Raw genomic sequence first — 57,671 nt, 5'->3', positions numbered from 1 at the left:
TTACTGGAAGAAAAGAATGACCGCGCCATTTCCAAATCTTTGATCGGTAACCTGGAACTGGATTATAAGTTTCATTTTTTGCCTGACTTGCACGCTCATGTGAATGGCGGCATGGACCTGTCTACGGGTAAGCAATATACAGATGTCTCCCCCTATTCTTCTACCAACAACTATTATGGTAGCTATGGATGGGAAGAGAAAGACAAGTACAACCTTTCTTTGAATGCTTATCTGCAATACAGCAAAGATTTCACCGACAAACATCATTTCGACGTGATGGCCGGTTATGAATGGCAACACTTCCATGATACGTCCGATCAGGAATATTGGGGACTCTACCCGCTGTCAAACAATGTAGTAGAGAACAGAGGACAACGCTACAATGATATCAAAAGTGGTTCGGCTACGGAAAGCTATCTGGTATCTTTCTTCGGTCGTGTCAACTATAGCCTGCTGAACCGTTATCTGTTTACAGCAACCGTACGTCAGGATGGTTCCTCCCGTTTCAACAAAGACAACCGTTGGGGATTGTTCCCGTCTTTTGCCTTGGGATGGAAACTGAAAGAAGAGGCTTTCCTGAAAAACGTTGACGTACTTTCCGATTTAAAACTTCGTCTTGGTTATGGTATCACCGGCCAGCAGAATATCAATTCGGGAGACTATCCGTATCTCGCTGTTTATGAAACAAACAAAGACGGCGCTTACTATCCCATCCTGGGAGAGGGAATCACTTACCGCCCGAATGCATACAACCCGAATCTGAAATGGGAAAAGACTACCACCTACAACGTAGGTCTGGACTTCGGATTCCTGAACAACCGCATCAGCGGTGCTGTGGATTATTACTACCGCAAAACCACAGATTTGCTGAACAGCGTATTCGTCTCTGCCGGAACGAATTTCAAAAATAAAGTATTGTCCAACGTAGGTTCGCTGGAAAACTCCGGTATCGAATTCTCTATTAATTCAAAACCGATTGTAACTACCGGCTGGACATGGGATCTTGGTTTCAACATCACTTACAACAAAAACGAAATCACTAAATTAACTTCCGGAGACAGCGAGAATTATTATGTTGCTACCGGAGACAACATCGGTGGCGGACGTGACATGAAAGCAATGGCACATGCCGTCGGACATCCGGCTTCTTCTTTCTATGTTTACCAGCAAGTGTATGACGAAAACGGAAGACCTATCGAGAACGAGTTTGTCGACCGCAACGGAGACGGCACGATCAACGGCGACGACCGCTATTTCTACAAAAAGCCGGCAGCCGACGTACTGATGGGACTTACTTCCCGTCTTTCCTACAAGTCATGGGATTTCAGTTTCTCGCTGCGTGCCAGCCTGAATAACTACCTGTACAACTCTGTCGAAGCAGGTGGCTCGGACTGTAACCCGACCTCTATCTATTCATTCGGCGCACTCAACAACCGCCCGTTGATGGGAGTGGCAAACAACATCCAGAACAAGAGCGACAACACTTTGCTGTCCGACTACTTCGTGCAGAATGCCTCCTTCATGAAATGTGACAACATCACTTTGGGATACTCGTTTAAAAAACTGTTCGGCGCTCCGATTAGCGGACGCGCATATGCAGCGGTGCAGAACGTATTCACTATCACCAAATACAAAGGACTTGATCCTGAAGTAGAAAACGGGCTGGATAACAATATTTATCCGCGTCCCCTGACTACACTCATCGGTCTAAGCCTTAATTTCTAAACCTACTAAAAATACCAATTATGAAATTCAGATATATAAAATCAATCCTATCGGCCGCCTCACTATTGCTGGCAGTCAGCGTGACTTCATGTATCGGTGACCTGGATGCCACTCCAATCGACCCGAACATCGTGATGACATTCGATCAGGCAAGCGTTTTTAATAAGATATATGGAACTCTGGGACTTACAGGGCAGAAAGGCCCCGACGGAAGCGGTGACCTGGATGATATCGACGAAGGTACTTCTTCTTTCTACCGTATGACTTGGTGTGCCAACCAATTGATGACAGATGAAGCGATTGTCAATTCATGGAATGATGCCGGTGTTGCCAGCATTGCCGATTGCAGCTGGAGTTCTTCCAATGAAATCGTGACAGGACTTTACTACCGCCTGACCTTCGACATCACTTTGTGCAACTACTTTCTGGAACAGACGGAAGGGTTGGCAGATGACGAAACTACACGCCAGCGTGCAGAGGTTCGCTTTATCCGCGCTTTGAACAACTACTACCTGATGGATTTGTTCGGCAATCCTCCGTATTGCGACAAAGTCTCTACCGAGAAGCCTCAGCAAATCAAACGTGCGGACTTGTTTGTGAAAATTGAAGAAGAATTGAAAGAAATCGGTGATGACGCTACCGCCACACTGGCACAGCCGCTTCAGACAACTTATGGTCGTGTAGACCGTGCTGCCGCCTGGCTATTGCTGGCACGTATGTACCTCAACGCTGAAGTCTACACCGGCACGCCCCAGTGGGGAAAAGCCAAAGAATACGCCCAAAAAGTAATCGGTTCCGGCTATAAGTTAGCTCCTGTCTACAAACACCTGTTCATGGCTGATAATGATGGCAGCAATGTCAACAAGGCAAAACAGGAAGTGATACTTCCGATTTTGCAGGACGGCGTGAGAACTAAAAGTTGGGGTGGTGCTTTGTTTCTTATTGCAGGTACGCACAAGAGTGACACGGGCATGAACCCATGGGGAAGCAAACAAGGATGGGGTGGCCCACATTGTCGTCAGGCAATGGTAGCCAAGTTCTTCCCGAACGTTAATAATGCTCCTTCCGTATTGGAGGACCAGATGGTAGTGGCTGCAAAGGATGACCGCGCCTTGATGTGCGGAGTACAGAGAACTCCGTCAACAGGAGACAACATGAGCTTTACAGACGGATTTGCATGTGCCAAATTCTCGAATATCCGTGCAGACGGTGGTTTGACCAGTGACACTGACAATCCGGACATGGATATTCCTTTACTTCGTATGGCAGAAGCTTATCTGATTGTAGCAGAAGCCAGTATCCGTGAGAACAACGGTGTTTCTACTCAAGAGACAGTAGAAGCCATGCGTGAAATCCGTAAACGTGCGCACGCCGCTGAAGCCGCTTCATATACATTGACGGATATTCGTGACGAATGGGCGCGTGAGTTCTGGTTTGAAGGCCGCCGCCGTATCGATTTGGTTCGTTTTGGCAATTTCGGTGGCAGTTCCGACTACAACTGGGATTGGAAAGGCGGAGAAAAGCAAGGTACCGGAATCAAGGAATTCCGTAACATTTATCCTATTCCCGCCAATGATATAAATGCCAACACGAATCTGGATCAGAATCCGGAATACTAAATCAGACCGAAGTTATACTTTTAAATAAACAGAGTAATATGAAAAAAATAAATATACTGACGTCCATATTAGTAGCAACAGCCTTGCTGACTGCCTGCGAAGATGACAGAGACTCGAATCCTACCATACAGGAACCTACTACTTTTGTATTGAACACTCCTGCCAACGCAGCGTCCAATGTCTATGACTTGAACCAATCCAAGAATATTGAACTGACTTGCACGCAACCGGATTACGGTTATCCTGCCGTAGTGACTTATACCGTACAAGCAGATTTAACAAATAAGTGGACTGATGAAACGGAAACGGCAGATGCTTCTTATCTGACATTGCCCTCTACATCTACATCGGCGAAAGTGGACGCCAGTGCTCAGGAATTGAATAAGGCAATCGTAAAACTTGCCGGATGGGCATCGGAAAATGAATATGACGGTGAGCCGATGAGTGTTTTCGTACGTTTGTACGCCCATATCGGAGAGAATGGTTATCCCATACACTCCAATTCGATAGAACTGAAAGTGATACCTTATTATATGGATATATCTGACGCTGTTCCGGCTACTTATTATTTATTGGGCGATTTCATCGGTGAAGTTCCTTGGGGGAATCCGACAATGGAAGCAGGTACTGCTTATTTCCCGATGTCTCTGGTAAAAGGATATGCGTATGATGCCAATACGGGTAAGGGCGAGTTTACTTACACAGGATATATCCCGGCAGACAAAGGATTTAAAGTAGTGGCAGTTCCCGGCACATGGGATGACCAATGGGGAAATGCAGACAGTGAAGGCTTTACCAATTTGGTTAATGACAAGAACTCTCAAAATATAAAAGTGGATGCAGCAGGCTGGTACACGCTTCATCTGAATACGATTGAGAATAAACTGACAATGAAAGCAACTACTTTCGAGACTCAACCGGTGGAGTATGATGCAGTCACACTGACTTATGGTTCGGAAACTGTTGAACTGACTAAGGTTACGATGGAGCACTCACACGTATGGTATGCTGACATCACAATCGCAGCAAGTTGCAAAGCCAAGTTCACTTCCGGCGACAAGACTTGGGGCGGAGAGGTATTCCCGTTCGGCTCATTTGTCGATGGCACTACCATCAGTTGCAAACCGGGCGATTATACCGTACTGTTCAACGAACTGGACGGGTGCTATTACTTCAAAGCTAAATAGATGAATCTTAAATGCAGATAGATATGAAAAAATTATCAATATATATAACCATGTTACTGGCTGCCTCACTGACAGCTTGCAACGAAGATTTCAATGAAGGGGTAGCTTCTCCACAGTCTTACGGACAGGAAGAAGCCGCCGGAAAGATTACCTTTACAGCCACAGGCGTAGACCCTGTCAATCTGGGAAATGTTACGGAAGAATCCGTAGCGGTTGCCGTATTTACAGCTCCTGCCGTTGAAGAAGAAGCGACTTTATCCTATAAAATGAAGTTAGATAACAAAGTGACTTTAACAGTAGATGACAGAGGATACGCAACAACGGAAGATTTACAAGATGCAGTGGCACAGATATATGGTATCCGTCCGGTAGAACGCACCATGAATGCAGTAGTAACCGCATATATAGCTGCCGGTAAAACAGTATATGCAGCATCGGCGGAAAGCTATGAATTAAAAGTAACTCCGAAAGCCCCGGTCATTGAGGGAGCCTATTATTTAACAGGTTCATTAACTTTCAACAAAGAGGTTGCCTTTGCTAATAAAAGCGGCGATGTATATGCTAATCCGATTTTTACAGTAACTGTACCTGCTTTAACCAATAGTGACGGGGTTGTCCAAGCTTCCGAATTCACTATCCAATCCGTTTCGGGTAAAAAGTACGGCACACTGCAAGGAGAAGCATTAGAAGGGAATTTAGTTCAAAAGGATGATGCCAATGCTATCCAGATACCTGCCGGAGATGACTATAAGAGTGTTAAGATAACCATTGACATGATGAACGGAACTTACGAAGTAGAGAAATTGTCGTATGCTAACTTCTTGTGGGTGCCTGTGGCTGACTCTTGGTCTCCTTACAACTCTTCCACTATGACGGGAGTAGATAGTAAACTTCTATTCGGTATAGTATCCATCGAGAATCAATTTAAGCTAACAGTCGGTCCTTCATGGAGTGATGGTGACTATGGGTATTCGTATTTTCTGAAAAAGACAGGAATATTGCCAGTTGAAGGGAGCGATAATATGCAAGTGTCCGAAGCAGGAAACTACTTCTTGAAGGTGAATATGTCCGATGACAGGAAAGAAATCAGTGCCGTTAAAATAAACTCAATGGGCCTTATTGGTGATGCTACCGTTGGTGGATGGGATGAAGCAGCGGAAACTGATATGCCTTACGATGATACGGAGAAATGTTGGAGTACAACAACTACATTGTCTGCCAATCAATTCAAGGTTCGCATAAACAAGAGCTGGGATACAGCTATCGGCGGAAGCTTGGATGCACTCAATGCCGATGGTGGTGCAGGAAATATAGTACTAGACACTCCGGGAGAATATACAGTTAAGTTATACCTTAACGGGCGTCTCATTCTGATTAAAAATAATAATTAGTTAATGGCAGAGAACCATCATCTTGCATGAGGGTGGTTCTCACCTTCTTAAATTGAACAAGTATGAAAAAAAATATAAGACATATATTCTGGATGCTATTCTGTCTGTTGACGATAGTAGCCTGTTCCGACGAAAACCATGAGATGTTAATCACCGGCCCGGAACTTCCCGAACTGGACCACGAGCCGTCTATTGAAGAGTTAGTAGAAGGAATCAATAATTACCCGACTAAATTCAATGGTGACAAACAAGGTAAAATCTGGTATAAAGCAGCCGCCGGTGACGCCTTGTATGGATACGAAGGCAATGTATATGTCCACATCGGCATTAACGACTGGATGTATGTTCCCACAGAATGGGGTGTAAATGAAGATAAATATAAGGCAGAGAAAGTTGCAGATAACATTTGGTGTTTTACGCTCGCTCCGACCGTACGCGAATGGTTTGGCTCGGAAAATGCAGCTAACATTCAGAATGTCTGCATCATCTTCCGCAATGAGGAAGCACTGACTGACGAAAAGAAAACCAGCGACTTCTTTATCACAGTCACTGGTGACAAGACGTTTACACCTGCCCCGGTAGAGATAGCCGTCTGTCCGGTAGATGAAGCGGGTATTCACCCGTCCGCTGACGGAACATCTGTGACTTTTGCACTATACGATTTGGATACGGATGGCAATTATAAGGACTATGCTTGCCTGATTGGCGACTTCAATGACTGGGAACTTAGCACGGAATACCAGATGAAGCGTGATAATGACAAACACTTCTGGTGGTACACAGTCACAGGCATTGATCCTACCAAAGAATATGGTTTCCAATATTATATGGGCAGCGAAAAAGACGGCAATGTCCGCATTGGCGACCCCTATTGTGAAAAGGTTCTGGATGGCTCGAATGATAAATATCTTGTAGAACAGGGAGTTTATCCGGCTAGTGCCATACAGTATCCGAACGGAAAGACAACAGGCATTGTCTCTGTATTCCAAACGAAGCCGGCATCTTATAATTGGCAGGTGTCCGATTTCAAAATTGAAAATACGGATAATATGGTAATTTACGAACTGTTGTTCCGCGACTTTACACAAACTGGAGCCGAACTTGCTACCGGCACTATTAAAGAAGCGATGAAACATTTGGATTACATCAAGAGCTTGGGAGTGAATGCGATTGAGCTGATGCCCGTACAAGAATTCGATGGAAATAACAGTTGGGGATACAATCCATGTTATTATTTTGCAATGGACAAAGCATACGGCACGAAAGAGGAATATAAACAATTCATTGACGAATGTCATAAGCAAGGTATCGCGGTACTGTTGGATGTTGTCTACAACCACGCTACAGGAAGCCATCCATTTGCTAAACTTTATTGGGATTCGAAAGCAAGCAAGACCGCCAAGAATAATCCGTGGTTCAATGTCGATGCTCCGCATCCATTCAGCGTATTCCATGACTTCAACCACGAATCACCGCTGGTACGTCAACTCGTAAAACGCAACTTGAAGTTCTTGCTCGAAGAGTATAAGTTTGACGGTTTCCGTTTTGACCTGACGAAAGGATTTACTCAAAAGTCCAGTGATTCCGGTTCATCCAGTAATTACGACCAGTCCCGTATTGATATTCTGGCAGACTACCATGAAACAGTAAGCACAACAAATCCGAATGCCGTAATGATTTTGGAACATTTCTGTGACATATCAGAAGAGAAAGTACTAGCTGAAAAAGGTATGAAGTTATGGCACAATATGAATGAAAGTTATTGCCATTCCGGAATGGGAGAATCGAGTAAATCAGATTTTTCATCTATGCGAAATGACGGAATGCCTGCCGGCGGTTGGGTCAATTACATGGAAAGCCATGATGAAGAAAGAGTTGCATATATGCAGACAGCTGACGGTAATCTTCAGAGTGCTGACCTTGACACTCGCATGAAACAACTGGAAACAAATGCCGCCTTCTTCCTGACAGTTCCGGGACCGAAAATGATTTGGCAGTTTGGAGAACTCGGATATGATTATTCTATCAAATACAAGTATGAGGGCACAATGGGTTCTGATAAGAATACTGATGCCAAACCTGTTAAATGGGATTATCTTGATAGTCAAGAGCGGAAAGGCTTACATGACACTTACAGTACTTTGCTGAAATTGCGCAATGAGAATCCTGAATTATTTAGTAACAATGCTTTCAAGGATTGGAAAGTAAGTGTTTCCGATTGGGATCAAGGTCGTTATCTAAGATTGGAATCAAGCACAAAGAAATTGGTTGTAGTAGGTAATTTCAAGAATGAGCAGATTAATACAAGTGTGTCCTTTGGCAACACGGGAGATTGGTATGAATTGAATGGCGAAACATTGAATGTAACCAACAAGGATGCACAGCCTGTTACTATACCTGCCAATAGCTTCAAACTATACACTAGTTTTCAAGTAAATAATTAATTGTGCGATTGTTATCAGAACTACCATAGAAGATAACCTATGATAATGTAATAAATCCCTGCCTCACAGTGTTGGAGCAGGGATTTATTGCTTTAAATATATTCTTATCAGTATAGAGTTCTCACCTCAAGTATGAGCTCCTTTTCCGACCATTTAAGCGTGTTAGTTGTTTCACACCGGGAAACCATTCGTTTCATACCGTGAAACTATTAGTTCCAAACGGGGTTGAAACTTTCTGCCTTAGACTTGCGTCTCTCCTTCTATATACTCCTCCAGAAAAAGGTTCTCTCCGTCGAATACGGCATAAGAGAAGAAATTAATCCAATCCCCCAAAATCAATACACGGGAAGTGGCACTTAACATCAAATCGAGTTCAATGTGGCGATGTCCATAAATGAAGAAATTGATATTCGGGTGATTCTTCAAATACTCTTTAGTGTACAACACCAAGTGTTCCTTATTCTCTCCCATGTAATCCGGTTCTTTTCCATCAACCCGTTTCTGTCGGCTACGCTTTGCCCACGTCAGCCCCAATTCCATACTCCAACGGGGATGAATGGCTGAAAACATCGTTTGCAAAGTTTTACTATGAAACATCTTCCTGAGTAATTTGAACTTCTTGTCCGGATCACCCAATCCGTCACCATGGGCGAGATAGAATTCTTTCCCATAGATTTCGGTAGTCAAAGGCTCACGGTGCATAATGACACCACATTCTTTCGTAAGATAATCCCCACACCAGATATCGTGGTTACCAATAAAGTAGTGAATTTCCACTCCCATATCCGTCAGCTCGGAGATTTTCCCCAAAAACCGGGTATAGCCTTTAGGAACCACCAACCGGAATTCATACCAGAAGTCGAACATATCTCCCAACAGATAAATGGCAGAAGCTTTATGCTTTATACTGTCGAGAAAGTTCACAAGGCGTCGTTCCTGGGTGCGTCCATGTTCTATGGCACGAGACCCCAGATGCGCATCGGAAAGGAAATAAACGTTCTTCATGAGTTTTGAGTTGTTAGTTATAAGAGATTGATTATGAAGCTATCACTCGTAACTAAAGAAAGCCCAGTTCAAGTTTTGCTTCCTCGCTCATCATATCTTTATCCCACTCGGGTTCAAACACTAGATTAATGGTGGCTGCAGTCACCCCCTCCACCGATTCCACTTTCTGACGGATATCCTCCATTATAAAATCAGCTGCCGGACAATTAGGGGCGGTGAGTGTCATATCAAGTACTACTTCCCCATTATCAGAAACATCTATCTTATAAATCAGTCCAAGATCGTATACATTCACCGGGATTTCCGGGTCGTACACCGTTTTTAGCATGGCTACAATCTTTTCTTCTATTTCAATCTTTTCCATACGTCCTCTCATTTTTTTATGTATCGCAAAGATAGAGATAAAAAATGAAACATAAAAAATTAGGCACGGAATGCGTATCGCGTGCCTAAAGAATATACAAATTATTCTCTACCTCCGGCTGATTAAGAAAACGTATCGGGATGGCAAATTGTTGTAGAAAGCCAAACAGTCAAAGTAATCCTTCATCTGCAAAACTAAAGAATCCTTCTTCACAAACGACCACGTGATCTATCAGGCGGATATTCATTGTATCCGCCGCTTTGCGAATATGTTCCGTCAAGGTTTTGTCGGGCTGACTAGGACGGATATTCCCTGAAGGATGATTATGGACCACAGCTATTTGTGTGGCTCTTTGCAACAATGCTTCCCGAAGAATGGTACGCACATCGGTGTATGTTCCATCTATTCCGCCAGTACTGATACGCACCTTATCAATCAGTTTCGTTGCCTGGTTCAACAAAAGAACCCAGAATTCTTCTTGTTCCAGATCGCACATCAGAGGTTGAAAAATATCGTAGATATCTTTTGAACAGCTTATTTGAGGTCTTTCTTTTATACTCTGCAGTTTCCTTCGTTTTCCAAGTTCCAATGCAGCCATCACCGTGATACTCTTCGCCGGTCCTATACCTTTAAAACGGGAATAGTCGCAGACTTCCCATTTTGCCAAGGAATTAAGATTATTATCACAAGACAGAAGCAAGCGTCGCATCAGTTCAACAGCACTCTCTTCCGTATTTCCGGAGCCGATTAATATAGCGAGTAGTTCGGCATCACTCAATGCGGCTGCTCCCTTCTCCATCATTTTCTCCCGCGGGCGGTCCTCCAGTGCCCATTGGTTGATGGATAGTTTGTGTTTACTTTCCATTTGCTATGTTTTGAAAGTGTAAAGGTAGACTTATTTTATTTAATGATAGAGGTAACGGAAAAGAATTTGGCTATAGCCACCTTCTTTTTTCTATGCTAAGATGACTTGTCTGAGACCCGGGTGTCAGATGTATTGAGACCCGGGTGTCAGACAACATCCCTTTTAAACAAAAACAGGAATGGTAATAGGCAAATAAAAAATAGATTACTTATAAAAATTCTTTTGGAAGGCCTCAAACTCATCCTTCCCTCTGACACAACGTTGCCACCATGCACGCCAAAAACCTGTACCATAGCCTATAAGCTGTATAAAGGCGGCTGCAATGGAATAAATACCGATGGCCAGACTTTTATTCTGAATAGTGGAATCAATGCATACGAGCAATGCATAGAGAATGACCGGCATGAAACTGAAGAGGCAGAAAGGAGTTCCTAATAATAGAAGCGCCACTCCCAATGTAAATACGGCTGGAAGCAAATGCACCAGTTTCAGGGAATCCGGATATTTCTTATAAAGATTAATACGGGCAATGCCGGAGTTATGCACCTGCTTGAAGAATTTCTTCAAGTCAGTCCGACGTTTATGATATACCCAGGCATCAGGAAAAAGACGACAAGTGTACCCATTCTTAAAGATACGGATACTGAAATCAATATCCTCCCCAAAACGCATCTTTGAAAAACCTCCCAAAGCCTCGTACACTGCCCGGCGAACTCCCATATTAAAACTACGGGGATAGAATTTGTCCATTTTCTTTTTTCCGCCACGGATACCTCCGGTCGTGAAGAAAGAGGTCATGGAATAGTTAATTGCCTTCTGAATATCAGTGAAAGAATCGTGTGCACGGTCGGGGCCACCAAAAGCATCGGCAGGAGAAGTGGTAATCTCCTTCTCTACCGCATCGAAGTAGCCTTCGGGAAGGATGACATCAGAATCCAATATAATAAGGTATTCTCCTTCGCTACGTTCTGCTCCGTAATTACGGGTTTGTCCCGGACCGGAATTGGGTTTAGAGAAATATTTTATATTCAACCGATCTGCATACCGGCCTACTACTCCTTTGCAGGGAATGGAAGAACCATCTTCAACAACAACAACTTCAAAATCCTTAAAGTGTTGCACTGTAAGACTTTGCAATAATTCATCCACTTCATCGGGACGATTATAAACGGGAATTATGACGGAGTAACGCATATCAAAAACGGGATATAACTATTGATATGCAAAGTAAGACAAAAAAAAGGAAACTGCTTCTCTGATTGACAAAAAATAAATGGAAGGAAGATTTGTCTTCCTCATTTTTACTAAAAGCATTAAAGCAGCCAACTCATAAGCCTCATCCGGCTACCAGAATCTATATCTTGCTTTTGCAATGCTTCCAGAACATCACGAATAGCCGCAGCCAAATGATTATCTACGGTTTTCACTGAAATCCCCAGGATCTCCGCCACTTCTTTATTCTTTAAACCATGATACTTGACCAGCATCAACACATTTCTTCTTTTTTCCGGTAAACTTTTAATAATGGAATGAATTTGGCTGATTTCTTCTTTGGAAACGATGGTGGTTTCCGGAGTTACCGAACAATAAAACAACTCGTCGTGTACATCTTCTAAAGTAAGATAATCCCAACGCACTTCTTTTCGTTTCACATCGATCGCCTTATTTTTCGTCAAGACATAAAGATAGGTAAATATATTATCCACGTCGGCTTTATGCCGATTCACCCATAAAGAGGTGAAAACTTCTTCCAGTGTCTCTTCTGTTAACTCCTTATATTCTAAAATGGTATTCGCCACACTATATAGACGCTTATACATCAAGTGATACAACGCTTCAAAAGCTTTCGAATCATCTCTGCGTATTTTATTATACAGCTCACTTAACATGTGATTGTCTATTTCCATAGTAGTCGATGTTGTGTTACATTTGCAAATATACTATTTCTCATCTTAATAAGAAAAATATCATTAAATAAAAAAATATCTATATTTCGAATAGGGGATTTTTCTTTTCGTTTCGTCCATACTATAGAAAACGATACGAAAACAGCAAGAAAAGAAAGTATGGAAAACAACAAAGCAATTGAGATTCTTTCTAAAATCGTCAGGAAAGAGCCTATAAATGAGGAAGAACAGTCATTCATCAATGAGTGGCAAAAAGAGAATAATATCAATCAGCAGGTATACACATTTGTAACGACAAAAACCTCTATTGACTCTTTGCCGGATAACAAAATTGACTATCAAGCTATTTATAATCGAATAAAAGGTAACATAGACAAGAACGAACAGCTCCTTATTGAGGAACCGATGAGAAGTATACGAAAAACATATGCCCTGAACCATCTATGGAAATATGCAGCTGTTTTCTTCTTTGGAATAATCAGTGCTGCAACAGCTATGTATCTGATTCCATCCGGAAGTTCGCAGGCAATCAGCGAAATTACCGTTCCCAAAGGATCGGTATCTGAAATTATTTTGCCGGACAGTTCGGTTGTTACGATCAACTCCAACTCCAAACTGTCATATGCAAATGACTTCCTCACAGGAAAACGTGTGGTCAATCTGGAAGGAGAAGCGTTTTTCAAAGTCAAAAAGCAACTCAACGGTAACGAATTTACGGTATGTTCTAAAGGAACAAATATCGTGGTAAAAGGTACGGAGTTCAACGTACAGGCTTATCAAGACACTCCGTCCATAGAAGCAACACTGGTAAAAGGATCGATTATCTTTTGTGCCGACAAGAAAAGTATTCCTCTGCAACCCAATCAGCAACTCACTTACGACACGGGAAACCACAAAGCTGTAGTAAGACAAGTCAATGTGGAGGATACAGAATGGCGCAATGGCAAATACACATTCAAAGAAATAAGTTTAAAAGAGATTGTCCCTATTTTCAATCGGATATACAATACAAATATTGTGGTTGACAAAGCGGCTGAAGACATTATATTCTCGGGCTATATTGACCGAAAGAACCCGATGACACATTCGCTGGATGTGATCTCGTTAACGACTGGTACTCACTATCAAATAATCAATGATACAATTTATATAAAATAATAATCTAATACACCTCTATTTTTATGAAACAGACTTCTTATGTGAAGCGACCTTTCTTCTGGTCGTTTCTAGTACTACTTTTTTGCTTTACCTTACCGGTAAATGCATCTTACAATTCACCACAGGAGATAGATCTGACGAGAAACAGCCAAGTCAAAACGCTGAAAGAACTCGTACAGGAAATCGAATCTCAAAGTTCGTATCGTTTCTCTTATGTCAAAGGACTTATCGACAATGTCGCTGTGCAGGTAGGAAAAACCAGAAAAGACATTGACGGAATTTTGCAAGAAGCATTGAATGGCACCGGACTGTCCTATGTGATTAAAGCAAAGGATATTGTACTAATGAAAACCACTCCGCAGCCTAAAGCACAGGTAGACAATGTCTCGAAAATCATAAAAGGAACGGTGATTGACTCTGAAAGTAACGAACCAATTATCGGAGCTCAAATCTGGTTGAAAGAAACTCCCGAAGGAACTGTCACCAACATTGACGGTGAATTTCAACTAAGAGTTAAAGGTGGTGTAGGCATTCTCGTTATATCTTACATTGGATACAAAAGTCAGGAAATTGTCATTAAAGGCAATCAACCGATCCTTTGCAAACTTCAACCGGACACTAAAGTCTTGGATGAAGTAGTGGTAGTAGGTTATGGCACACAGAAAAAAGAGAGTGTTGTCGGTTCTATTGCCAGCGTCAAAGTGGACGAGCTGAAAGCTCCTGTATCAAAACTTAGTAACAACCTGGGCGGACAGCTATCGGGAGTGATTACCTTACAGAAAAACAATGAACCCGGTGCCAGTACTGAATTCTGGATTCGCGGTATCAGCACATTCGGAGCCAACAAAAAGCCATTGGTATTGGTAGACGGTATAGAACGGGACATGGACCTTGTAAATCCAGAAGATATCCAGTCATTCTCTGTTTTAAAAGATGCTGCCGCTACGGCTATCTATGGTGTACGTGGTGCAAACGGCGTTATCCTGATTACTACCCGTACAGGTGAAGAGGGTAAGCCTAAAATTTCTTTCCGTGCAGAAGCTGGTATGTTAGGCCCGACTAAACGTCCTAAAATGGTCAATTCTTCACAGTTTGCCGAAATGTATAACGAAGCCTATCGTTCTTCCTCCGAAAAAGGCGAAAACTTCTATGATGAAGAAGCAATCAGAAAATATGCAAGCGGAGAAGACCCGGATTTATATCCGGACGTGGACTGGATAGATGAGCTTTATAAAGACTATGCGTTCAGCCAAAGAATAAATTTAGGTGTCAGCGGTGGTGGTAATATTGCCAAATATTATATTTCCGGCGCTTTCTACAATGAAGGAGGTATGTTTAAAACCGACTCTATGAATAAATACGATACATCGACTTATTTCAGACGATATAATTTCCGTTCGAACGTTGACGTAAAGCTTCATCGCACCACTACGTTGAATGTAAATTTATCATCCGTATTTGAAAAGTTGAACGGTCCCGGCTCCAATTCGGACACAGCTGGTGCGGGTGCAGGTGCGATCTGGAAGTATGCATACATTTGTGCCCCCAATGCGTTTCCCGTTCGTTTCTCTGACGGGAAGTTCTCCGGTCCCAGTATCAACGAAGGACAGAATCCTTATAACCTGTTGACACAATCCGGTTATTATGAAAGATTCTGGAATAACGCCCAGTCATTAATCGGTTTGACACAAGATTTCTCCGAACTGATTACTCCGGGATTGACCGCTAACATTAAGCTTTCATTCGACGCACAAAATTACAATTGGATCAGACGCAAAAAACAAGTGCAAACCTTTACGGCCAGCAAACGTGACGAAGAAGGAAACCTTGTTTATACAGAAGGAAATATAGGTCAGGACAATCTGGATTACTCCAAAGGGAACACCGGATACACCACTACATATATTGAGGCATCCATCAACTATAACCGTACGTTCGGAAAACATTCAGTGGGCGCATTATTTCTATATAACCAAAAACAGAAAAATAAAACAGGAGTCGATAAAGCAGAAGACGCATTACCTTATCGGCATCAAGGTATCGCCGGACGTGTGACGTATGCTTACAATGACCGTTACTTCATTGAAGGTAATTTCGGCTACAATGGTTCTGAGAACTTTAGCCCGGGACATCGCTTTGGTTTCTTCCCGTCGGTTGCTGCCGGATGGATGGTATCTAATGAAAAATTCTGGGAACCCATGTCGCATGTCATCGACATGTTGAAAATTAAGGGTTCTTATGGTGAAGTAGGAAATGACCAGATTGGAGGTAGCAGACGCTTTATTTATAATGCAACCGTTATAGATAGCGGCAGTTATGACTTCGGGCAGACGGCACACACCGAAAAAGGTCTCCGCGTAGGTGACTGGGCAAATCCGAATGTAGGTTGGGAACGAGCTAGAAAAATGAACTTAGGGGTGGAAGTCTCTTTCTTCAACGCGCTGAAAATACAAGCAGACTATTTTAGTGAAAAGCGTGAAGGTATCTTTCTGGAACGTGCTTCATTACCCCTTTATGTAGGTATAAGCACCAAGCCTTATGTGAACGTAGGAAAGATGAAGAATCATGGATTTGACACGTCTCTTGAATATAATCAACGGGTAGGCCAGGTTAGATTATCCGGAAAAACAAATTTCACATATGCCCACAATACCATCATTGACAACGATCAGCCAGACTGGCAATATCTTTATTTGAACCGTAGAGAACAAATGTTATGGCAACAATACGGATTGGTAGCCGCCGGATTATTTGAGTCACAGGCAGATATCGACAGTTGGCCCAAACAGACCTTCGGAGATGTAAAACCCGGTGATATCAAATACATTGATATTAACGGTGACGGCAAGATTGACTCAAATGATGAAAAGCCTATCGGATGGGCCTCCGTACCGGAAATCGTCTATGGTTTCGGATTATCAGCTGTATGGAAAGGGATAGACTGTTCTGTTTTCTTCCAAGGAGCAGGTCATGTCACATTGCAACAGTCAGGTTCGGCCATTCAGGCATTTTCAGCACGAAATATGATGGAAAGCGGTGTTTATGAAGATATTTATTACAATCACTGGTCGGAAAGTAATCCAAATCCAAACGCCAAATATCCACGGTTGTCAATCGGTTCCAACAAGAACAACTTCCGTAATTCTACTTTCTGGCAAAAGGATATGAGCTATCTCCGTTTAAAAACAGTTGAAATAGGATATAACTTTCCAAGCAAATGGATAGACCCCATTCATATAAGTGGCCTGCGAATCTATCTATCGGGAGTGAATCTGCTTACTTTCAGCAAGTTCAAGCTTTGGGATCCCGAGGTTCTGGAAGGACAAGGTGCCAATTACCCGGCAAACCGTATCTTTAATTTCGGTATCAACATCAATTTATAACCCAGTAAAAAAAATACAAGATGAAAAATATCATTAAATACATAAAAATCTCCGCATGTATTCTGATGCTGACTTCATGCGATGCATATTTGGACAAACAGCCGGACGATGCCATGACTATGGAAATGATCTTCCAGAAACGAGCTTCTACCCAAAAGTACTTGGTGAATGTATTCAGCTACATGATTGATGAATCTCATACGGCACAAAATACACCTTGGCTGGGGGCATCGGATGAAGCTTCCATCACTTATATTGATAGAGGATATTGTTATATGAACAACGGTTCATGGTCACCGGATAATCCTCCGTATGTTGCTTTTTGGAGGGCCTATTATCAAGGGATTCGGGAAGCCAATATCTTTATGCAGAATGTAGACAAATGCCCGGAAATCAATTTCGAAGAAAAGCTCCGTTGGAAAACCGAGGCACGCTTTATGCGCACTTATTACTATGCGATGCTAATGCGTATGTATGGCCCTGTCATTCTGGTAGGTGATGAACTAATAGATATTTCTTCTACCAACTTAGGAAAAGAACGTTCTACATGGGAAGAATGTATGGATTATATCTGTACGGAGTTTGATGAAGTGGCGGATATTTTACCCGAACAACAGGAAACTACCTGGTATGGTAAACCGACTAAAGGGGCTGCATTAGCTCTTAAAGCCCGTATGTTGCTCTATTCTGCCAGAAAGTTATACAACAGCGACGACTCATTCTACAAGAATATTATTTCAACTGAAGGAAAGCATTTATTTCCACAATCATACAGTAAGGATAAATGGAAACTGGCTGCAGAAGCTAATAAAGCCGTTATCGATATGGGTATTTATGATCTGTATAAAGCATACGCTACCAATGGTAGCATTGACCCATACAAATCATACGCAGGAATATATTTGGAACTTTGGAACAATGAAGTTATTTTCGGACGTGCTCTTAGCGGAAAAGACTGGCGATTGGTTACAACTCCCCGCGGTATCGGCGGTAGTTCATTCGGCGGTGTATCTGCTACACAAAAAATGGTGGATGCGTATGCTATGAAAAGCGGACGTTACCCTATTTCCGGATATACCAATGAGGGGAAAGATCCGATTATTGTGGAAAGCAGCTATTCGGAAGGAAAATTCCAAACGATTACGAATCCGGCCGACGGCACCTCTTATGCCAATACCAATACAATGTATAAGGACCGGGAACCTAGATTCTACGTTAGCATATGCTGGAGTGGCGAGAAATGGAAAGCCGGTTCAACAACTATTGATGTACAGTTTTACAACAAAGGAAACAGCGGACCGGGTGATTCACACAACTACTCTAAAACGGGATATTTAATCAGCAAAATGACTGACCATTCTCTGAATCATAAAAACAATGAATTCGGACGTTTCTCATGGCCTATTTGCCGTTTGGGAGAAATCTATCTGAATTATGCGGAAGCATTGAACGAATACGATCCAGGGAACGAAGATATATTGAAATACATCAATCTGATACGTCAAAGAGCAGGTGTTCCCAATCTGGAAGAAGTATATCCGGAGGAAGTAAAAGACCCCGATAAAATGCGTCAGTTAATACGCCGCGAACGCCAGATAGAACTTGCCTTCGAAGGTTATCGTTTCTTCGACACCCGTACTTGGAGAATCGCAGAAGAAACAGAAAACGGGCCTGTATATGGTATGAACGTAATGGCAACCGACCATACTCCCACCGGAAAATTCTGGCAACGCACAGTCGTCGAAACAAGGGTGTTCAGCAAGAAACACTATCTCTTCCCAATCGCACAGGAAGAACTGGATAGAAACAAAGCAATCACTCAAAACTATTTATGGTAAACAATCTATTAATGCTGGAGAATATGAAACGAATATATAATATAGGATGGATAATAAGCGGAATACTGCTGCTTGCCGGATGCGATATAAGCAACCGCGATAATAATCTGTCGGATTCATTGGTTTATTTTATCAATGAGGGAGAAAATAATATAGTCCTTTACAACACAGGGGAAGACTTTACGTACACAATGCCTATCTTCAAAAGCGGGTTGCTTAACGAAGAAGCTAATGTAGAATTGTTAGTAAACAGCAAGCTTATCGAACAGTATAACAAGGAGAACAAAACAACCTCCGAGTTACTGCCTGCCGAATACTACCAAATCGTAAAAAGTAAGCAAACGATGGATCCTTCACAACAGAAAGCCAATTTTCAGGTGGTATTCAAGACAAGTCTTCTAAACGAGAATCCTAACAGGGATCGTTTTATTCTACCACTGTTATTGACTTCGGAAGGAGAAGTAGAAATCAATCAAAATAAAAATATCGTTTATATCGCTCCTGTCGTGAAACCGGCCACATTAGGTTTCAATTGCGAAAAAACGCTTCAAACAGTTATCCCTACTACTGCCACAGGAAAAATAGAGGTAGAGTTACCCATCGGGACTCCTTTCGATAATAAATGGAACATCGACTTCACGGCCTCTTTCGATCAGGCTTTATTGGATCGATGGAATGAAGAGAACGGAGTAGACTACCACATGCCTGTCGAAGGTAGTTATGAACTGGTAGGAGATCAAAAATTAGTAGCAGGAAAAAATAGCCAAACATTGAAATTGGTGATTGACAAAGACAAGCTAGGTTATGGTTGGTTTGCAGTTCCTATTCGTCTAAGCAATCCATCTAAATTTGAAATAGACGAAGAACGAAGCACTTGTGTTGTCACTATACTAAACCGCATGGAAGAAATTCCTCACTCACTATGGGCGGTAGAAAGTTATTCCGGATATCATAGTACCGAAGTACCCAAAAACATGATAGACGACAACGAAAGCACTAGATGGCACATCAGATGGAACAGCACCGGAGCAGGTACTACGACTCTCCCACAGACACTTGTATTCAAGTTAAGTGCAACTTACAAAATTTCGGAGTTCGAGATTCTAAGACGCAATGACCAGTACAATACCGACCTGAAAGGAGGATATTTTGAAGTCAGCATGGACAATATCAACTGGACACGCGCAGCGACATTCGATTTCGGAACTGGAAAATCAACGGGATATGTTTCATTCTATTGCCCGACAGCAGTGACCGGAAAATACATAAAGATGGTAATAACGGAAAGTAACCGTGGAACACAAGTTTCCGTCCATGAATTAAAAGCACATGGAGAACTGAGTAAATAACCATCCATCTATAACCTTTTAAAACGATTATCAATTTATGAATAAGAAAAAAGCAATATTCTTCCTTTTAATGCTCCATTCCTTCATGGGATGGGGCCAAAAGGTGCTACAACTACAATCACCGGATAAAAAAACAACCCTGCAAATATCCATTGACAAAGATCTGTCTATCGGTATTTCTCAAAATGGGACAGTAGTGTTGGAACCGTCGGTGATAGGGATGGATATCCGGGAAGCCGGAATGTTGGGCGAGGCTCCTAAACTCAAAAAGGTGGAGAGACGATCTATTTCAGGACAGAAAATAGTATCACCTGTCTACAAGAAAAGTACAGTGGATGAAACCTATAATGAATTGACAGCAAACTTCAAAGGCAATTATTCGGTCATATTTCGTTGCTATAACCAAGGAGTGGCCTATCGTTTCGTAACAGAACTCACATCCGGACAGGTTACCGTGAATGACGAGAAAGCGATCTATAAATTTCCGGAACAGGCCAAAGGATATGCAGCTTATAGTAATCGCGGAAAAGACGGAAATATAGAAAGCCAGTTCCTGAACTCGTTTGAAAACACATACGACTGCCAACCACTTCCCTCACTGAACTGTCAACGGTTGATTATTCTTCCATTTTTAGCAGAAATCCCCGGAAGCAATACGAAAGTTTGTATCACAGAAAGTGATCTCTACGACTATCCGGGCATGTTCCTACGCAGCAATACAAACGGCAGCTCCATGCAGGGAGTATACGCCACAGTACCTAAAACGACCGGGCAAGGCGGACATAATATGCTTCAAAAGATGGTAAAGGAACGGCATGATTATATTGCTAAAACTAACGGTAAGCGCTCTTTCCCCTGGAGAATATTCGCCATTTCTGAAAATGACAAAGAATTACTGGATAACGACTTGGTATTTCTACTCGGCAAGCCGTCTCCCCTAACCGACCTCTCATGGATAAAACCGGGCAAAGTGGCTTGGGACTGGTGGAACGACTGGAATCTTTCAGGAGTAGATTTCCGTGCGGGAGTCAACAATGATACGTATAAATACTACATTGACTTTGCCTCTCAAAACAATATTGAATATGTTATCTTGGACGAAGGATGGGCAGTGAATAAAAAGGCAGACATGTTACAGGTAATTCCTCAAATCAATCTGCCGGAACTAGCCGCTTATGCCAAAGAGAAAAACGTAGACCTTATCCTGTGGGCCGGTTACTGGGCTTTCCACCGGGATATGGAAAAAGTGGTAAAGCATTATGCAAATATGGGGATCAAAGGTTTTAAAGTAGACTTCATGGACCGTGACGACCAGGAGATGGTAGACTTCATGTGGAAAGCCGCCGAATTATGTGCCCAACACAAAATGTTACTCGACTATCACGGCACCTGCAAACCTTTCGGATTGCAACGTACCTATCCGAATGTGATTAATTATGAAGGAGTGAATGGATTAGAGCAACTCAAATGGAAGAAACGAGGGTATGACCAAGTGACGTACGACTTGACTTTCCCATTTATCCGCATGCTCGCCGGACCAGTGGATTATACACAGGGAGCCATGCATAATGCCACACAAAAAGGATATTACCCGAGCAATCACGAACCTATGAGCCAGGGTACACGTTGCCGTCAACTAGCCGAATATATCATATTCGAATCTCCTTTTAATATGCTATGTGACACCCCTATCAACTATATAAAAGAACAGGAATGTACCGATTTTATATCTTCAGTTCCTACGATCTGGGATGAAACCGTTGCTTTAGACAGCAAAATTGCAACCTATATCACGATGACACGCAGAAGCAAAGATACCTGGTATATAGGAAGCATCAATGACTGGAAAATGCGTGAACTTGAGATAGATTTAAACTTTTTACCGGATGGCAAGTATCAAATGGAGATATTCAGAGACGGAGTAAATGCTGACCGCACTGCAACCGACTACAAGAAAGAAACCCGGACATTGCCTGCTGACAAGAAAGTGAAAATTAAAATGTACCCGGGAGGCGGATACGTAGCCCGAATTATAAAATCAAATTAATCTTATCATTATGAAAAATATCAATTTATTGATTTCACTACTTTGCGTATTGTTTTGCGCTTGTTCCGAAAGTAACGATGACGATAGCAACACGCCATTAGGACAACTCTCCGTAACACTAAAAGATGCCAACGGAAAGCCAGTAAAAGATGCTTTTGTCGTTTTATCCGGTTTGGAAGGCAGAAGATTAGTGAACATGGGAGAAGGATTTTCCAAAGAAAACGGTAGCTGGCTCCCTTACTATAAAGGTAACATAGACGGTTATATCTCTGTGGTTGCTTCCGGATATGAGGCCTCCAAAACAAAAGTTTCATACGATGGTAAGTATGAGCAAAAACTGGATATCACTTTGCAAGAATCTCATTCACTTAGCATCATGTCTTATAATGTTAAAGATGGATTCGAAAACAAAGACAACAAGAAACAGCGCTTCCTCGAATGGATACGAAGATATGATCCGGATATCATGTTATTTCAGGAACTGAATAAATTTACCGAGAAAAGCCTGGGCGAATTTGCTAAAAAATACGGGCATGAATATGCATATATAGTAAAAGAGGACGGATATCCTACCGGAATCACCTCCAGATATCCACTCACAAACGTGGAAAAAATACTAAGAGCAAACAAGTATGACATCTTTATCTATCATGGATGTATCCATGCCGAATGCCAGGGCATTCATATTTTCGTGACTCATCTCTCACCATTTGAGGTAGACGACCGAATCAGAGAAATCAAAGGACTGGTAGAGGAAAAAATCAAAAAACTGCCAGCCGATGCAAAAGTCTTGGTAGCAGGCGACTTTAATTCTTATAATGAATACGATAAGAAAGCATACGGACCCAAATTCGAAACAGAGCGGTTGCAGTTCTCTCCTACTGTCGCTATCAATTACGAGGTAACTAACTTCATGCTGGAAAATGGTTTTAAAGATGCATTCACTCTTTTCAGTGACGGACATTTCAAACAGAGCATTCCTGTCACTATCACAGAGTTCCCCGAAAACAAGGGATGCAGGTACGACTATATCATGCTTAGCGAGAACCTTGCTGCTGATTGCGTTTATGCAGACATTTTACGTGAAAAGAATACGCATGTATTATCCGACCACTATCCCAACTATATCCGCCTGAAGGTGAATACGACCAATAAATAAGGATATGCAGTGCCGACAACGCACGCCGACATTTTTTCCATCCATATAAAAACTCTCCGAAGCACACAACCACCTTGCTTCGGAGAGTTTTTATAAATTATATCTTCGGGCAATACATAAATATGCCCATAATCTATTCTATCCCAACTTTTCTTTCTAGCCAATTTGCGAAGTGAAAGATTAAGCAATCGTGTCGCAATCCTCGACAAACATTCGGAAAAACAATCCATACAAAGAAAAAAAGATTGCTTTTAGCACAGTATTCGTTTCTTTTCCTTTCTAAAATCTTTCGATTTCTTTCTAAAAAGTTTTTTTATATGCTTTTTATATTTATATTTGTAGCGTCAACCTATAATAAAGATAAAAGTAGAAACTACAAACGCTATGAAAAGAAAGAAACATTTATCTCTTTATCGATGTGAAGTTAGTATGAAATCTATGCTAAATTATTTTGATTTTGTTCTAACAGAGAGCCTCTTAACAGAACTGTCAATCCTCCGTCACCATTAAGTAACATACAATATTGTCATTTGCATTTTAAACCAAGAGTATTTTATTTTTAATTAAATTATATTTTATATGATGAAAATTGATTTATTATGTAAACATTTGCCTAAAAATGTAAGGTGGAGGCGATGGTTACCCCTGTTAACCTTATTCTTATTACCCCCTTCCTTCTGGAGTTGCGACGATAGCGAAGAAGGCAGAAACGAGTTTATCAGCGTGAGTCATGTAGACCGCCAGACAGGAGAGAAAATAGAGATGAAGCCTGATGAGGCCATCAACATTCCTCCCAAGGCCGGAGAACTATCGATCTTTGTAAAAACGAATACGGATTATTCTGTTCTGGTACAGAGTAAAGTTCCTGCCAATGAACAGGAGAAAGAAGAAGTCGTTGAAGATTGGTTGAAAGCAGAAAAGGTAGGCCGGAACGAAACTACCGGTGAAGACGAATGGCATCTTGCATGGGAGGCACAAACCAAAGACTACAAGCGCCGCATCGCTACCGTCTCAATCACTTCTCCCGGAGTTGACTATGGTAAGTTTATCAACATCCGGCAGGGTTTCACCACTCGTTTGGGTGAAGATTTTGAATGGTTGAAATACGGTTCATCTACTGCCTCTCCCAATGTGACCACTAATGAAAAATTGATTGGTGACTGGACGGAAGCACAGAAAGAATATAACTGGTCGTCGACTATTGGCAAGGAAGCAAGCAAAGCCTATTGCTATGGAAAATTCGGTTTCATCCGCCTTGGTGATAATCAGGGACATGGCGCCGATCTCATCACTCCCTACATTACCGATATTGTAAGAGACTCCGTACTTCTTGTCTCATTCGACGCAGTCGCCTATGTTGCCGATGACGGAGCAAAAGATAACAACAAACTAACTATCAACATACTGAATGGCGGAGAATTTGCAGATACCCATACCACAACGAAAACCATTGATTTAAATTACTATGATCCTCTCGATGAAGACATTCTCCACACCATGTGGAGTAAGGGACGTCATGATTTCTATGTGGTAAGTCCTCCGGAACGTCCTATCACTGCCAACACCAAAATCCAAATCATCGGCGGTGACTATATTCTCACTACAGGCAACAACCGTGTATTCGTGGACAACTTCTATGTCTACCGTCTGGATAACATATACTATTATTTATTAGAGGAATAAGAAAGCTATGAAAAATATATATTTATACATCAGCATTGTACTACTGTCTCTTTCCTGCTTTTCGTGCAACGACGAGGAAGAACTGGAAGTGATAACTATTGGTGATGCATCCAGTATCTATATCTCATCAGAAGCAGGCAGACGTGAAGTTCCTTTGAAAGCGACGTGCGCATGGACGGTAGAGCGTGACTCTTTGACACGCCAATGGATCAACATCGAGCATAAAAACGGAGAAGGAGATGGAAGTTTCAATCTGGTCTGGAGAGCAAACGAAGACTTTCCCCGTAAGGGTAAAGTGATTGTAAAGCTTGCTAATAAGGTAAAAGCTGATACCATTTATATCTATCAATATGGTCTATCACCCTCTATTGCCTTTCCTGACAAAAAGGCTCATGTCTCTGCTGTAGGTAAAGAGTTGGAAGTGAACTTAAACACCAATATTCCCGCCAGTGACAGCACCCGTATTACAATGTCTGTGGATTATGACAAAGGCGAAAAATGGGTATCTCAGTTCTCATTCAACAAAGAGATGAACAAGATGCAAGTAAAAGTAGCAGCCAATGAGCCCGAAGTAGGCGAACGTAATGCCGTGCTTCACATCACGTATGTCGACGACTGGGGCAAAGCTCACACCAGCGATTTCAATATAGGCCAGATGGAAATGGGAGGTACTAAAGAGACTAAAACCATTTCATTTGCCGAAGCCCGCAAATTGGTGGATGGTACGACTGGCTCCCAGACTATTAATAACGATGTAGCCATTGAAGGTATCATAGTTTGCGATGCAACCGGTACCAATAATGCGGCTAACACACAGCTTACCCAAACGAAAATTGATATGACTACCACTTACCGCACGGTTTATATACAAAGTTTGGATGGCAAGTATGGCTTTGCTTTGTTTTTTGAAACAAAAGAACTAAATGAACTGGCTCCTTTCGACAAGGTCAAAATCTGGCTGAAAGGTTTGACTTTAAATAAAGAAGACAGGCCTCAACGTTACACATTAACGAATATGACCCTCAAGAGCTTTATTTCCAAAGAGGAAGGTAATGCTACAAATCTGGTAAAAAAAGAACGCACGATAGCCGAGCTTACCGACAATGATGTTTACACTTTCGTAACATTAAAGAACTGCGAGTTCCCTATCCGCAAAGGTCCTTTCACACCTTTCAACGAAGGCTATTGCCCCAGTTACAATGTACAGCGTGTCGACCGGTATCCTTTGCTGGTACACGATAATCAGGGACAAAGCATATTCTTGATGACTAACACCGACTGCCCCTACCGCCGCGATGGCAATGTATTACCACAAGGCTCGGGAACTGTGGCAGGCATCATTATACATGAAGATTACACTCGCTTCGAGAACGGTGGAGATATCGGACTCTATCAAATGCGTCATCTCTCCCGTGAAGACATAAAGATCGACCCATCGAAGAGTAATAGCTTCTCCACTATTATTGCCGAATGGAATGCATTCAAGCTTTCGGGAACAAAGGTACTTCCCTCTGAAGGTAGTGGCGAATTATGGCATACTGCCGTAACTCCTACAGCTGCAACCGATTATGGCTACCTGGGACCTATCGACGGAGCAAGTGACGGAAAAGGAATTATATCTGCCAGCAAAAACCTGGCTTTCCAAGCTAAAACCTGGTGGAATGCTTCTACAGGAAAAGCAAACAGCTGGATGATAAAATTCTCCACGTCGGGCATTACCGCCACACACATATCACTGCAGCTTGCTACATTGAATTACAGTATTGGCGCTCCACGCTATTGGAATGTAGAATGGTCTGAACATGGAAATGAGAATGGCGAATGGACGAAGATCGATGAATACACAATTCCTGATGTAGTACAATGGGGAACCACCCTCTACGAGCAGTTGAACGCCTGGAAAAACACCAATATCGAGTTACCTCTCGATCTACTGGGTAAGAGCACCGTTTATCTGCGTCTGATTCCTTCTGCCAATAAAGCCGGGACAACCACTACTTACGACACAGCTGTCATCAACAACAACAGTACAAGTGGACTAATGTATGTAAGCATTCGCTATAATAAATAAACAAAAAAAGTACAATGAATAAATTTAGCAAAATACTTTATGCTGCAATGGCATTGGCAATGGCTGTATGCAACCTCAGTTGCAGCGATGATGAAGAACTGCCAACCGGAGACCTTGAATTAAATAGCGGCTCCAGTGTGACGACTGAAACATTAAAAGTGTTGAGTTACAATGTACTCGAAGGTATGAAGTTGGACAAAGCCAACAACTATAACAACTTTGTAACTTGGGTCAATGAACAGGCACCCGATATTATGGCCATCGAAGAAACCAATGGGTTCACTACAGAAAAGCTGACGGCATTATCAGCCCGTTGGGGACATAACTATGCTGAAATGTGCAAAGAAAGTGGTTACCCCGTATCTATCACGTCTAAATATCCTATTGAAGTAGTCAGTCGTATTCTGGATGGCGTATGGCACGGAGGAATCCATGTTAAAATCAAGGGCATCAACATTCTGGTACTCCATCTTTATCCTTTTTCGTACACACCTTCCGGCTCCAATGCAGCCAATGGAGACGCTTACCGTTTGGAAGAGATTCAGACTTATCTTAACCATACAATCCGTAAATATCCGGATGAAAAATATTGGTTGATGATGGGAGACTTCAACTCGTTTTCTCCGCTCGACAAGAATGATCTTTCTTCTGGCACTACCCTAAATTATCAGGTACACCAGACCATTCTCGACAGTGGGTACAGAGATCCTGTTCGTGAGATGAATGTAAACTTTGTGCGTAGCTGTCCGACTATCTATGGAGGATGGACAGGACCCAGCGGTTCCTACAAAGGATCACGTATCGACTTCATCTATGCATCCGGAGAGGCTATGCGCAATATGCTCGATGCCCAGATTCTGATGGACGACTTCACCGACAACCATTCCGATCACTATCCAGTGACGGTAACTTGCCGCATTTACAATGAATAAACTTATTAAGAAAGCGCTTAATCTATAAAAGCACATGAGACAATTAGTAAACAAATACAATGCATCGCTCTGTCGGAATACTTTCCGAAAAGCTTTGCTCATGCTGGTGGCATGTTGCCTGTTGCTTCCGGAAGCAGTGGCGCAGAATGCAAATCGAAAAATCAAAGTGACTGGCACGGTGTTCGATGAAGAAGGTTTACCCATGATTGGGGCAACCATCAGAGAAGCCACAACACAAGTCGGCACTCTGACCGACCTTAACGGGTGGTATGAAATACAGGTTCCTGCCAATGGCGTCCTGGAAGTCAGCTTTATCGGTTATGAAAAGAAAAGAGTCAATGTAACCGGGCGAGAGAAGATCAATGTCAAACTCTTGCCTGACAAGAAAACGGCGTTGGACGAAGTCGTAGTCATCGGTTATGGTACTGTTAAGAAAGCCGATTTAACCGGTTCCGTATCGAACGTTAAGATGGGAGACATTCAAGACGCCCCGGTACTGTCTATCGACCAGGCTTTACAAGGACGTATTGCCGGCGCGGATATTATGTCAACGACCGGTGAACCGGGCGCCACGACCTCCATCCGTATCCGTGGTACACGCTCCATCTCGGCCTCCAACGAACCGCTGATCGTGGTTGACGGTGTAATGGATGCCGTTCACGACTTGAACGACTTGAACACTGCCGACATCGAATCTATTTCCGTACTGAAAGACGCTTCTTCTACAGCTATCTACGGCTCGAAAGGTAGTAACGGCGTTATCATCATCACCACCAAAAAGGGACTATCGAATGCGGACAAACCGAGTATCAGTTTCAAGACAGATATCGGTTTCTCCAAAATTCCGCAGAAACTCGACATCATGAATGCATCCGAATTGGCACAATATCGGAACGATTACGCTTACTTCAATACCGCCGATGGCAATGATGAAATTACTGACGGTACTCCCCTATCATCATACCCCTATTCCGATCCTTTCTCTTTGGGTGAAGGAACCGACTGGGTGAATACTATCGGACGCACAGCCATGTATCAGAATTATGCTCTCTCTTTGTCGGGAGGAACAAAGAAAACTTCTTATTATGTTTCTTTGAGCTACAACAATACCGAGGGAGTCATTCGCCGCAGCGGACAGGAACGTATCACGGGACGTGTTTCTCTCACTCACCAACTTTTCGATTGGATGAAAGTGGGATACACCGGCAATTACACTTGGCGCCACAACGACGAGAATCTGGCCTCTATCGGCGGCACAGGATGGTGGAACTCTGCTATCTATCTAAGTCCTACCATAAAACCAATGGATGACTATAATCCGTTCTACTATTCCGGTCAGAAGATTAATACTCCGTTGGCTACCATATTGCTCAACACCAATTATCAGGTACGCCACTCTACCAACCACACCGGTTTTATTGAGATCGAACCTATCAAGAATTTGAAGTTTAAGAGTCAGTTTACCTATTATATGTATCAGCGCCACACTTACCGCTATTATCCCAGCACCTTGCCCGCCAAGGTTGAAGGAGAGGGTGGTGAAGCCTATCGTGCCGAATATGGCGACCATAACCTGCTGACAGAAAACACCCTTTCCTATTTGAAATCATTGGATTCGGGACACACATTCGACGGACTTCTCGGTTTCACGGGACAACGTATTTCTTCGAATGATTTTTCGCTGAACGGCAAAGGTTATATGGATGACAACGTGAAATGGAACAACATGAATGCCGTACAAGACAAACAGACGTATTCGGCTTCATCGAGCACCAGCAAACGTACCAAAATGTCTCTTTTGGCCCGTTTCAATTATAACTACAAACAGAGATATTATCTGACTGTAACAGGACGTTATGACGGTGCATCCAACTTTGCCGCTAACAACAAGTGGGGTTTCTTCCCCTCCGCAGCTTTGAAATGGAATGCCGCTAAAGAAGAATTTATGGAAGGAATCGACTGGATTAATGAAATGGCCGTTCGCCTAAGTGCCGGTCGTACCGGTAACGACGCAATCAGTGCCTATCGTTCACTGGCAGCCCTTTCCAGCACCACGAGCGGTTATCTTTTCGGTGGTTCGCAACCTGCGGCATACTATCCTTCACGACTGGCAAGTCCCAACCTGACCTGGGAAAAAACCGACCTCTACAATCTTGGTATTGACCTGGCATTCTTCAACAACCGTTTGTTCGTGACTGCCGAAGCCTACATTTCCAAAACCAGAGACTTGTTGCTAACGTTACAGACTCCGACACAAACCGGTTATTCTTCCCGCCTGACCAACATCGGTAAAACCTCAAACAAAGGAATTGAATTAACCATCGAGAGCCGCAATATTGAGAAGCCTAAGTTCTCTTGGTCAACAACCTTTACCATCGCTCACAATGAGCAGAATGTGGATGACATCGGTACAGAAGATTTTGTAAAAGCTTATGGTGCGCCGGGCAACAACTCATACATGATGTATGGTTATGTAAAAGACTATCCTTTGAACGCCTTGTGGGGATTCAAATATGGCGGTGTATGGAAAAATCAGGACGAGGTAAACCGTAACAAAGCAACTTTTGCCTATGCATCTCCCTCTACTACTTCAAACGGCTCGGTACGCTACTATGATATCAACCATGACGGAACACTCAGCCAAGAAGACTTGGTTTACCTGGGCAATGCCGATCCCTGGATTTATGGAGGCTTGCAAAATACGTTCCGTTTCGGAAACTTAAAAGTGGGTATCTACTTCAACTACTCCCTAGGAGGCAAGATCTACAACTATGCCGAACTCTATATGTCGGGGAGTACATTCACCAACCAGTACCGCTACATGCTCGACTCCTGGCATCCGGTTCGTAACCCGAACTCCGACCTCCCCCGCGCCGGAAGTATTGACACCCATGTGCCCAGCGACTTACAGATTCATGATGCAACCTTCCTGCGCTTGAAGAGTATCTCTATCGGCTACACATTCAACCTCTACAAGAAAACAAAATGTATTCGCGACCTGACTTTGAGTGTAAACGGCGAGAACCTCTATCTCTGGAAGAAATACAACGGATTCGACCCCGATGTATCAACCAGTGGCGATTCCACCTTACGCCGCATGGACTTGGGAGCTTACCCGAAACCGCGTACTATTACGTTCAGTGCCCAAATCAGATATTAATTAATGTAATAATATGAAAACTATGATAATGAAGAAAAGAAAAAATTGGTTGATCGCTCTTCTGTCAATGTTCGCACTAGCTTCCTGTAGCCTGGAAGAGGACACGTCGAGTTTTTCTACGCCCGACAACTTTTATCAGACGAAGGCCCAATGTCTCTCTGCACTCAACTCTTGTTATATTCCTTTAAACGGAACCTACAACTATACACTCTTCATCGCCACAGAGGCTTGCACTGACATCATGTATATCAATTCGGGAACACTAGACTCCCGCCTAGATATCTCCCCCGCAAAGCCCCGTCACGGTGAAACGGTTTGGACCAATGGATATAAAGGTGTCATGTACTGCAACGCTACTATAAACGGAATTGAAAACTCTCCACTTACAGAAGAGGAAAAGCTTCCCTTACTGGGTGAAGGCAAAATCATGCGTGCATTCTATTATTACCTGCTCACCTCATTCTTCGGCGATGTACCTTTTTATACAGAACATGTAGCAGATGTGGAGACACAGCAAAAGATAGGACGATTGGGTCGTATGTCGGCTGTCGAAACCCGCGAGTATCTGATAAAGGAATTACTGGAAATTGTTCCTCTGATGGACCAGGTACGTTCGTCAGAAGTAGACGCTAACCGTACAGGTGCTGCAACCGGATGGATGCTGATTGCCAAAATGGCGATGTGGAATAAGGAATGGGGTACAGCAATTGACGCCATATCCAAACTCGAAGAAATTTATGGAGCTCTCGATCAATACCCGCTTTCAGATGTAATGTTCCGCAATAAGAACACTCCTGAATCAATCTTTGAAATCCAACACTCTTACGTAGCCGGTGGTCTAAACTACACCTCCAATCTTGCAAGTATCTGCATGCCTATCACCCGCCGTTCAGGCACTTGCGAATATGACGGTGTGGAAATACCGGAATTAGGTGACAAGTCGACTTGTTGGACTCCCTGGCGTCCTACCGCTTACTTCTGCCAGAATCTGCAAACAAAAATTGGTGGTGACTTACGTGCCAAATACAACATGGCTTGGGAATACAATGGTCATGCTTTCAAAAGTGTAAGTACTGCACCCTGGCCGGGCCCGAAATTCTGGTGTCCATATCTTGACAGTAGCCGCGACGGAAACAATTATAAGATATTCCGTTATGCCGACGCATTGTTAATGAAAGCAGAATGTTACTGCCAGTTGGAACAAGATCCCGATATTGCGATAAAGTATCTGAATATGACCCGCAACCGTGCAGGCATCGGCGACTACCCGAAATTCCGTACTTGGGCGCGATTAATGGATGAAATTCAAAAAGAACGGGGACGTGAACTAATCGGTGAGTTCCAGCGTAAATTCGACCTGGTTCGTTGGGGAATCTGGTATACGCAGACTTATGAGAACACCGGTTCATCAAGTCTAAAAGAGAATATCCGTCCTTGCCACGAGTATTATCCGATTCCGGACACACAAGTCGTATATTCCGGTTATGCACTCGACAACAAAGCCTATGAGGCTTATTATGGTTCAAATCAATAATATTCATCCAGATACTCAAATCGTATGAAACTAAAATATACAGGAATAATGCTCTTCGCATTAATGATGGCTTTGCCTGGGTTTGCCAAAGGCAAACGGGGAAAACAAGCCATGAAAATCATATCCTACAACATAGAGTATGGCATGCGTGCCGATACTACTGCGGGCAAAACCGTATTTGCCACATGGATGCGCAATCAAAACCCCGATATCGTGTGTTTGCAGGAAGCCAATAAATTCACGCAGAAATCACTTGAAGCATTAGCTGCATCCTATGGTCATCCTTATGCCGTGTTGCAGAAAGAAAAAGGTTTCCCCACTGCCATAACGTCCAAATACCCTATTGTAAACATTATGAAGGTGGAGGATAACATGTGGCATGGATTCGTAATGGGTACAGTGAATGGATACCACATTATTTCGCTGCACCTTAGTCCGCACCGCTATGAGAGTCGCCAACTTGACATCGATCTTATTCTCGAAACCATCCGTCAAAATGGACCATTCGAAAAATGGATCATAATGGGCGACTTCAACTCCGTATCCCCTGTCGATGCCAAGAAATATAGCGACGGACGCTTGGCCGACCGCCTTCGTAAAGAAGAAGAGAAGCGTCCCGCATTAAAAAATCTTGTAAATGGAGAAATCGATTATTCAGTGCATCAGCGCATTCTTGATTTCGGTTTTATAGATTCGGCGCGTCTTGATAAAAACTTTTCGGAGAAAAATTTCGGTACACGTATTGACTTCATCTACATCTCTCCCGACTTGAAATCTGCTTTCACCGGAGGAAACTTTATCACAGACGACTTTACCAAGAAATATTCCGACCATCGTCCGGTTTATATGACTTGGGGAAAATAACAAAACTGTTACTATAAATTAATGAAACGATTTACAATTATGATACGAAAAAAACACCTGTATTATTCATTCCTACTCATAGTTTCGGTATGCAGCTTCCTGCTTACAAGCTGTGAGAAAGATTTTGAATGGGAACTTCCCCTTGCTTTCACGCAGAAAAATCTGATTCTATCTTCGGGCACAGGAACCACTCATATCTTAGTATACGCCACGAAAAACTGGAATGCCCACTTCGTGGAGAAAGTAGACTGGGCCTCTATCGACCGTCTCTCGGGTAAGGAAAACAGCGAAATCATATTCTCATACGCCGCCAACTATGGCGTGAACCGTAAAGTGCAACTGGCGTTTGAAACTGAAGAACATCTTCGCGACACGATAACATTAGTGCAGAGCGGCGAAATCTCATCAAGTGACGCCCGCCTCATCATCAACGAACCAATAGTAGAGATACCAGCCTCCACTACTAAGTTTGGCCTGGAGCTCGATACTAATTTAAAGTACGATCTCCACCGTGTCAAATACCTCGTAACATACAACTCCGGAAACCCCGAAGAAAACTGGATTGAAGAAGTGTCCCATGACAGTGGAAATATGTACATCAAACTGGCAGCCAATCCAACTTACGAGCCTCGTGTTGCCCAGATACGTTTAGCTATTTCAATTCCTGCCAATACAATTAATGGCAGCCCCAAAGTAGTGACAACCAGCACTACAATTACTCAACTGGGAAAGGAATGAAAATAAAAGAATTAGTGTTTATCAGTTTAATACAATGACTCTAATATGAAACGATTTATTAAATACCGACCAATACAACTGGTCACATTTTTAGGAGCTTTCATGCTTTCGTTGTCCTCCTGTGAGCTGGATAATGGTGATGAAGCCAATTTTGAAGAATTTGGAGCCGACGGAAAGACCTATACGCTCCCTTCTGATGCAGGCGACCTGGCCATCAAAGTTTATTCGAACCAAAATTATAACATTGCACTCGAAGACAATACCGGTGAATGGGTAACAGTAGCCGAGAGAAATCTCACGGGCGACGGTACGCTCCATGTTGAGTATGATTTCAACGACGGATTCCCCCGTATGGCGAAAATCTGCCTGACTGCCAACGGCGCTAACCTCTCCGACACGATCTACCTGAAGCAGAAAGGTGTGAAAACCCCAACATTTAAATTGGCTAAGCCTAATATGACTGTACATGGTTATGGAGGCGAAGTAAGAGCAGAGCTTGACATGAATGTCGACATGAAGGATCTCCGTATCAGTGTAGATTATACCAGTGGAGAGGAAACCATGCCAGTAGCCGACAAAGCAAACGGATGGGTCAGAGACATCACTTACGAGAATGGATTCCTTGTCATCCAGACCGATCCGAATCCTGACGAACGCGCAGTACGTACAGCTACCGTCAACCTGGTTTACATTGACGGTTGGGAAGTCGAGAATAAACAGCAACTTTTCTTGATGCAAGCAAATGCTAAGGATGAATTGGGTGTTGAAGTTTCGTTTATTGATGTTCGCAACTTGGGCGATACGGAGGGAATGAAAGTGACTGACGATGTTTATATTACCGGATATGTGGTAAGTGACCGCAACTCGGGCAACGTAGGTGATAATACCCAGACCACCCAGAATGCAATCGACTATACCGTCACACAAAAGACCGCTTATATCGAAAGCCTCGACGGACGCTACGGATTCTGCATTGAGACTCCTACAGTAGATGACAACACTTTCTCACAATATAGCAAAGTTCAGATTCTACTAAAAGGAACGAAAGTGATTCTGGAGGAAAACCCCGAACGCTATACTATTTCCGGAGTAACATCCTCTATGGTTATGTCGTCTACCGAAGGCACTGCAGCCGACTTACCCGTAAAAGAGAAATACATAAAAGATCTCACTGACGAGGATATCTACACCTATGTCACTCTGAAAGATTGCGAACTTCCTGTCCGTAAAGGTAGCCTGACTCCGATCAATGAAGGTTATGCCAATGCCGGTGGCGCTCACCGTTGTGCTAAATATGCTACACTAATGCGCGACATCAATGGTAACAGCATGTATATCTATACCAATACCACTTGCCTCTATCGTCGTGACGGCACCCGTCTACCCTACGGTTCAGGCAATATGTCAGGCGTTATCGTACATGAACTTTTCACTCGCTTCGAGTACCTGGAAGCAGCAAACGGATTGATCGATGAAGAGAAAGCAGGCGATATCGGCCGTTATCAGATTCGCCACATGTCGAGAGCCGACTTTAAAATGGCAGATGATTTAAAAAATAGCTTTTCGGGCTTGATTACCGAATTCCGCTATATCAACACTAATGGCATCAACAAAGAAGATGGTTCTTTCCCTTCCACTTACGGAGATGGAGGCCGCTTCCGTCATACTTACACCAAGCATCAGATCGGCAACGGTTTGCGTGGAAATGGAAGTAGTGATTACACTTACCTTGGCCCTGTAGGTAACAGTGCAACAGGACCTTTTGGAGATAATAGAGGCAATGTAAACGGGTTTGGTATCATTCTTGAAGATGGAACAGATTATATGAAAAACTACCAAGACACCAACACTGACGGTAAAGGTAATACCGGTGGTGGTGCCTGGTTAGCCTGGTCCAATCCTTATTGGTGGGATGAGGAAAACAATCGTGGTTATGCCTGGATTGTGAACTTCTCTACCAGGAACATTTCCTCCAATCATCTCTCTATGCAACTTAGCGTCAGCAATAATGCCGGTAACCAGGTGAGCAAACCTCGTTTCTGGAAGGCCGAATGGTCATTGAGCGGCGATATGGATAATGAAGCCGATTGGCATTATATCACTTCCTATACCGTGCCTGATATGGTAGTATGGGCCAACACATTGATATCCCAGTGTCCGGGCTACAAGGCCATTGATGTGGAACTACCGTTAACATTGTTGGGCAAGGAAAATGTATATATCCGCTTAATGCCGGAGAACAACAAGGCTAGCAACGGTGCTTCCTGGGTCGACACCGGAGCGACAATTTCAGTGAAAGGCGACGCTACCAGTGCCATGAATTACTTTGCTATTCGTTATAATAAATAGGGCGTACCCCCAGTCTGAATTTATTAAAAAGAAGCCTCTTCTTCTACCTTAACAGTAGTCGAAGAGGCTTTCCTCTTATCTTTCTGCTTGTCTCATTAGCTTTTTCACCACCGGACAAATCCCCTTTGCGAACCTATAAAATCCCAAATCCGTAAAATGCTCGCCATCAACTGTACTCTCACCATCCTCACCCAGCAAATGTTCTGATTTTAAATAATGCAAGTTACGATACCCTTTCTTTTTCAACTCCTGAAATACGTTCCGTAATGCTGCATTACTTTCTTCAACCCATTTCCCTTTTTTCAAATCAAACTCTGCCAATGGAAAAGGAACATGTTCTATAAACAAGATCTGTACTCCCGGTATTTTGTCTTCAATAATATTCATAAATTCTTCAATACGTTCATTCAACATAGAAGCACTGACATTGGGAATAAAATCCATCACAATGACAGAAGGATTTCTATGTGTCATCAGTTCGGCTATTTCATATTCTAAATGCCCGTATCCGCTAAAGCCCAAATTCACCACTTCCCAGTTGAGCATACGAGAAAGAATGTTTGTATATGCCATACCCGGACGCGTTGCGCATCCGCCTTGAGTGATACTTGTTCCATAGCATACAACAGGCCTCTCTGTCACAGGCGATTTCACTTGCGGTTGCCGAATCAGAGCGTTTTCTTCTACTCCAATTTCAAGTGTTTCAATGCCATCATAAAGCGGCAAGTAAAGCATATACTCATTCATTTCGCCTTTCATATTAGAAATAATAACGCCTTCATTCTTCTTACCTTTCGGACGCGCACAACGCACATAACGCCATTCTCCATTTTTTAGCACGTAAAGATCAAGCCCTTTCACGCCCACCATAGCCATATGCGACATATTATTATCTCTTTTTGCCGTCCATTTGGCAGCAATCATTGTTGAATTGGTTGCAAAACGTATGGCCAATCCGGGTGTATCCTGCCCCAACACCCACACCCACTTTTTACTTTTCTCCTTACAGGAAAGAGGCAAACGGGCATAACGTCCTTCCGTATCGTCAGACATCTTACCAATAAGCGGGAAATCATCCGCATTATAATATTTCAAACTCTGCCCCATTGTAGTCACAACGCAGTAAACGAGAAAAAACACAATTACAATTATTTTCTTTTGAGTCATAGTTTTGAGAATTAGTATTTATAATAAAAAGCAAATAATGAAATAAAAGAAACACAAAAGTATAATATTCAAAAGCAAACAACAAGAAAAAGCAATTAAAAAAGAAAATTTCTCTTAATTAGTTTCGTTTTATAACCTATTATCTTTATCTTTGCTTCAAATAAGCCACTAAAGAAAACCAAATAAAAACCTAAGTAAATAGTAAATCTATATAACCCTTTAAAAACAACTCCTGTATGAGCAAGAAACTACTATGTATAATGTGCTGTCTTTTCATCACATTATCTACATTTTCACAGAACAAAGAAGAAAGTTTATCTACTCCGGAATTATTTGACTTCGTATTGTTAAAATGCGATTTGAACTCTCCCGTCAAAGACAAAGATGCAATAGACGGAGCCTTCAAGAAAGGATTAAACGGTATTTTCATCAACGACAAAGAACTGGCCAACTATGCTGCAAACAAAGGAATGGTAGCCGTCAGCAAATATACGATGTCAAAATGCCAGTCGATACTAGACAACATCAAAGAGCCGACTAAAACCACTCTTGTTTTCGCACGCGAAAGAAGTGACGGATATCTCCGTAACGCTTTGTTAGATCACTGCTTTGTGGAACTCTTCAACGATACCATTTTCGGTGAGGAAAGATGGCTGAAGAAGTTGATAAATTCTTCTTTGGATATACGTACCCGTCTCATCAACAATAACACCCGGATGGTAGTTGACATCACCAACAAAAGCAGCATCCCCTTCCATATCCAGATCACCCAATGCGATCAATTAAAACCGGAGCAAAAAGAAGTTACTCTATCGCCAATGGGCCAAACCAGTCTGTTTTTCAACAGTGACTATATCAAGTCTCCCCAATATACGTTACACGCAAATATCAAAAATGCATTCAATACAGAGAAAAAAGTATTGAAGCATGTGTTCCGCCTTCACGGAATGGATTATATGGTAGGAACGGAATCTCAAAACACGTACAACATCATCCCTGCACCACGGTTTCTCGAGAAAGGACAAGGCAAGTTTGTATTCAACAAAGAGACTCGCATTATACTAAAAGACAAAAATGCAGAAGCTCCTTTACGATTCCTGACCGACAGATTAACACGGACTGCACAATTACCTGTAAAGGTACAGAATAGCACTCAAAAGCATTCCGGCAACTATGTGATTTTCGATCGTGCCAACGACTCTGCATTAGGAAATGAAGGCTACAAAATAAATATTTCATCTGAATATATACAGGTACTGGCGAATAAAGAAGCCGGATTCTTCTACGCCATACAATCTCTATTACAATTACTTCCTGCAGAAATCTACTCCAACACGACAGTATACAAAGACTCATGGAGCATCCCGGCGGCAAACATCACAGATACACCGCAATTTGAACACCGGGGATTACACTTAGACGTAGGGCGTCATTTATACCCTGTTTCTTTTATCAAAAAGTACATAGATTTAATGTCTATGCAGAAAATGAACCGCTTTCATTGGCATCTGACAGAAGATCAGGGATGGAGAATAGAAATCAAGAAACATCCGAAGTTGACGGAAATAGGCTCTATGCGCAAAGAAACAATCATCAACCGGTATTCTGCCACCACTCCGGGAATATATGACGGAACCCCTTATGGAGGATTTTACACGCAAGAAGAAATCAAAGAGATAGTAGCTTATGCCAAAGAACGTTATATCACGATCATTCCCGAAGTTGACCTTCCGGGACACATGCTCGCCGCATTGGCCACTTATCCTGAACTGGGATGCACGGGAGGCCCTTATGAAGTAGGGACAAGATGGGGAATCTATGACGACGTGCTTTGCGCCGGCAATGAGAACATCTATCCTTTCATCGAAGATGTGTTACAGGAAGTCTTTAAGCTGTTCCCTGGAGAATATGTACATATAGGAGGAGACGAATGTCCTAAAACACGTTGGAAATCCTGCCCGAAATGCCAATCCAAAATAAAAGAACTGAAATTAAAAGATGAACATGAACTGCAGAGTTATGTTATCAGGAGAGTAGAGAAATTCCTGAATAAAAACGGGAAAAAGCTGATCGGCTGGGACGAAATCCTGGAAGGCGGAATAGCGCCCAATGCTGCACTTATGTCATGGCGGGGAATCGCCGGAGGAATTACAGCCGCCAAATCAGGTCATCCGGTCATTATGACTCCCAACACTTATGTATATCTCGACCATTATCAAGCAAGTATGGAAACGTCTCCATTGGCAAACGGACGGATATGTTCACTTGAATGGACGTATGGATACAACCCCATCCCCAAAGAATTGACAAAAGAAGAAGCAGGACACATAATTGGCGTACAGGCCAATGTCTGGACAGAATATATGAAAACTCCGGAGCAAGTGGAGTACATGGCATATCCACGTGCCAATGCCGTTGCCGAGATAGGATGGAGTAGCCCAGAGCATAAGAATTGGGAAGATTATTTAGACAGACTTCAATATCAGTTCAAAAGATGGCAATTTTACGGTCTGAACTGTGCGACTCATTATAAGAACAAATGATTTAACTCACTGACAGGATTCATTTGCTTGATTCCTTCCCGAACGATAAGGAATATATTTTAGGCACGGATTACACGGATTTCACGGTTTTAATGCAATGATTACGCAAAGCAACCGTGTTAATCCGTGCAATCTGTGCCTAATCTTTTATTTAGAGTTTCCTCATAACCGATACGTTATGAGCTTATTATTACTAAAAAGTTTCCTAGTTACTTTTAAGCAATCACTTACCTAGTGATAGCTATTGCATTACCTAACAAATTTTCGTTTGACTATAGTTGAACGAACGCTTGACATATGTTGAACTATCGCTTGACTATAGTCAAACGAAAACTTGTTAGGCAATTGAAAAAATAATATAAGCAAGAGAAAGAAATAAAAGCTGCATATTGACGAGTTATTGTCAGCGAGAGTATCTTTGACTCATTTCTGCATCGATAGGAAACAAGATTGGTTTTGACTAAAAAAAATGTTACGGGCAGTAGAATTGCCCGTAACATCATACCTATCAAAAACACAACTAATAATAAATATACTATTGCATTTTCATGCACTAATCTACTTCATGAGCTAATAAAATCATTTGCTGGAACGCTGCCAGATCACGTAAAATCAAATCCGGATTAGGATGAACAGCAATAGCTGTCTCATACGTCGTTTCACCGGAAAGCACCAATACTCCGAGAGCATTTGCTTTTTGCGCCATCAATATATCGGTATAAATACGATCACCTACCATAGCTACTTGGTCAGCCTGTAAGTTATGACGTTCCATGATTCCGTTCAACATTCGCGGATCAGGTTTCCCAATCACTACATCCGGCTCCCGCCCCGTAGCATATTCCAAACTGGAACAGATAGAGCCACAATCTACCAATACTAAAGGTTTATCCGTAGGACATACACGATCCGGATTAGTGGCAATATAGAGTTTCTTCTGATTAATCCACCACGCAGCACGACACAAACGTGAGTAAATCAGCGACATATCAAAACTGACCACTACTGCATCCGGTTCATCATCAGCGTTATCCTCCGTAGACTCAAATCCGGCTTCTTCAAACTCTGTTATCATACTGGGAGTACCCAACAAGAAAAGCCGCTTACATTCCGGGTGATGTATCCGTATATAATCTATTGTTGCCTGAGCCGATGTATAAAATTCATCTTTTGTAGCTTTAATGCCCATACCGGATAAATGCCGGAGATAATCATTCGTACTCCTCGAAGGATTATTCGTCAGAAATGAATAACCAATTCCCAAATCCTTCATTTTATCCAAAAAAGCAATCGTAAAAGGGAATAAGGTGTTTCCGTTATAAATCGTTCCGTCCATATCCAAAGCAATATGTTTTATGCGACGAATACGCTCCATAAGCTCTACACCCAATTTATTTTCTACCTCATTAATCATTATCATACCCATTCGCTTTCGCCGACCATGCGGCCATAAATATCAAAGTTCCCATAATAGCAATCAGAATTAATGCACCAACAGCAATATTCCAACCATAATGTTGAGCCAACAATCCTAACCCCCAACCGGAAACCAACGTACTAGCATATCCGAACAATCCCGTAAATCCGACTGCCGTAGCCGCCGCTTTCTTGGTAGCTATATTAGCCGCAGCAATGCCGACCAGGGCTTGCGGACCATAGATACAAAATCCCGCAGCTCCCAGCAAAAGCGTGGCAAGCCACATAGGAGGCTGGGATATGCCCCAGAATAAAGCAACGAACACCGTAGCCAATGCCATACAAATCACACAAACCCGTGGCCCACGTCCACCAAAGAAACGATCGGTTGCCCAACCGGCCACCAGCATCCCCACGATTCCGGATATTTCAAAAGCAGCAACCATCCAACCTGCATGATGAATAGAGACTCCTTTCCACTCTCCCAAAAGAGTCGGCCCCCAGTCAAGCACAGCATAACGCACGATATACACAAAAAAGTTGGCAATAGCCAGTACCCAAATCGCCGGGTTACCAAAAACATTCTTACGCACGAATTGCTTAAACTCGGCAGAAGTATCTTCTTTCTCTTCTACACCTTTTTTGGAGTTAAGCTCCGGAAGTCCTACCGAACGAGGCGTATCGCGCAAAGCAAACCATAGGCCAACCGCACCCACCAAAGCAATAATGGAAGGAAACCAGAAACACCAGCGCCATCCCAGACTGACAATATATCCACAGACAATCACTACCAGACCCGCACCAACTGAATGGGACGTATTCCATACTGACATCTTTGTAGCCAGTTGAGTCGGAGGAATCCAATGCGTCAATAAACGGGCACAGGGAGGGAATCCCATTCCCTGAAACCACCCGTTCAACATCCACACAATTCCAAACATCACCACAGCAGAACTAAACCCAAACCAAATATTACATGCTGCAGAGAGAACCAACCCGGTCACCATAAAATAACGGGCATTCACCCGATCGCCAACAAAGCCGTTTGCAAACTTGGAAACCCCGTATAGCAAACCGTGCAAAGTAAGGAATAGTCCCAAATCACCCTTGGTTATCCCCAAATCATCTTGCATGGCAGGCATTGCAATACTCAAGTTTTTACGAACAAAATAAAACAGAGCATAGCCTATCATACTTGCTATGATCGTCCGCGTCTGCCAGTATTTAAATTTCTTTGCCACCTCGGGCGCCATTCCTTGTAATTCCATCTTCTGCCGTATTTAATCTGTTATTTCCCATATTTTACCTTTACCAAACAGGCCATCCAACCACTTTTCCATGTATCCTATCCGGACAGCCAAATCGAGAACTGTAAAACGACGACGAATAAACTGCGCACGGACAAACGTTTCACGCAGGCGTTTTCGTGTAATACCTATTTGTTCGGGTTCTGTGGGAGCACCTACCTGTCGCAAACATTGCTTAACCTCTTTATAAGGAATTAATTGTTTGGATAGACGCTCACGAATTTCAGGCCAGTATTCTTTTAATTGTCGCAACTGAACAGCCAACTGTTCCCGCGTCACGTATTTTGCTTTCGTTTCCTGCAAACCTATATTCGGGAAATCAGTACCGGCAAACATATCAAGGGCTACCTTCTCTGCAAGATCCGGTTCGGGCCATGCCGCGCAACATGCTTCTACATCCAGTTTCTCCAAGGGAGTGTTCAGCACCTGTTCGTAAAATGCCGTGATGGCCAGCATACCTATACTCACCTGGAAACCATGGGAAATATGCTCGCCATGATGCAAATGATGTTCCATATTCCAAAGGTGGCTAAACTGGTGTTCCGCTCCTGAAGCCGGACGGCTCGATTTAGACCATTGCATGGCAAAGCCTCCCAGCATCAATCCCTCAATAAGCTGCGACACCGCTTTTTCATCCCCGGCCAGTGCACCTTCAGGATTCGAGAGTGCATCATGCAGTCCATCTTGCACAATCATCCATGCTTTTTCATCAATATCTTCCACTCCCATCCAATCGGCCAGAATCCAGTCGGCACCAGCGGTCACTTTTGCAAACAGATCAGCATATCCCGACGCTGTCATCGGCCCGGGAGCTCTTTTTATAATTTCAATATCAGCCAGTACAGCTTGTGGTGCCGGACAACTAAAAGTCTGCTTTGCTCCATTGGCAGTAATGGAAGCGCCAAATGCCGTATACCCGTCCATGGAAGCAGCAGTAGCCACGCACATATATCTTCTTCCAATCAGATGAGAAGCCAATTTCGTCAAATCATTAATTGTACCGGAACCGACAGCCACCGGAATGGCATCATGCACTTTCAACGATTCGACCAAACGGTCGACATACGAATATTCTGCATACAAATCGGAATCAGTAAAAACAAAAGACGGCAATAATTCAATATTCGCATTACGCAACTCCGCCTCTACTTTTTCACCTACTACGCGATATGTTGTAGTATCAGCTACCACTATCGCTTTTTTACCTGCAAACTGTTCCTTAAACAGTCCGGCTACTTCATTTAATATTCCACTTCCTATACGAAGAGCACGTGTCTCATTCGCCGCTTTCAAAGCCTGTTCTACTTTTGACATTTTCACAGTATTAATTGTTAGTTCACTAACCGGATTTTCCTTCACTATAGTAAACAGACGTTGCACCATATCAGGGCAACAATCTATCGAGATTGCAAAACTGTCCATACTTCTGTCGGTATATCAGATTCTATAATATCCGGTTTCTTATTAATCTCTTCCCTATATTTTGAAGCCCGTTCTTCTTTCGAAGACAGTCTGTCATGCGTAGGCGCCACACTAATCATACAACGCACGCCACGGGCATGGAGCATTTCAACTATTTTCTTATTTTCAGGTGTTATACTATGCCCTACATAAGCAATCATATTTTCCCATGGCACACCTGATATCGACAAGTCTTCAAACTCTTTCATATTACGGGCGAAAGCGGACATCATAATCGTTGGGAAACGGTCATAATAATATCTGGCTTGAGCACCGGTATGCACTGTCAGCATCACATGTCCCTCTGCCTTATGTTTTTTGATTAAAGCCGCAATCATAGCCATCGGCACATCTTTCTTATCAAGGTTTATAATTGTTTTACCTCTACTCCATTTTATTACTTCTTCCAGGGTAGGAATCTTGCAGTCGGTCACTTTTCCCGAATGATCTTTCAGGCGAAGCTTCTGCAATTCTTTCCAAGTATAATCGCAGACTTTCCCCGTTCCTGTTGTTGTACGATCCAAAGTAGCATCATGCATCAATACAACCACACTGTCTTTTGTCAGACGAGGGTCAATTTCAAAGAAAGCCGGCATCTGCTTCAGCACATTTTCCAAACCTTCAATACAATTTTCCGAATACCCTTCTTCGTATCCACCACGATGTCCGCTAACGATGATTGAGCCATCTCCCGTATATTTAAAGAAATCCCTCAACTGTGAAACATCATCGAACTTTAACAGATGTAGTTTTTCCTGCGCCGACACAGACTGTATTCCCGACAACAGAAAAAACATGAATGAGGCTACGAGTCCTCTCTGCAAAATCATACAACTTTTCATAAGCATTTATTTACAAACAACACTAAAGTATTTTTTCTTCTAGTTCAAGATATATCCTCTTGCCAACCGGTTAAAATCGGCTATCTGCTCTTGTTCCCAAGCTTCGTCTTTTCCCAGTTCCGTAGCCAATACGGATGCTACTTTCGGAGCTATCTTCAGAGCAGCACGAGCATCCAGAAAAAGCATTCTCACACGGCGGGCCAACACATCTTCTATATTCTGCGCAAACTCTTCGCGAACTGCCCACACCACATGAGCCGCTGTAAAAGTATAACCTTCATACAACTTTTCAGCAAAAGAAGGCTCTTTTTCTATCATCTTTTGTATTTTATCCGCGTCACTGCCATACACATAATTCCAATCATTCTCATCAAACGCCTCTTTGGTATATCCATGAACTCTCAAATTCTTCGTCACACATTCCGCAGGAGACAATCCGCCTATCGCAATAGCCTGATTAATGACATCTTCAGCCATTGCACGATAAGTAGTCCACTTTCCTCCGGTAATTGTCAGAAGTCCCGATTTCGAACGATAAATTTTATGATTCCGTGAGATTTCTTTTGTTTTCTTCGAATCAGCATGTGTTGGCACTGCCAATGGACGCAAACCGGCAAAAATCGAAAGTACATCGGCACGAGTTGGCTTTCGGTCTAAATACTGCCCGGCCTGATCTAATATAAAATCAACTTCTTCTTCCAACGCTCTCGGTTCCAAAGAAGCTTCATTCAAAGGAGTATCCGTTGTGCCAAGCACCACCTTTCCATGCCAGGGAACTCCAAAAAGAACACGCCCATCTTTCGTTTTAGGTATCATTAGTGCCGAGCGACCACCCAAGAATTTATGATCAACCACCAGGTGCACTCCCTGACTAGGACGTACTTTCCTTCGAATATCGCACTCATCCATCTTCATCACATCATCCACAAAAACTCCGGTAGCATTTACCACCACTTTCGATTTTATCTGATACTCCTTTCCATCAAGCGTGTCGACGGCATGCACTCCATTTATTCTTCCGGTGGCATCTTTCAGCAAACAATCCACCTTTATATAGTTCAAGCACACTCCGCCTTTATCAATAGCGGTGAGTGCCAATGTGATAGCCATGCGCGAATCATCAAACTGCCCGTCGTGATATACCACTCCGCCCCTCAATCCTTCATGTTTTAAAGAAGGTATTTCTTTCAACACAGATCGCTTCAGCATCGGCAATGAACGTCCCAACGTCTTGCGTCCTGCCAGCAAATCATAACAAGTTAATCCTATCGCATAGAAAGGCTTTTCCCACCAGCGATAATTACCTATTATAAAACGCATATCTTTCACCAGATGAGGAGCATTGAGCCTCATACGCCCACGTTCATGTAATGCTTCAACCACCATAGAAACATCTCCCTGTGCTAAATAACGAACCCCTCCATGTACCAGTTTCGTACTGCGACAAGAAGTACCTTTAGCAAAATCATGCTGTTCCAGTAGAATCACCCTGTACCCTCTGGAGGCTGCATCTACGGCAGCCCCTAATCCGGTAGCTCCGCCACCGATCACCAGGATATCGCATTCACATTTCCAATTGAGCATCCTCTCAAGCAAATCACTTCGTTTCATCTCCTATTATTATTTCGTTTTCTTTCTTTATCTATAAATCAGCCCTGCAAAAATACACAAAAAGAAATATCATCCAATATAAAAAGCAAATTATTTTTCGTTAGAAGACTATTTTATATCTAAAACGGAAGTTTTACATCATAGAATGAAACTTTTCTTCTTTTTATTTGCCACATATTAATATTTAGTTTATCTTTGTGATAAAAATTGGGAATTATGACAAGTATTGCAGAAAGACATAAGTATATTCTTGAAAGTTTAGCAAAAAACGGCTTCATCAAAGTCAACGAAATCGCTAAAGAGCTAGAAGTTACCCCTGTAACTATCCGAAAGGACTTAAAACATCTGGAAGAAAAAAAACTTCTCTACCGTACTCATGGAAGTGCAAGTCCGGTCAACCCACTGACATCAGATATTGATGTGCACGAAAAAGAAAAGCTTCGAAAAGAAGAAAAGAAAAGAATCGCCACTGCCGCAGCCAAATTGATAGAAGAAAACGATTCGATTATTATCGCTTCCGGTTCTACGGTACATACATTTGCCGAGCATATCACTCCTATCAATCACCTAACCGTAGTTACAGCTTCCTTGAAGACCTCCTTATTATTAAATACAATTAATAATATAGAAGTGATTCAGCTTGGCGGAATAGTACGTAAGAACTCTTTTTCCGTCATTGGCGACTACACTTCTTTATTCTTTGAACAAATCACTTGTTCAAAACTCTTTTTGGGGGTAGACGGTATCGATCTTGAATACGGAATCACAAACTCTAATATCGAAGAAGCCGTTCTTAATAAGAAAATGATAGAAGCGTCATTACGCACCATCATCCTGGCAGATTCTTCTAAATTCGGACGACGCGGGTTCGGCAAAATCTGTAGTTTAGACTGCATAGATGTGATTATCACAGATTCCGGCATTTCCCAGTCAATGGCACAAGCGATTGAAGAAATGGGCATAGAACTTATCATTGTTTAAAACAGTTATATCACCCAAAGAATTATCCTACTAAAGTTATCTTTAGAAAACTATAAGTATCCGGATAATACAAAAAAAGATGGACTCGTTACCGAGTCCATCTTTTTTTGTATTATCATCAATAACATTATTACTTCTTCAGGATATCCATTGTATCCGATGCGATCAACAGTTCTTCGTCTGTCGGGATCACTACCACTTTCACTTTAGAAGCAGGAGTAGAAATGATTGCTTCTTCACCGTGAACCTTAGCATTTACTTCATTATCAAGTTCGATACCCATGAATTCCATATCCTTACAAACTTCACGACGACATTCCATCTGATTTTCACCAACGCCACCTGTAAACAGGATAATATCCACACCACCCAATGCAGCAGCATAAGCGCCGATATATTTCTTGATACGGTAATAATACATCTTCTCAGCAAGGATTGCTTTCTCATTACCAGCCGCACAAGCAGCCAAGAGTTCACGCATATCGCTTGATACGCCTGAAATACCCAGTACACCGCTCTTCTTGTTCAACAGATTAGAAACACCGGTCGTATTCAAGCCTTCTTTTTCCATGATAAATGTTACTGCACCGGCATCAATATCACCGCTACGAGTACCCATCATCAAGCCTTCCAACGGAGTCAAGCCCATCGTAGTATCCATACATTTACCATCTTTGATAGCAGCGATAGAACCACCGTTACCAATGTGGCAAGTGATAATTTTCTGTCCTACCGGATTTACACCCAGGAATTCGCATACACGTTTTGACACATAACGATGAGAAGTTCCGTGGAAGCCATAACGGCGTACACCATACTTTTCATACAATTCGTGAGGAATAGCATACATATAAGCATAATCCGGCATTGTCTGATGGAAAGCCGTATCAAATACACCTACCTGCGGAATGTCAGGAAGAATAGCAGAAACAGCATTCACCCCTTTCAAGTTGGCAGGATTGTGAAGTGGAGCCAAGTCATTACAAGCAGCGAAAGCTTCCAAAACTTCTTTATTCAGCAATACAGATTCGCTGAAACGCTCTCCCCCGTGTACCATACGGTGACCTACAGCATTAATCTCATCCAAAGATTTGATAGCACCATATTCAGGGTGGGTCAATGTATTCAGGATAAACTCTACTCCTATTGTATGTTCCGGAATATCTTTTTCCAAAATTTTCTTCTCACCATTCGGCAAAGTCAATTTCAAGAATGATCCTTTCAGACCGATTTTTTCGATACCACCTTGTGCAATCACCTCTTTGGTGGTCATATCGAACAATTTATATTTAATAGATGAACTTCCGCAGTTCAATACCAGAATCTTCATGTTGTTGTCGATTTATACTTAATACTTTATATCTAATACTTATTTATTCGCTTTTGCTGCAATGGCCTGATTAGCCGTAATAGCAATCATGCGATATACATCCTCGATAGAACAACCACGAGACAAGTCGTTTACCGGACAAGCAATACCCTGAAGAATCGGGCCGACAGCATCAGCATGTCCCAGACGTTGAACTAATTTATAAGAAATATTACCAACCTCCAGACTCGGAACGATCAGCACATTTGCTTGTCCTGCAACTGGAGAACCCGGCGCCTTGCTAGCACCGACTTCCGGTACAAGAGCAGCATCAGCCTGCATTTCACCATCCAGATCAAGAGTAGGAGCCATCTCTTTCGCAATCTTAGTAGCTTCTACCACCTTATCCACTACTTCGTGTTTAGCAGAACCTTTGGTAGAGAAGCTCAACAGAGCTACTTTCGGATTTTCAATACCGGCAACAGCTTTCGCAGTTTGAGCGGTACAAACAGCAATCTGTGCCAGCTGGTTAGCATCCGGAACCGGAGTTACGGCAACATCCCCCATGACTAGAATACCGTTCTTTCCGTATTCAGGAGCATGAGTCAAAAGCAACATAGCACCAGATACGCAAGTGATTCCCGGTGCAGTCTTGATAATCTGTAAAGCAGGACGCAGTACGTTACCGGTCGTGTTGCGGGCACCGGCCAACTGACCGTCAGCATCACCGCTCTTAATCATTAAACAACCATAGAACAAAGGATCGCTCGTCAATTTGCGGGCTTCTTCGATAGTCATCCCCTTCTTTTTACGAAGTTCACACAACAACTGTGCGTATTCTTCGTGTTTCGGAGAAGTTTCAGGATCAATGATAGTAGCTTTACCGATGTTTCCCAATCCCCATTTTGTAGCAAGTTCATTAATTTCAGCCGGTTTACCCAGTAAAATTAGATCGGCTACTTCGTCTGTCAAAATCATATTGGCAGCTTTCAATGTGCGTTCTTCAGTTCCTTCCGGAAGAACAATACGTTGGCGATTTGCTTTCGCACGCGCCACGATTTGGTTGATTAAATTGAGCATAGATATATTGAATATTATTATAAAACCTCATTACAATTTGTAATTTGCGGTGCAAAAGTACTCAATTTTGCAACATCCACATTACAATTTCGCCTATTTTTCTCTTTCAAGTCTAAAATATTATAATATTTAACACTGTACTCCTATTTTTCATACCTTTGCAGCGTTTTCAAAACAAAATCAATAGGTTATTAGTATATGATACGTCAGTGCGCCATTTTATTTGGCTGTTTGGCTTTGGGTGAATTAATTGTTTATTTTACGGGTATCAAGCTCCCCTCCAGCATCATTGGCATGCTGCTGCTCACCCTCTTTTTAAAATTAGGTTGGATTAAATTACACTGGGTACAGGGGTTGTCCGACTTTCTGGTTGCTAACTTGGGATTCTTTTTCGTTCCACCCGGTGTGGCTCTTATGCTATACTTTGATGTTATTGCGGCAGAATTCTGGCCAATTGTGATAGCTACCATTGTCAGTACCGCACTTGTACTTGTCGTAACGGGATGGGTACATCAGATCGTTCGCAAGTTCAGACTGGCGCATCAGATCAAACTGGCACGCAAACTTCATCTGTCAGATTTCCATCTGCCGGAGAAACTACACCTTAAAGATAAAATCAACTTAACGAATAAAGACAAATGAGTTTCTTAGAAAATAATTTCTTCCTGTTGGCTATTACCTTCGGGATTTTCTTCTTTGCCAAACTGCTTCAGAAGAAAACAGGACTGGTATTATTAAATCCTATATTGCTGACCATCGCACTATTAATCATCTTCCTTAAAATGACCCATATCTCTTATGAGACATATAATAAAGGAGGACATCTGATCGAATTCTGGCTACGCCCGGCCGTTGTGGCTTTAGGCGTACCTTTATATCTACAACTGGAAATGATAAAAAAACAGTTGTTGCCTATTCTACTGTCTCAACTGGCAGGCTGCATCGTCGGAGTTATTTCAGTAGTACTGATTGCAAAGTTCATGGGAGCTTCACAAGAAGTAATCCTGTCACTGGCTCCAAAATCGGTTACGACTCCCATTGCGATGGAAGTAACCAAAGCCATCGGCGGTATTCCGTCACTGACGGCGGCAGTTGTTGTAGCAGTAGGTTTATTAGGCGCTATCTGTGGTTTTAAAACAATGAAAATCATGCATGTAGGCAGCCCGATCGCCCAAGGACTTTCAATGGGAACAGCCGCCCATGCCGTCGGCACCTCTACCGCAATGGATATCAGCAGCAAATACGGAGCCTATGCTAGTCTGGGACTGACGTTGAATGGAATATTCACTGCATTGCTGACACCTACAATCCTTCGATTATTAGGTGTTTTGTAAAAACAAAATCTCTTGATTTTCCGTTATATAAAGAGTTAAACGCAAAAAAGCAATCTTATGATTCCATTTAAAGATATTACATTAACAGACAGGGACACAATCACCTCATTCACGATGAAAAGTAATCGCCGCAATTGCGATCTTTCATTCTCAAATCTTTGTAGCTGGAGGTTTTTATATGATACCCAATTTGCAGTAGTCGATAATTTTCTGGTGTTCAAGTTCTGGGCAGGAGATCAGCTTGCTTATATGATGCCCGTAGGTACAGGAGATTTGAAAGCAATATTGCGGGAGCTGATAGAAGATGCCCGCAAAGAAAACCATCATTTCTGTATGTTAGGAGTGTGTAGTAATATGCGCACCGAACTTGAGACCATCCTTCCGGAACAGTTCACTTTCACAGAAGATCGCGACTATGCTGATTATATCTATTTAAGAAGTGATCTTTCGACGTTGAAAGGTAAGAAATTCCAAGCGAAAAGAAATCATATCAACCGGTTTCGCAACACTTATCCGGATTATGAGTATACACCGATTACCCCAGACCGTATTCAGGAATGCCTCGATCTGGAAGCAGAATGGTGTAAAGTGAACAATTGTGACCAACAGGAAGGAACGGGCAATGAACGCCGTGCCCTGATCTATGCACTTCATAACTTCGAAGCACTCGGGCTGACGGGTGGAATTCTTCATGTGAACGGTAAAATCGTGGCATTTACATTCGGTATGCCTATCAATCATGAAACGTTCGGTGTACATGTAGAAAAAGCGGATACCAGCATTGAGGGTGCATATGCTATGATTAATTATGAATTCGCCAACCGGATTCCTGAGCAATATATTTATATCAACCGGGAAGAGGATTTAGGTATTGAAGGTTTGCGCAAAGCCAAATTGTCTTACCAACCGGTGACGATTCTGGAGAAATACATGGCTTGCCTCAAGGAGCATCCCATGAATATGGTTAAATGGTAAACTCTTTATAAATATGATGATAAAGGAGCAAGTAAAAGCATTGTGGAAAGTCTGTTTTGACGATAGTGAAGAATTCGTCGAGATGTACTTCGGACTGCGCTACAAGACAGAGGTGAACGTCGCCATCCAAAGTGGTGATGAGGTAATCTCTGCCCTTCAGATGCTTCCTTATCCGATGACTTTTGGTGGAGAGACCGTGCAGACCTCCTATATTTCAGGAGCCTGTACGCATCCCGATTATCGAAGCAAAGGGGTCATGCGCGAGCTTTTATCACAGTCTTTCGCCCGGATGTTACGGAATGGGGTACACTTCAGCACATTGATACCGGCGGAACCCTGGTTGTTCGATTATTATGCCCGCATGGGATATGCTTCGGTATTCAAGTATTCAACTAAAGAGATCGTTTTGCCCGAGTTTATCCCTTCTAAAGAGATAGCGGTCAGTGTTGTTTCTGAATTTCAGGAGGAGGTCTATTCCTATTTGAATAAGAAGCTTTCCGAACGACCTTGCTGTATTCAGCACACACCGGAAGACTTTCAGGTTATTATGACCGATCTTGCCATTAGCGGAGGTTATTTATTTGTAGCCCGCCAGGAAAACGAAATCAAAGGAATAACCATTATATATAAAGGAGAAAAACAGATCATTATCAATGAACTTTGCGCTGATGATAAGGATGTGGAATATAGTTTATTGTATGCGATCAGGCAGCACACCGGATGCAAGCGCATGGTTCAACGACTGCCTCCTGAAGATAAACAGCCTCAACATCCGCTAGGCATGGCACGTATCATCAATGCCAAAGAAGTGTTGCAAATCTATGCCGCAGCTTTTCCTGAAGATGAAATGCAGCTGGAATTATCGGACAAACAATTGTCTGTAAATAACGGCTATTATTACCTGTGCAAAGGAAAGTGCATGTATAATACCGAGCGACTGCCCGGTGCACATATACAAATGAATATTAGCGAATTAACCAATAGAATATTTCAGCCGTTAAAGCCATATATGAGCTTGATGCTGAATTAATATAACCTTGAAAGCAGCAATGTAACATAACTACCACTTTTTGAAACTTGGCTCCCAAGAGCAATTGGCAAAATTATCTTTCTTTGCAAACATGGAATAGATAAATTTAACACCAAGTAATCAAATGAAAACTCTTACTCTACAAAAACTGTTATTAACTGTAAGTATAATGTATATGGCGTGTGGAATTACCCTCGCTAAAAACATTTATGTATCTCCTAATGGGAATGACAAACATAATGGGGAAATAAATACTCCATTGCAAACAATCGAGGTGGCAATAAATAAAGCCGCACCAACTGACATTATTATTTTGAAAGACGGCACCTACCAACTCGAAAAAACACTTCAAATCCCTTCTGGAAAGGACAACATCATCCTTAAAGCGGAACATCCAGGAAAAGCGACCCTATCAATGGCTATCGAAATATCTCCCAAAATGCTTACTTCTATAAAAGATAAAAAAGTATATGCACGCCTGCGACCGAAAACAGCAAAGCAAATAAAGGAAGTGGACTTAAAGAAGCTGGGTATCAGCGTAGAATCTTTTAAAGTATTGTTCAATGCCAGAGAAGAGTTCCCCGAAATATACTGGGGAGAAAACCGACTCCCTTTAAGCAGATACCCCAATAAAGGATATATGACGATGAAACGAGTTCTCGATAATTTCGGAGATGAAACCCATGGAGGTATCTTCGAATATTCCGATCCTCGCCACGAAGCATGGAAAGGGGCAGTGGAAGAAGGATTATGGATGACTGGATTTTGGAGAATACCCTGGCAGGCAAATACAATTAAAATACAGCAAATTGATACAGAAAAGAAAACCGTTACACATGAAGTCGGAATCGGCGTATCCAAGAATCCGGCCAATAATAGTTCAGGAAATGGAATCGGTTCAAAATACAAGCGTCCTGAAGGTTCTGGTGAGGAGCCTTATTATGTCATTAACCTACCGGAAGAAATAGATCTTCCCGGAGAATGGTGTATTGATTTTAAACGGCAGAAAATGTATATTTTACCACCGAAAAACGCTTCCTCCCAAGAAATAAAAATATGCTGCAAATATACTCCGTTAGTGAACATAAGCGGAGTCAACAATTTTACAGTTTCAGGTATCGTATTTGACAAATCCGCACAAAATGGATTAGTGATGCAGGGAGGAAACCAGAATCTAGTAACCGGATGTACCTTTAAGAATCTCGGTGGTACGGCAATCATCATAGATGGAGGATTAGAACACCAAATCAAGAGCAATGACTTTTACGCATTGGGAAAAGAAGGAATCTCTGCCATGGGTGGAGACCGCAAGACACTGGCTCCCTGCAATTTTCTAATTGAGAATAATTATTTTCATAATTACGGACTCATAAAAGATTCTTGGGCGGCAGCTGTAAGACTGGGACGTTACGAGGCAACCGGAAGTGATAAAGCCGGAGAAGATGCTGTAGGAATCACTGTCCGTCACAACCTCGTACATGACGCTCCTCACTCTGCCTTTCTTTATGTAGGTAATCTGAACGTATTTGAATATAATGAAGTGTTCGATATTGCCAAGAAAACCGGTGATGTAGGAGCTTTCTACTCTCGCCACGACTGGACCAGCCGGGGAAACGTAATCAGACATAATTTTATCCATCATATCCCCCGTGCCAACGGTACCTATCACGATGATGGACATACGGGGGATTCCGTTTATAATAATATTATCCACCGCGCACTTAGTGGCACAATGATTGGCGGAGGACACGATAATGTAGTGAAAGATAACATCTATCTCAACTGCATTCACCAAGGAATCAGTCTTGACTCACGAGGGAAACACCGCAACTATACAGTTAAAAACAAAAATTATACATTTCGTTTTAACCAGTACAACCTTAAACAAGGAAACTGGAAAAAACTTTATCCAGAAATGGAGAACTTCCTATCACAAGAGCATCTCGAACTTCCTCACAATAATGTCATTGAGGGAAATTATTTCATCAACTGCCCGAAAGGTCTCTATTTAAGTGGTGACAAAGCAGATTTCCGTTATTCTCCACAGTTGTCCGGCGGAACATCTATAAAGTCTGACAAAGACTATATTTCCTTACTGATTGAGAAACGAGACGAAAATATACTAAATAAACCAGGCATGACTATTCCCGTCATCCGATTAAACAAAATCGGATTGTACAAGGATGAGTTCCGAAAATCCCTTCCTGACATTCAAAAACTGATGAAAGGTTTGTCAGACACTGCCGGATTTAACTCTGCTAATGACGTTAAAGCAACCAATCAGCAGTAAGAAACCCTTGTTTGAGCCCCGTGATAAACACACTATTCAGAAAGACATTCCCCTTTTAAACACAAAGGTATAGAAGAAATGCATCATTTCTCCTATACCTTTGCAACAATATTACCAGCCCAATTGCTATCTTTTACCTAGATTTGCCCTCATTAATAACTCCAAAACACACGATCATGAGAAGACCCAAGAGCTACTTACATCATTTCATAGGAATAGCCCTACTATTATTAATCACAGTACCGACAATGACAACCGGGCAGGTTTCACAAGATAAAAACCTGCCATACACACGTTCGGCTAGAACTGCCGCACTAAAAGCTATCGGAAATAGCATTGCACTTTTCCCGGGAAGCCGATATGCTTATATAAAAGGGAAAAAAGTACGGCTAGATAATAATGATATTTTGGAGTGCTGGTCTGTTATAAAAAACGGAAAACTTTATATTCCACAAGCCTTTGCCGATGCTATCACTGCCAAACAAGTAAAATTTGCTCCCATCCCCGCAGACCTGAAAGTGCTAGAAGAACGATGGGTATATACCGCTACTTTTCCAAAAGCTCAAATACTCCCCGAAATATCCATCATAAAGATAAAAGGAAAACCATACTTTGCTGCAGCAGACTTTGCAAAAGCCATTGGCAAACATGTATACACCAATGACCGAGGACTAGTACTCATCAATGAAACGCCAATTAAATACACAACCAATCCGATAATTGACGATTGTGTTGTCACTCTCTTCGATACCCCTGAAAAATATGCCGATCCTGATATAGCCATCCGCTATATTCCTTATCTGCATAAACAGGGAAAATGGACCGATCACGCACGTGTTACCAAAGAACAATTGAAAGACTTGGAAGAAGGAGAAGAAACAGAATGGCCGTTGACACCGGAAAGTGAATATAATCTGAATGGGTTCAACAGCACCCTGCTTGGTTCGAAAGTTCCATCACCGGGAGTCTACCCGCGTATTCTTTTCAGTCCGCAAGATATTCCCATGTTGAAGAGACACATAGCCAACAACAAATCAGCACAAAAGGGATTGATAGAAATAGAAATACTACTTAAAAAGACTTGGCTTAATGAGAAGACCAGTGATGGCAAAATATTCAAATTACTATACAACGGAAAACTGGATGAAATACGTAGTCAACAAGAACTTCCGAAAGAGGGTCCAGCCGTATATCATGTCCCCAAACTGACCAAAGACCATCAACCGGGCATATACAATTCACACATCACATATGTAACAAACTGTTTGACGACAATGGCACTATATGCCATGCTTACCGAAAATAATGATTTAGGGAAAAAAGTCGCAAATGCCATCATATCTTATTATAAACTGATAGAGCCTCAAATAGAAAAACATCTACAAACCAGCGACAGTGAATTCGGGGCCGATTTTGACGCAGCCAGCCATTCGTCCACCCACTGGAGAGGAATGCATGGTGTAGTTCCTCATATGGATTTGGCATTCTCCCTTGATTTCGGAGGAAAATGGATGACTAAAGAACAAATCAGGTTTATGCAGAATTTAATAGCC

40 protein-coding genes (2 of these 40 only partly in view) are annotated in these 57,671 nt (G+C 42.4%); 27 read left to right on the top strand and 13 right to left on the bottom strand.

Features of this window, described 5'->3' with window-relative positions; genetic code table 11:
* The 5 genes from AB3G73_RS20235 to AB3G73_RS20215 form a co-directional block, all read left to right on the top strand.
* Nucleotides 1-1,725: the 3' portion of a SusC/RagA family TonB-linked outer membrane protein gene (locus AB3G73_RS20235; RefSeq protein ID WP_367745522.1), read on the top strand. The gene continues 1,299 nt to the left of window position 1, outside the view; the window shows 1,725 of its 3,024 coding nt (coding positions 1,300-3,024); its start codon lies off the left edge, out of view; its stop codon occupies nucleotides 1,723-1,725.
* 20 nt (nucleotides 1,726-1,745) lie between these two features.
* Nucleotides 1,746-3,344: a RagB/SusD family nutrient uptake outer membrane protein gene (locus AB3G73_RS20230; RefSeq protein WP_367745520.1), complete on the top strand. Its 1,599-nt coding sequence runs from the start codon at nucleotides 1,746-1,748 to the stop codon at nucleotides 3,342-3,344.
* Nucleotides 3,345-3,382: 38 nt separating this feature from the next.
* On the top strand, nucleotides 3,383-4,531 hold the full coding sequence (locus tag AB3G73_RS20225) for a SusE domain-containing protein (RefSeq protein WP_367745519.1): 1,149 nt from the start codon (nucleotides 3,383-3,385) through the stop codon (nucleotides 4,529-4,531).
* Nucleotides 4,532-4,554: 23 nt separating this feature from the next.
* The gene (locus AB3G73_RS20220) at nucleotides 4,555-5,922 is read left to right on the top strand and encodes a DUF5115 domain-containing protein (protein ID WP_367745518.1); all 1,368 of its coding nucleotides are present in this window, start codon (nucleotides 4,555-4,557) and stop codon (nucleotides 5,920-5,922) included.
* Nucleotides 5,923-5,984: 62 nt separating this feature from the next.
* Complete coding sequence (locus AB3G73_RS20215) at nucleotides 5,985-8,366, top strand: alpha-amylase family glycosyl hydrolase (RefSeq protein WP_367745517.1); 2,382 nt, start codon at nucleotides 5,985-5,987, stop codon at nucleotides 8,364-8,366.
* A 240-nt stretch (nucleotides 8,367-8,606) separates the two neighbouring features.
* On the opposite strand, the gene AB3G73_RS20210 is transcribed toward AB3G73_RS20215, so the two are convergent.
* From AB3G73_RS20210 to AB3G73_RS20190, 5 genes are all read right to left on the bottom strand, one after another.
* Nucleotides 8,607-9,371, bottom strand: a complete 765-nt coding sequence (locus AB3G73_RS20210) for a UDP-2,3-diacylglucosamine diphosphatase (RefSeq protein ID WP_367745516.1) — start codon at nucleotides 9,369-9,371, stop codon at nucleotides 8,607-8,609.
* Nucleotides 9,372-9,423: 52 nt separating this feature from the next.
* Nucleotides 9,424-9,735, bottom strand: a complete 312-nt coding sequence (locus tag AB3G73_RS20205; RefSeq protein ID WP_074909760.1) for a metal-sulfur cluster assembly factor — start codon at nucleotides 9,733-9,735, stop codon at nucleotides 9,424-9,426.
* 169 nt (nucleotides 9,736-9,904) lie between these two features.
* Nucleotides 9,905-10,600 carry a DNA repair protein RadC gene (gene radC / locus AB3G73_RS20200; protein WP_320980576.1) on the bottom strand — a complete coding sequence of 232 codons (696 nt, stop codon included), beginning with the start codon at nucleotides 10,598-10,600 and terminating at the stop codon, nucleotides 9,905-9,907.
* 204 nt (nucleotides 10,601-10,804) lie between these two features.
* Nucleotides 10,805-11,794: a glycosyltransferase family 2 protein gene (locus AB3G73_RS20195; protein ID WP_367745515.1), complete on the bottom strand. Its 990-nt coding sequence runs from the start codon at nucleotides 11,792-11,794 to the stop codon at nucleotides 10,805-10,807.
* A 119-nt stretch (nucleotides 11,795-11,913) separates the two neighbouring features.
* Nucleotides 11,914-12,507, bottom strand: coding sequence for a sigma-70 family RNA polymerase sigma factor (locus tag AB3G73_RS20190; RefSeq protein ID WP_322019828.1), 594 nt, complete (start codon nucleotides 12,505-12,507; stop codon nucleotides 11,914-11,916).
* 159 nt (nucleotides 12,508-12,666) lie between these two features.
* Here AB3G73_RS20190 and AB3G73_RS20185 point away from each other — a divergent pair, with 159 nt between their 5' ends.
* From AB3G73_RS20185 to AB3G73_RS20120, 14 genes are all read left to right on the top strand, one after another.
* Nucleotides 12,667-13,665, top strand: a complete 999-nt coding sequence (locus tag AB3G73_RS20185; RefSeq protein ID WP_322019827.1) for a FecR family protein — start codon at nucleotides 12,667-12,669, stop codon at nucleotides 13,663-13,665.
* 23 nt (nucleotides 13,666-13,688) lie between these two features.
* Nucleotides 13,689-17,048, top strand: a complete 3,360-nt coding sequence (locus AB3G73_RS20180; RefSeq protein WP_367745514.1) for a SusC/RagA family TonB-linked outer membrane protein — start codon at nucleotides 13,689-13,691, stop codon at nucleotides 17,046-17,048.
* Nucleotides 17,049-17,068: 20 nt separating this feature from the next.
* A complete protein-coding gene (locus AB3G73_RS20175) occupies nucleotides 17,069-18,886 on the top strand; it encodes a RagB/SusD family nutrient uptake outer membrane protein (protein ID WP_367745513.1) in 1,818 nt (605 codons plus the stop codon).
* Nucleotides 18,887-18,909: 23 nt separating this feature from the next.
* Entirely contained in the window at nucleotides 18,910-20,235 is a 1,326-nt protein-coding gene (locus AB3G73_RS20170; protein ID WP_367745512.1) for a DUF1735 domain-containing protein, read from the top strand.
* Between the two features lie 37 nt (nucleotides 20,236-20,272).
* The gene (locus tag AB3G73_RS20165) at nucleotides 20,273-22,282 is read left to right on the top strand and encodes a glycoside hydrolase family 97 protein (RefSeq protein ID WP_367745511.1); all 2,010 of its coding nucleotides are present in this window, start codon (nucleotides 20,273-20,275) and stop codon (nucleotides 22,280-22,282) included.
* A gap of 10 nt (nucleotides 22,283-22,292) precedes the next feature.
* Nucleotides 22,293-23,441 (top strand): endonuclease/exonuclease/phosphatase family protein, encoded by a 1,149-nt coding sequence (locus AB3G73_RS20160; protein WP_367745510.1) that lies wholly within the window; start codon nucleotides 22,293-22,295, stop codon nucleotides 23,439-23,441.
* Nucleotides 23,442-24,020: 579 nt separating this feature from the next.
* Nucleotides 24,021-25,124 carry a hypothetical protein gene (locus tag AB3G73_RS20155; protein ID WP_367745509.1) on the top strand — a complete coding sequence of 368 codons (1,104 nt, stop codon included), beginning with the start codon at nucleotides 24,021-24,023 and terminating at the stop codon, nucleotides 25,122-25,124.
* Nucleotides 25,125-25,131: 7 nt separating this feature from the next.
* A complete protein-coding gene (locus tag AB3G73_RS20150; protein ID WP_367745508.1) occupies nucleotides 25,132-27,195 on the top strand; it encodes a DUF5689 domain-containing protein in 2,064 nt (687 codons plus the stop codon).
* A gap of 14 nt (nucleotides 27,196-27,209) precedes the next feature.
* Nucleotides 27,210-28,127: an endonuclease/exonuclease/phosphatase family protein gene (locus AB3G73_RS20145; protein ID WP_322019819.1), complete on the top strand. Its 918-nt coding sequence runs from the start codon at nucleotides 27,210-27,212 to the stop codon at nucleotides 28,125-28,127.
* A 34-nt stretch (nucleotides 28,128-28,161) separates the two neighbouring features.
* Nucleotides 28,162-31,287: a SusC/RagA family TonB-linked outer membrane protein gene (locus AB3G73_RS20140; RefSeq protein ID WP_367745506.1), complete on the top strand. Its 3,126-nt coding sequence runs from the start codon at nucleotides 28,162-28,164 to the stop codon at nucleotides 31,285-31,287.
* A 28-nt stretch (nucleotides 31,288-31,315) separates the two neighbouring features.
* Nucleotides 31,316-32,821, top strand: coding sequence for a RagB/SusD family nutrient uptake outer membrane protein (locus tag AB3G73_RS20135; protein ID WP_367745505.1), 1,506 nt, complete (start codon nucleotides 31,316-31,318; stop codon nucleotides 32,819-32,821).
* Between the two features lie 24 nt (nucleotides 32,822-32,845).
* A complete protein-coding gene (locus tag AB3G73_RS20130; RefSeq protein WP_367745504.1) occupies nucleotides 32,846-33,685 on the top strand; it encodes an endonuclease/exonuclease/phosphatase family protein in 840 nt (279 codons plus the stop codon).
* Between the two features lie 39 nt (nucleotides 33,686-33,724).
* On the top strand, nucleotides 33,725-34,423 hold the full coding sequence (locus AB3G73_RS20125; RefSeq protein WP_322019815.1) for a BACON domain-containing carbohydrate-binding protein: 699 nt from the start codon (nucleotides 33,725-33,727) through the stop codon (nucleotides 34,421-34,423).
* A gap of 45 nt (nucleotides 34,424-34,468) precedes the next feature.
* Nucleotides 34,469-36,772: a DUF5689 domain-containing protein gene (locus AB3G73_RS20120; RefSeq protein ID WP_322019814.1), complete on the top strand. Its 2,304-nt coding sequence runs from the start codon at nucleotides 34,469-34,471 to the stop codon at nucleotides 36,770-36,772.
* Between the two features lie 75 nt (nucleotides 36,773-36,847).
* Here AB3G73_RS20120 and AB3G73_RS20115 read toward each other — a convergent pair whose 3' ends face one another.
* Nucleotides 36,848-37,939, bottom strand: coding sequence for an SGNH/GDSL hydrolase family protein (locus tag AB3G73_RS20115; RefSeq protein ID WP_367745503.1), 1,092 nt, complete (start codon nucleotides 37,937-37,939; stop codon nucleotides 36,848-36,850).
* Between the two features lie 236 nt (nucleotides 37,940-38,175).
* On the opposite strand from AB3G73_RS20115, the gene AB3G73_RS20110 reads away from it, so the two are divergent.
* Entirely contained in the window at nucleotides 38,176-40,482 is a 2,307-nt protein-coding gene (locus tag AB3G73_RS20110; protein ID WP_367745502.1) for a beta-N-acetylhexosaminidase, read from the top strand.
* 553 nt (nucleotides 40,483-41,035) lie between these two features.
* Here AB3G73_RS20110 and AB3G73_RS20105 read toward each other — a convergent pair.
* The 5 genes from AB3G73_RS20105 to AB3G73_RS20085 form a co-directional block, all read right to left on the bottom strand.
* A complete protein-coding gene (locus AB3G73_RS20105; protein WP_322019811.1) occupies nucleotides 41,036-41,902 on the bottom strand; it encodes an HAD-IIA family hydrolase in 867 nt (288 codons plus the stop codon).
* The gene (locus AB3G73_RS20100) at nucleotides 41,889-43,166 is read right to left on the bottom strand and encodes an MFS transporter (RefSeq protein ID WP_322019810.1); all 1,278 of its coding nucleotides are present in this window, start codon (nucleotides 43,164-43,166) and stop codon (nucleotides 41,889-41,891) included. Before AB3G73_RS20100 ends, AB3G73_RS20105 begins: the two co-directional genes overlap by 14 nt.
* Nucleotides 43,167-43,178: 12 nt before the next feature.
* Nucleotides 43,179-44,519 carry a sn-glycerol-1-phosphate dehydrogenase gene (locus AB3G73_RS20095; protein ID WP_367745721.1) on the bottom strand — a complete coding sequence of 447 codons (1,341 nt, stop codon included), beginning with the start codon at nucleotides 44,517-44,519 and terminating at the stop codon, nucleotides 43,179-43,181.
* An 83-nt stretch (nucleotides 44,520-44,602) separates the two neighbouring features.
* Nucleotides 44,603-45,508 (bottom strand): glycerophosphodiester phosphodiesterase family protein, encoded by a 906-nt coding sequence (locus tag AB3G73_RS20090; RefSeq protein WP_322019809.1) that lies wholly within the window; start codon nucleotides 45,506-45,508, stop codon nucleotides 44,603-44,605.
* Between the two features lie 39 nt (nucleotides 45,509-45,547).
* Nucleotides 45,548-47,119 carry a glycerol-3-phosphate dehydrogenase/oxidase gene (locus AB3G73_RS20085; RefSeq protein WP_367745501.1) on the bottom strand — a complete coding sequence of 524 codons (1,572 nt, stop codon included), beginning with the start codon at nucleotides 47,117-47,119 and terminating at the stop codon, nucleotides 45,548-45,550.
* 216 nt (nucleotides 47,120-47,335) lie between these two features.
* Here AB3G73_RS20085 and AB3G73_RS20080 point away from each other — a divergent pair, with 216 nt between their 5' ends.
* The gene (locus AB3G73_RS20080; RefSeq protein ID WP_065537542.1) at nucleotides 47,336-48,100 is read left to right on the top strand and encodes a DeoR/GlpR family DNA-binding transcription regulator; all 765 of its coding nucleotides are present in this window, start codon (nucleotides 47,336-47,338) and stop codon (nucleotides 48,098-48,100) included.
* 130 nt (nucleotides 48,101-48,230) lie between these two features.
* On the opposite strand, the gene AB3G73_RS20075 is transcribed toward AB3G73_RS20080, so the two are convergent.
* Together AB3G73_RS20075 and pta are read right to left on the bottom strand one after the other, a co-directional pair.
* Nucleotides 48,231-49,430, bottom strand: coding sequence for an acetate kinase (locus tag AB3G73_RS20075; RefSeq protein ID WP_148363982.1), 1,200 nt, complete (start codon nucleotides 49,428-49,430; stop codon nucleotides 48,231-48,233).
* Nucleotides 49,431-49,469: 39 nt separating this feature from the next.
* On the bottom strand, nucleotides 49,470-50,489 hold the full coding sequence (pta, locus tag AB3G73_RS20070; protein ID WP_148363983.1) for a phosphate acetyltransferase: 1,020 nt from the start codon (nucleotides 50,487-50,489) through the stop codon (nucleotides 49,470-49,472).
* A gap of 198 nt (nucleotides 50,490-50,687) precedes the next feature.
* Here pta and AB3G73_RS20065 point away from each other — a divergent pair, with 198 nt between their 5' ends.
* The 6 genes from AB3G73_RS20065 to AB3G73_RS20040 form a co-directional block, all read left to right on the top strand.
* Nucleotides 50,688-51,131 (top strand): CidA/LrgA family protein, encoded by a 444-nt coding sequence (locus AB3G73_RS20065; RefSeq protein WP_148363984.1) that lies wholly within the window; start codon nucleotides 50,688-50,690, stop codon nucleotides 51,129-51,131.
* Nucleotides 51,128-51,823 carry an LrgB family protein gene (locus AB3G73_RS20060; protein ID WP_148363985.1) on the top strand — a complete coding sequence of 232 codons (696 nt, stop codon included), beginning with the start codon at nucleotides 51,128-51,130 and terminating at the stop codon, nucleotides 51,821-51,823. Before AB3G73_RS20065 ends, AB3G73_RS20060 begins: the two co-directional genes overlap by 4 nt.
* 57 nt (nucleotides 51,824-51,880) lie before the next feature.
* Nucleotides 51,881-52,798, top strand: a complete 918-nt coding sequence (locus AB3G73_RS20055; RefSeq protein WP_258979365.1) for a DUF2156 domain-containing protein — start codon at nucleotides 51,881-51,883, stop codon at nucleotides 52,796-52,798.
* 13 nt (nucleotides 52,799-52,811) lie between these two features.
* Nucleotides 52,812-53,828, top strand: coding sequence for a GNAT family N-acetyltransferase (locus AB3G73_RS20050; protein ID WP_367745500.1), 1,017 nt, complete (start codon nucleotides 52,812-52,814; stop codon nucleotides 53,826-53,828).
* A 124-nt stretch (nucleotides 53,829-53,952) separates the two neighbouring features.
* On the top strand, nucleotides 53,953-56,118 hold the full coding sequence (locus tag AB3G73_RS20045; protein ID WP_367745499.1) for a right-handed parallel beta-helix repeat-containing protein: 2,166 nt from the start codon (nucleotides 53,953-53,955) through the stop codon (nucleotides 56,116-56,118).
* A 176-nt stretch (nucleotides 56,119-56,294) separates the two neighbouring features.
* Nucleotides 56,295-57,671, top strand: partial view of a hypothetical protein gene (locus tag AB3G73_RS20040; protein WP_298045404.1) — the beginning only. It continues 1,734 nt past the right edge of the window; 1,377 of the gene's 3,111 nt are visible here — the first part of the coding sequence; the start codon lies at nucleotides 56,295-56,297; the stop codon falls past the right edge of the window.

The organism is Bacteroides sp. L008 (assembly GCF_040812255.1).
Classification (GTDB): Bacteria; Bacteroidota; Bacteroidia; order Bacteroidales; family Bacteroidaceae; genus Bacteroides; species Bacteroides vicugnae.
This window is presented reverse-complemented; position numbering and strand designations above follow the sequence as displayed.

Bases quoted from the DNA above. Each gene is read 5' to 3' on its own strand.
- AB3G73_RS20230 (WP_367745520.1), top strand. From the start codon at position 1,746: ATGAAATTCAGATATATAAAATCAATCCTATCGGCCGCCTCACTATTG.
- AB3G73_RS20225 (WP_367745519.1), top strand. From the start codon at position 3,383: ATGAAAAAAATAAATATACTGACGTCCATATTAGTAGCAACAGCCTTG.
- AB3G73_RS20220 (WP_367745518.1), top strand. From the start codon at position 4,555: ATGAAAAAATTATCAATATATATAACCATGTTACTGGCTGCCTCACTG.
- AB3G73_RS20215 (WP_367745517.1), top strand. From the start codon at position 5,985: ATGAAAAAAAATATAAGACATATATTCTGGATGCTATTCTGTCTGTTG.
- AB3G73_RS20210 (WP_367745516.1), bottom strand. From the start codon at position 9,371: ATGAAGAACGTTTATTTCCTTTCCGATGCGCATCTGGGGTCTCGTGCC.
- AB3G73_RS20205 (WP_074909760.1), bottom strand. From the start codon at position 9,735: ATGGAAAAGATTGAAATAGAAGAAAAGATTGTAGCCATGCTAAAAACG.
- radC (WP_320980576.1), bottom strand. From the start codon at position 10,600: ATGGAAAGTAAACACAAACTATCCATCAACCAATGGGCACTGGAGGAC.
- AB3G73_RS20195 (WP_367745515.1), bottom strand. From the start codon at position 11,794: ATGCGTTACTCCGTCATAATTCCCGTTTATAATCGTCCCGATGAAGTG.
- AB3G73_RS20190 (WP_322019828.1), bottom strand. From the start codon at position 12,507: ATGGAAATAGACAATCACATGTTAAGTGAGCTGTATAATAAAATACGC.
- AB3G73_RS20185 (WP_322019827.1), top strand. From the start codon at position 12,667: ATGGAAAACAACAAAGCAATTGAGATTCTTTCTAAAATCGTCAGGAAA.
- AB3G73_RS20180 (WP_367745514.1), top strand. From the start codon at position 13,689: ATGAAACAGACTTCTTATGTGAAGCGACCTTTCTTCTGGTCGTTTCTA.
- AB3G73_RS20175 (WP_367745513.1), top strand. From the start codon at position 17,069: ATGAAAAATATCATTAAATACATAAAAATCTCCGCATGTATTCTGATG.
- AB3G73_RS20170 (WP_367745512.1), top strand. From the start codon at position 18,910: ATGAAACGAATATATAATATAGGATGGATAATAAGCGGAATACTGCTG.
- AB3G73_RS20165 (WP_367745511.1), top strand. From the start codon at position 20,273: ATGAATAAGAAAAAAGCAATATTCTTCCTTTTAATGCTCCATTCCTTC.
- AB3G73_RS20160 (WP_367745510.1), top strand. From the start codon at position 22,293: ATGAAAAATATCAATTTATTGATTTCACTACTTTGCGTATTGTTTTGC.
- AB3G73_RS20155 (WP_367745509.1), top strand. From the start codon at position 24,021: ATGATGAAAATTGATTTATTATGTAAACATTTGCCTAAAAATGTAAGG.
- AB3G73_RS20150 (WP_367745508.1), top strand. From the start codon at position 25,132: ATGAAAAATATATATTTATACATCAGCATTGTACTACTGTCTCTTTCC.
- AB3G73_RS20145 (WP_322019819.1), top strand. From the start codon at position 27,210: ATGAATAAATTTAGCAAAATACTTTATGCTGCAATGGCATTGGCAATG.
- AB3G73_RS20140 (WP_367745506.1), top strand. From the start codon at position 28,162: ATGAGACAATTAGTAAACAAATACAATGCATCGCTCTGTCGGAATACT.
- AB3G73_RS20135 (WP_367745505.1), top strand. From the start codon at position 31,316: ATGAAGAAAAGAAAAAATTGGTTGATCGCTCTTCTGTCAATGTTCGCA.
- AB3G73_RS20130 (WP_367745504.1), top strand. From the start codon at position 32,846: ATGAAACTAAAATATACAGGAATAATGCTCTTCGCATTAATGATGGCT.
- AB3G73_RS20125 (WP_322019815.1), top strand. From the start codon at position 33,725: ATGATACGAAAAAAACACCTGTATTATTCATTCCTACTCATAGTTTCG.
- AB3G73_RS20120 (WP_322019814.1), top strand. From the start codon at position 34,469: ATGAAACGATTTATTAAATACCGACCAATACAACTGGTCACATTTTTA.
- AB3G73_RS20115 (WP_367745503.1), bottom strand. From the start codon at position 37,939: ATGACTCAAAAGAAAATAATTGTAATTGTGTTTTTTCTCGTTTACTGC.
- AB3G73_RS20110 (WP_367745502.1), top strand. From the start codon at position 38,176: ATGAGCAAGAAACTACTATGTATAATGTGCTGTCTTTTCATCACATTA.
- AB3G73_RS20105 (WP_322019811.1), bottom strand. From the start codon at position 41,902: ATGATAATGATTAATGAGGTAGAAAATAAATTGGGTGTAGAGCTTATG.
- AB3G73_RS20100 (WP_322019810.1), bottom strand. From the start codon at position 43,166: ATGGAATTACAAGGAATGGCGCCCGAGGTGGCAAAGAAATTTAAATAC.
- AB3G73_RS20095 (WP_367745721.1), bottom strand. From the start codon at position 44,519: ATGTCAAAAGTAGAACAGGCTTTGAAAGCGGCGAATGAGACACGTGCT.
- AB3G73_RS20090 (WP_322019809.1), bottom strand. From the start codon at position 45,508: ATGAAAAGTTGTATGATTTTGCAGAGAGGACTCGTAGCCTCATTCATG.
- AB3G73_RS20085 (WP_367745501.1), bottom strand. From the start codon at position 47,119: ATGAAACGAAGTGATTTGCTTGAGAGGATGCTCAATTGGAAATGTGAA.
- AB3G73_RS20080 (WP_065537542.1), top strand. From the start codon at position 47,336: ATGACAAGTATTGCAGAAAGACATAAGTATATTCTTGAAAGTTTAGCA.
- AB3G73_RS20075 (WP_148363982.1), bottom strand. From the start codon at position 49,430: ATGAAGATTCTGGTATTGAACTGCGGAAGTTCATCTATTAAATATAAA.
- pta (WP_148363983.1), bottom strand. From the start codon at position 50,489: ATGCTCAATTTAATCAACCAAATCGTGGCGCGTGCGAAAGCAAATCGC.
- AB3G73_RS20065 (WP_148363984.1), top strand. From the start codon at position 50,688: ATGATACGTCAGTGCGCCATTTTATTTGGCTGTTTGGCTTTGGGTGAA.
- AB3G73_RS20060 (WP_148363985.1), top strand. From the start codon at position 51,128: ATGAGTTTCTTAGAAAATAATTTCTTCCTGTTGGCTATTACCTTCGGG.
- AB3G73_RS20055 (WP_258979365.1), top strand. From the start codon at position 51,881: ATGATTCCATTTAAAGATATTACATTAACAGACAGGGACACAATCACC.
- AB3G73_RS20050 (WP_367745500.1), top strand. From the start codon at position 52,812: ATGATGATAAAGGAGCAAGTAAAAGCATTGTGGAAAGTCTGTTTTGAC.
- AB3G73_RS20045 (WP_367745499.1), top strand. From the start codon at position 53,953: ATGAAAACTCTTACTCTACAAAAACTGTTATTAACTGTAAGTATAATG.